Annotated in this window: 59 protein-coding genes (1 of these 59 cut by a window edge); 52 read left to right on the plus strand and 7 right to left on the minus strand. The window is 36.5% G+C overall.

The features are described from left to right. The first annotated feature begins 9 nt into the window (after positions 1-9). The 22 genes from CBF35_RS05290 (at position 10) to CBF35_RS05395 (ending at position 20,730) form a co-directional block, all read left to right on the plus strand. A complete protein-coding gene (locus tag CBF35_RS05290; RefSeq protein WP_126778928.1) occupies positions 10-375 on the plus strand; it encodes a P27 family phage terminase small subunit in 366 nt (121 codons plus the stop codon). A gap of 4 nt (positions 376-379) precedes the next feature. After that, positions 380-2,161 carry a terminase large subunit gene (locus tag CBF35_RS05295; RefSeq protein WP_126778929.1) on the plus strand — a complete coding sequence of 594 codons (1,782 nt, stop codon included), beginning with the start codon at positions 380-382 and terminating at the stop codon, positions 2,159-2,161. 28 nt (positions 2,162-2,189) lie between these two features. Then, positions 2,190-3,386 carry a phage portal protein gene (locus CBF35_RS05300; RefSeq protein WP_244922567.1) on the plus strand — a complete coding sequence of 399 codons (1,197 nt, stop codon included), beginning with the start codon at positions 2,190-2,192 and terminating at the stop codon, positions 3,384-3,386. Continuing rightward, positions 3,383-3,979 carry an HK97 family phage prohead protease gene (locus CBF35_RS05305; RefSeq protein ID WP_126778930.1) on the plus strand — a complete coding sequence of 199 codons (597 nt, stop codon included), beginning with the start codon at positions 3,383-3,385 and terminating at the stop codon, positions 3,977-3,979. The genes CBF35_RS05300 and CBF35_RS05305 overlap by 4 nt, the downstream gene beginning before the upstream one ends. Continuing rightward, on the plus strand, positions 3,951-5,225 hold the full coding sequence (locus CBF35_RS05310; protein WP_126778931.1) for a phage major capsid protein: 1,275 nt from the start codon (positions 3,951-3,953) through the stop codon (positions 5,223-5,225). Before CBF35_RS05305 ends, CBF35_RS05310 begins: the two co-directional genes overlap by 29 nt. A 4-nt stretch (positions 5,226-5,229) precedes the next feature. Continuing rightward, on the plus strand, positions 5,230-5,460 hold the full coding sequence (locus CBF35_RS05315) for a hypothetical protein (RefSeq protein ID WP_126778932.1): 231 nt from the start codon (positions 5,230-5,232) through the stop codon (positions 5,458-5,460). Next, entirely contained in the window at positions 5,460-5,735 is a 276-nt protein-coding gene (locus CBF35_RS05320) for a hypothetical protein (RefSeq protein WP_126778933.1), read from the plus strand. Before CBF35_RS05315 ends, CBF35_RS05320 begins: the two co-directional genes overlap by 1 nt. Continuing rightward, entirely contained in the window at positions 5,728-6,090 is a 363-nt protein-coding gene (locus tag CBF35_RS05325; RefSeq protein WP_170174718.1) for a phage head closure protein, read from the plus strand. Before CBF35_RS05320 ends, CBF35_RS05325 begins: the two co-directional genes overlap by 8 nt. Further along, on the plus strand, positions 6,059-6,421 hold the full coding sequence (locus CBF35_RS05330) for an HK97 gp10 family phage protein (protein WP_126778935.1): 363 nt from the start codon (positions 6,059-6,061) through the stop codon (positions 6,419-6,421). The genes CBF35_RS05325 and CBF35_RS05330 overlap by 32 nt, the downstream gene beginning before the upstream one ends. Then, the gene (locus CBF35_RS05335) at positions 6,418-6,735 is read left to right on the plus strand and encodes a hypothetical protein (RefSeq protein ID WP_126778936.1); all 318 of its coding nucleotides are present in this window, start codon (positions 6,418-6,420) and stop codon (positions 6,733-6,735) included. Before CBF35_RS05330 ends, CBF35_RS05335 begins: the two co-directional genes overlap by 4 nt. A 12-nt stretch (positions 6,736-6,747) precedes the next feature. Beyond that, positions 6,748-7,326, plus strand: a complete 579-nt coding sequence (locus CBF35_RS05340; RefSeq protein ID WP_126778937.1) for a major tail protein — start codon at positions 6,748-6,750, stop codon at positions 7,324-7,326. 2 nt (positions 7,327-7,328) lie between these two features. Further along, positions 7,329-7,685 (plus strand): hypothetical protein, encoded by a 357-nt coding sequence (locus CBF35_RS05345; protein ID WP_126778938.1) that lies wholly within the window; start codon positions 7,329-7,331, stop codon positions 7,683-7,685. A 221-nt stretch (positions 7,686-7,906) separates the two neighbouring features. After that, positions 7,907-10,369, plus strand: coding sequence for a phage tail tape measure protein (locus CBF35_RS05350; protein WP_126778939.1), 2,463 nt, complete (start codon positions 7,907-7,909; stop codon positions 10,367-10,369). After that, complete coding sequence (locus tag CBF35_RS05355; RefSeq protein WP_126778940.1) at positions 10,362-11,117, plus strand: phage tail protein; 756 nt, start codon at positions 10,362-10,364, stop codon at positions 11,115-11,117. The genes CBF35_RS05350 and CBF35_RS05355 overlap by 8 nt, the downstream gene beginning before the upstream one ends. Then, the gene (locus CBF35_RS05360) at positions 11,114-13,894 is read left to right on the plus strand and encodes a phage tail spike protein (RefSeq protein ID WP_126778941.1); all 2,781 of its coding nucleotides are present in this window, start codon (positions 11,114-11,116) and stop codon (positions 13,892-13,894) included. The genes CBF35_RS05355 and CBF35_RS05360 overlap by 4 nt, the downstream gene beginning before the upstream one ends. 15 nt (positions 13,895-13,909) lie before the next feature. Beyond that, positions 13,910-14,842, plus strand: coding sequence for a BppU family phage baseplate upper protein (locus CBF35_RS05365; protein WP_126778942.1), 933 nt, complete (start codon positions 13,910-13,912; stop codon positions 14,840-14,842). Between the two features lie 15 nt (positions 14,843-14,857). Beyond that, positions 14,858-16,972, plus strand: a complete 2,115-nt coding sequence (locus CBF35_RS05370; RefSeq protein ID WP_126778943.1) for a glycerophosphodiester phosphodiesterase family protein — start codon at positions 14,858-14,860, stop codon at positions 16,970-16,972. 64 nt (positions 16,973-17,036) lie between these two features. Further along, complete coding sequence (locus CBF35_RS05375; protein WP_126778944.1) at positions 17,037-17,426, plus strand: hypothetical protein; 390 nt, start codon at positions 17,037-17,039, stop codon at positions 17,424-17,426. 17 nt (positions 17,427-17,443) lie between these two features. Then, positions 17,444-17,671 carry a phage holin gene (locus CBF35_RS05380; protein ID WP_126778945.1) on the plus strand — a complete coding sequence of 76 codons (228 nt, stop codon included), beginning with the start codon at positions 17,444-17,446 and terminating at the stop codon, positions 17,669-17,671. Positions 17,672-17,673: 2 nt separating this feature from the next. Continuing rightward, on the plus strand, positions 17,674-18,417 hold the full coding sequence (locus CBF35_RS05385) for a peptidoglycan recognition protein family protein (protein ID WP_126778946.1): 744 nt from the start codon (positions 17,674-17,676) through the stop codon (positions 18,415-18,417). Positions 18,418-18,455: 38 nt separating this feature from the next. Beyond that, positions 18,456-19,535 (plus strand): BppU family phage baseplate upper protein, encoded by a 1,080-nt coding sequence (locus CBF35_RS05390; protein WP_126778947.1) that lies wholly within the window; start codon positions 18,456-18,458, stop codon positions 19,533-19,535. 256 nt (positions 19,536-19,791) lie between these two features. Then, positions 19,792-20,730, plus strand: a complete 939-nt coding sequence (locus tag CBF35_RS05395; RefSeq protein ID WP_126778948.1) for a DUF6414 family protein — start codon at positions 19,792-19,794, stop codon at positions 20,728-20,730. 673 nt (positions 20,731-21,403) lie between these two features. Here the strand turns inward: CBF35_RS05395 and CBF35_RS05400 are convergent. Genes CBF35_RS05400 through CBF35_RS05410 form a run of 3 tightly spaced genes read right to left on the minus strand, consistent with a single transcriptional unit; the run spans position 21,404 to position 22,348 of the window. Further along, complete coding sequence (locus tag CBF35_RS05400; protein WP_126778949.1) at positions 21,404-21,676, minus strand: hypothetical protein; 273 nt, start codon at positions 21,674-21,676, stop codon at positions 21,404-21,406. Between the two features lie 12 nt (positions 21,677-21,688). After that, complete coding sequence (locus CBF35_RS05405) at positions 21,689-22,027, minus strand: DUF7694 domain-containing protein (protein WP_126778950.1); 339 nt, start codon at positions 22,025-22,027, stop codon at positions 21,689-21,691. Positions 22,028-22,045: 18 nt separating this feature from the next. Then, positions 22,046-22,348, minus strand: a complete 303-nt coding sequence (locus tag CBF35_RS05410) for a hypothetical protein (protein ID WP_126778951.1) — start codon at positions 22,346-22,348, stop codon at positions 22,046-22,048. Between the two features lie 504 nt (positions 22,349-22,852). On the opposite strand from CBF35_RS05410, the gene CBF35_RS05415 reads away from it, so the two are divergent. From CBF35_RS05415 to dinB, 9 genes are all read left to right on the plus strand, one after another. Continuing rightward, entirely contained in the window at positions 22,853-23,134 is a 282-nt protein-coding gene (locus CBF35_RS05415; RefSeq protein ID WP_126778952.1) for a hypothetical protein, read from the plus strand. A gap of 223 nt (positions 23,135-23,357) precedes the next feature. Next, on the plus strand, positions 23,358-24,818 hold the full coding sequence (locus CBF35_RS05420; protein WP_126778953.1) for a nicotinate phosphoribosyltransferase: 1,461 nt from the start codon (positions 23,358-23,360) through the stop codon (positions 24,816-24,818). A 144-nt stretch (positions 24,819-24,962) separates the two neighbouring features. Then, on the plus strand, positions 24,963-25,790 hold the full coding sequence (gene nadE / locus CBF35_RS05425) for an ammonia-dependent NAD(+) synthetase (RefSeq protein WP_126778954.1): 828 nt from the start codon (positions 24,963-24,965) through the stop codon (positions 25,788-25,790). Between the two features lie 36 nt (positions 25,791-25,826). Next, the gene (locus tag CBF35_RS05430) at positions 25,827-27,656 is read left to right on the plus strand and encodes an LTA synthase family protein (protein ID WP_126778955.1); all 1,830 of its coding nucleotides are present in this window, start codon (positions 25,827-25,829) and stop codon (positions 27,654-27,656) included. Between the two features lie 267 nt (positions 27,657-27,923). Continuing rightward, positions 27,924-30,680: a cation-translocating P-type ATPase gene (locus CBF35_RS05435; protein ID WP_126778956.1), complete on the plus strand. Its 2,757-nt coding sequence runs from the start codon at positions 27,924-27,926 to the stop codon at positions 30,678-30,680. Between the two features lie 145 nt (positions 30,681-30,825). After that, positions 30,826-31,263: a hypothetical protein gene (locus CBF35_RS05440; RefSeq protein ID WP_126778957.1), complete on the plus strand. Its 438-nt coding sequence runs from the start codon at positions 30,826-30,828 to the stop codon at positions 31,261-31,263. 228 nt (positions 31,264-31,491) lie between these two features. Continuing rightward, entirely contained in the window at positions 31,492-32,208 is a 717-nt protein-coding gene (locus CBF35_RS05445; protein ID WP_126778958.1) for a 16S rRNA pseudouridine(516) synthase, read from the plus strand. Positions 32,209-32,356: 148 nt separating this feature from the next. Continuing rightward, on the plus strand, positions 32,357-32,989 hold the full coding sequence (udk, locus tag CBF35_RS05450) for a uridine kinase (protein WP_126778959.1): 633 nt from the start codon (positions 32,357-32,359) through the stop codon (positions 32,987-32,989). Between the two features lie 94 nt (positions 32,990-33,083). Beyond that, positions 33,084-34,190, plus strand: a complete 1,107-nt coding sequence (dinB, locus tag CBF35_RS05455; RefSeq protein WP_126778960.1) for a DNA polymerase IV — start codon at positions 33,084-33,086, stop codon at positions 34,188-34,190. Positions 34,191-34,253: 63 nt separating this feature from the next. Here the strand turns inward: dinB and CBF35_RS05460 are convergent, their stop codons facing one another. The 3 genes from CBF35_RS05460 to CBF35_RS05470 form a co-directional block, all read right to left on the minus strand. Further along, the gene (locus tag CBF35_RS05460; RefSeq protein WP_126778961.1) at positions 34,254-34,637 is read right to left on the minus strand and encodes a DoxX family protein; all 384 of its coding nucleotides are present in this window, start codon (positions 34,635-34,637) and stop codon (positions 34,254-34,256) included. Between the two features lie 345 nt (positions 34,638-34,982). Further along, positions 34,983-35,384 (minus strand): hypothetical protein, encoded by a 402-nt coding sequence (locus CBF35_RS05465; RefSeq protein WP_126778962.1) that lies wholly within the window; start codon positions 35,382-35,384, stop codon positions 34,983-34,985. 25 nt (positions 35,385-35,409) lie between these two features. Further along, positions 35,410-35,883: a YueI family protein gene (locus tag CBF35_RS05470; RefSeq protein WP_170174719.1), complete on the minus strand. Its 474-nt coding sequence runs from the start codon at positions 35,881-35,883 to the stop codon at positions 35,410-35,412. 223 nt (positions 35,884-36,106) lie between these two features. On the opposite strand from CBF35_RS05470, the gene CBF35_RS05475 reads away from it, so the two are divergent. The 6 genes from CBF35_RS05475 (at position 36,107) to CBF35_RS05500 (ending at position 41,108) form a co-directional block, all read left to right on the plus strand. Continuing rightward, positions 36,107-37,054, plus strand: coding sequence for an ABC transporter permease (locus CBF35_RS05475; RefSeq protein ID WP_126778964.1), 948 nt, complete (start codon positions 36,107-36,109; stop codon positions 37,052-37,054). Then, positions 37,051-38,022 (plus strand): iron chelate uptake ABC transporter family permease subunit FitB, encoded by a 972-nt coding sequence (gene fitB / locus CBF35_RS05480; RefSeq protein ID WP_126778965.1) that lies wholly within the window; start codon positions 37,051-37,053, stop codon positions 38,020-38,022. Before CBF35_RS05475 ends, fitB begins: the two co-directional genes overlap by 4 nt. Continuing rightward, entirely contained in the window at positions 38,022-38,780 is a 759-nt protein-coding gene (locus CBF35_RS05485; RefSeq protein ID WP_126778966.1) for an iron ABC transporter ATP-binding protein, read from the plus strand. The genes fitB and CBF35_RS05485 overlap by 1 nt, the downstream gene beginning before the upstream one ends. 53 nt (positions 38,781-38,833) lie before the next feature. Then, positions 38,834-39,793 (plus strand): siderophore ABC transporter substrate-binding protein, encoded by a 960-nt coding sequence (locus CBF35_RS05490; protein WP_126778967.1) that lies wholly within the window; start codon positions 38,834-38,836, stop codon positions 39,791-39,793. A 120-nt stretch (positions 39,794-39,913) separates the two neighbouring features. After that, complete coding sequence (locus CBF35_RS05495) at positions 39,914-40,504, plus strand: GNAT family N-acetyltransferase (RefSeq protein WP_126778968.1); 591 nt, start codon at positions 39,914-39,916, stop codon at positions 40,502-40,504. Then, positions 40,497-41,108, plus strand: coding sequence for a DUF1054 domain-containing protein (locus tag CBF35_RS05500; protein WP_126779001.1), 612 nt, complete (start codon positions 40,497-40,499; stop codon positions 41,106-41,108). The genes CBF35_RS05495 and CBF35_RS05500 overlap by 8 nt, the downstream gene beginning before the upstream one ends. A 116-nt stretch (positions 41,109-41,224) precedes the next feature. Here the strand turns inward: CBF35_RS05500 and CBF35_RS05505 are convergent, their stop codons facing one another. After that, the gene (locus CBF35_RS05505) at positions 41,225-42,253 is read right to left on the minus strand and encodes a hypothetical protein (RefSeq protein ID WP_126778969.1); all 1,029 of its coding nucleotides are present in this window, start codon (positions 42,251-42,253) and stop codon (positions 41,225-41,227) included. Between the two features lie 303 nt (positions 42,254-42,556). Here CBF35_RS05505 and CBF35_RS05510 point away from each other — a divergent pair, with 303 nt between their 5' ends. From CBF35_RS05510 to CBF35_RS05580, 15 genes are all read left to right on the plus strand, one after another. After that, positions 42,557-43,093, plus strand: a complete 537-nt coding sequence (locus tag CBF35_RS05510; RefSeq protein ID WP_126778970.1) for a sigma-70 RNA polymerase sigma factor region 4 domain-containing protein — start codon at positions 42,557-42,559, stop codon at positions 43,091-43,093. A 49-nt stretch (positions 43,094-43,142) separates the two neighbouring features. After that, complete coding sequence (locus CBF35_RS05515; protein WP_126778971.1) at positions 43,143-46,259, plus strand: pectate lyase-like adhesive domain-containing protein; 3,117 nt, start codon at positions 43,143-43,145, stop codon at positions 46,257-46,259. 31 nt (positions 46,260-46,290) lie between these two features. Next, positions 46,291-46,593 (plus strand): LPXTG cell wall anchor domain-containing protein, encoded by a 303-nt coding sequence (locus CBF35_RS05520; protein WP_126778972.1) that lies wholly within the window; start codon positions 46,291-46,293, stop codon positions 46,591-46,593. Next, positions 46,586-47,392: a WxL domain-containing protein gene (locus CBF35_RS05525; RefSeq protein WP_126778973.1), complete on the plus strand. Its 807-nt coding sequence runs from the start codon at positions 46,586-46,588 to the stop codon at positions 47,390-47,392. Before CBF35_RS05520 ends, CBF35_RS05525 begins: the two co-directional genes overlap by 8 nt. 111 nt (positions 47,393-47,503) lie before the next feature. Further along, the gene (locus CBF35_RS05530) at positions 47,504-48,322 is read left to right on the plus strand and encodes a WxL domain-containing protein (protein ID WP_126778974.1); all 819 of its coding nucleotides are present in this window, start codon (positions 47,504-47,506) and stop codon (positions 48,320-48,322) included. Positions 48,323-48,408: 86 nt separating this feature from the next. Beyond that, positions 48,409-49,464 (plus strand): WxLIP family cell surface protein, encoded by a 1,056-nt coding sequence (locus CBF35_RS05535; RefSeq protein WP_126778975.1) that lies wholly within the window; start codon positions 48,409-48,411, stop codon positions 49,462-49,464. Positions 49,465-49,493: 29 nt separating this feature from the next. Beyond that, the gene (locus tag CBF35_RS05540) at positions 49,494-50,165 is read left to right on the plus strand and encodes a hypothetical protein (protein WP_126778976.1); all 672 of its coding nucleotides are present in this window, start codon (positions 49,494-49,496) and stop codon (positions 50,163-50,165) included. 17 nt (positions 50,166-50,182) lie between these two features. Then, positions 50,183-50,803 carry a signal peptidase I gene (lepB, locus tag CBF35_RS05545; RefSeq protein ID WP_126778977.1) on the plus strand — a complete coding sequence of 207 codons (621 nt, stop codon included), beginning with the start codon at positions 50,183-50,185 and terminating at the stop codon, positions 50,801-50,803. A gap of 36 nt (positions 50,804-50,839) precedes the next feature. Beyond that, complete coding sequence (locus CBF35_RS05550) at positions 50,840-51,862, plus strand: DUF916 domain-containing protein (RefSeq protein WP_126778978.1); 1,023 nt, start codon at positions 50,840-50,842, stop codon at positions 51,860-51,862. Positions 51,863-51,877: 15 nt separating this feature from the next. Then, entirely contained in the window at positions 51,878-52,387 is a 510-nt protein-coding gene (locus CBF35_RS05555) for a serine integrase family protein (RefSeq protein WP_126778979.1), read from the plus strand. Positions 52,388-52,650: 263 nt separating this feature from the next. Continuing rightward, a complete protein-coding gene (locus tag CBF35_RS05560; RefSeq protein WP_126778980.1) occupies positions 52,651-54,111 on the plus strand; it encodes an amidase in 1,461 nt (486 codons plus the stop codon). Positions 54,112-54,116: 5 nt separating this feature from the next. Then, positions 54,117-54,962: a transporter substrate-binding domain-containing protein gene (locus tag CBF35_RS05565; protein ID WP_126778981.1), complete on the plus strand. Its 846-nt coding sequence runs from the start codon at positions 54,117-54,119 to the stop codon at positions 54,960-54,962. A 2-nt stretch (positions 54,963-54,964) separates the two neighbouring features. Further along, complete coding sequence (locus CBF35_RS05570) at positions 54,965-55,633, plus strand: amino acid ABC transporter permease (protein ID WP_126778982.1); 669 nt, start codon at positions 54,965-54,967, stop codon at positions 55,631-55,633. 352 nt (positions 55,634-55,985) lie between these two features. Continuing rightward, positions 55,986-56,996: a class I SAM-dependent methyltransferase gene (locus CBF35_RS05575; protein WP_126778983.1), complete on the plus strand. Its 1,011-nt coding sequence runs from the start codon at positions 55,986-55,988 to the stop codon at positions 56,994-56,996. Positions 56,997-57,020: 24 nt separating this feature from the next. Beyond that, positions 57,021-57,671, plus strand: the 5' portion of a protein-coding gene (locus CBF35_RS05580) for an acetate/propionate family kinase (protein ID WP_126778984.1). Its footprint extends 531 nt past the window's final position; only the first 651 of its 1,182 coding nucleotides appear in the window; the start codon lies at positions 57,021-57,023; its stop codon lies off the right edge, out of view.

Below are 57,671 nucleotides of genomic sequence, written 5' to 3' on the forward strand. Positions count from 1 at the left end.
TGATGTGAAATGGGTAAAAATATTCCCCAAAGAGATACGATTAAGCGGAGAACAATAAAATATATGAAAGAGCTTGGCACTTACAAACTACAATATAATCAAATAATTGAAGTATATGCCGATATGATTTTTCAGTACAATTTTCTAAGTCGTGAATTTGAACGAACTGGGTTTGAAGTTGCAATCGAAACTGAAAAAAGTGGTGGTAAAAAGTCGCCCATTCTCGCAAGCTTAGAAAATTTGAGAAAAGACATAGGTACATATTCAGATCGATTAATGCTGAACGCTAAAACGTACAATGCAGAGATAGAGCAACCAAAAAAAGAAAAATCTGCGCTGCAACTTCTGTTAGAGAAACAGGGGCAAGGTTCTTGAGTCTATGAACTTGAAAGGAATAACTTCTCCCCACTTTAGGGTTGCTCTGAAGTACGCGGAAGATATTGTTTCAAACAAAATACTCGCAAATATCGATAGAGTATATGCTTGTCAACGTTTTATAGATGATTTAAAACGTGATGATTTAGATTTTAAACAAGATCAGTTTAATTTTGTGATAGATTTCATACAAACTACTATGCACCATGTTCAGGGAGAAGATAAAAACGGAGAATCGTTTAAAGGTAAACCATTGCTATTAACTGAATGGCAAGTCTTTGTTTGTGTGAATCTGTTTGGCTTCTTTTTAAAAGGACAAAAAATAAGACGATTTAATGAAGCTCTGATATTCTTACCACGTAAACAAGGGAAAACGGCTTTTAGTGCGGCCTTAACACTTGCTAAAAATACGCTTGATAGAACATCTGGAGCTAAATCATACATTGTAGCAAACTCGGTTAAGCAAACTCTAGAATGTTTTAACTTTATAGTAGATAACGTGAAAGAATTAAAAGAAGATGTCGAAAAACTGAGAATACGTGACAATAACCAAGAACATTCCGTTTCAATTGATTTTGGGGATGGCACTAGTGATATTTACGCCATAGCAAATCAAGAAGATAAATTGGATTCATTAAACTGTAACGGATTAGTATTAGATGAATTACATTCGTGGAAACGTGCGGGGGCTAAACGCTACACGCTAATGAAAAATGCAATGAAAGCCTACCGTAATAAATTACTAATTGGGATTTCAACAGCTGGAGACATTCCAGACGGATTTCTAGCAAGTCGACTAAAAACATTACAGAAAGTTTTAAATGGCACAATCACTGATAAAGCTTATGATTCATATTTCATTTTCATCTGTAAAGCTGATCAAGACGAAGAAGGAAATATAATCAATTCTAAAGGCGAGATAACAACAATGGACGATCCAGAAGTGTTAGAAATGTGTACACCGAGTATTGGGGTAACAGTAACTTTGGAAGATTTGTTATCTGATGCTGCCCAAGCAATGAATGAAGCACAACTTAAAACAGAGTATTTGAATAAAACATTAAACATATTTACAAATGCAATGACGTCATATTTTGATATTCAAGAGTTCAAAAATTCAGATAGAAAATACAATTGGACATTAGAAGAATTGGCATTACTTCCAATTAATTGGTATGGCGGAGCTGATTTATCCAAACTTCATGATTTAACAGCTGGTGCTTTATATGGTAGTTACAAAGGTGTCGATATTTGTATCACACATGCTTTCTTCCCAATACTTAATGCAACAAAAAAGGCAGAAGAAGACGGTATTCCGTTATTCGGTTGGAAAGAAGATGGGTGGTTGACGATGAGTAATACGCCAACTGTTTTATTTGATGATATTGTTAAATGGTTTATTTTAATGCGTGGAAAAGGATTCAAGGTAAAAATGGTTGGTTTCGATAAAAAATTTGGTCGAGAATTTTTTTTGAAAATGAGAAAAGCAAGTTTTAAAATTGTAGATCAACCTCAAAACTATTGGAAAAAGTCAGAAGGATTTAGACATATCGAAGTGAAAGCAAAGAATAAAGAGTTTTATTATGTACACTCAGAAGCCTTTGAGTACTGCGTTCAGAATGTTAGAGCAGTAGAAAAAGTAGATGACCAAATCATGTATGACAAAGTTGATGGTGATGGAGGGGTACAACGTATTGATTTATTCGATGCTGGAGTATTTAGTTGCTGTCAAATGTTAGATGACATGGCCTTAGGTGATGTGGGGAATAAGTGGATGAATCGTTAAAACAGTTAATTTGAAAGGTGGTGAGAATTTGTCAAAAAAGAAAAATAGAAATAAAAGTCAAACGAGAAGCACGGTAGGCGATAAGAGTTCCCCGCTGATATTATCAAGTGCAGACTTTCCGGGGCTTATGTTTCCACCCGGTTATTCTCGTTTGTCGGATAACCCTGATGTCAGAATAGCAACAGATCGTATTGCAGATATGGTGTCGAATATGACAATACATTTGATGGAGAATACTGAAAAAGGCGATAAACGTGTCAGAAATGAATTGTCAAGGAAGCTTGACGTTAATCCATACAGTTACATGACGAGAAAAAATTGGATATATAAAATTTGTTCTGACCTTCTTTTGTATGGTGATGGAAACTCCATAGTATTACCGATTATGAAAAATGGTTTGATTGATCAATTAAAACCGCTACGAATGGATTCAATAAGCTATAACGATTTAGATGATGGATATGAAATTAATTGCAATGGAGTTGTATTTCAGCCGGATGAAGTTATTCATTTTGCGATTAACCCTGATCCTTGTTACCCATACAGAGGCACAGGATATCGCATAGTGTTACGTGACTTAGTTCAGAACCTTAAGCAAGCTACTAAGACTAAAAATAGTTTCATGTCAGGTCAGTATATGCCAAATATTGTTGTAAAAGTTGATGCACTGAGTGAAGAAATGGCGAGCAATGCTGGTCGTGAACAAATAAAGAATAAGTATCTTGGTGAGTCAAAACCGGGAGAGCCCTGGATTATACCAGCGGAATTACTCGAAGTCCAACAAGTTAAACCTTTAACATTGAAAGATATTGCAATTAACGAGTCAGTTGAATTAGATAAAAAAACAGTAGCAGGTCTCTTAGGAGTTCCGCCATTTTTGTTGGGAGTAGGGACATTTAGTCAATCAGAACATAACAATTGGATAGATACACGAATCATGAGTATCGCTCAAATCATTGCACAGACCTTAACACGAGATTTGTTAATTAGTCCGACAATGTATTTTAAATTAAATCCTAGGAGCTTATATGCATACAACTTAACAGAAATGGTTGCAGCTGGAACGGCCATGATAGATCGAAATTCAATGAGACGTAATGAACTTCGTGATTGGGTAGGCCTAACGCCAGATGCCGAAATGGAGGAACTACTAGTCCTTGAAAATTACTTAAAACAACAAGACCTTGATAAACAAAAAAAATTGAAAGGTGGTGATGAAGATTGAAACTAGAAAAAAGAACCGCATATTTCAAATCAGAATTTAGGGCTGCAGAAACGGCAGAAGATGAAAAATTATATCTTGAAGGATATTTTATTAGGTATGGCGAAGAAACAGAATTATTTGAAGGATGTTTTGAAGAAGTTGCAAAAGGGGCCGCAAGAGAAAGTTTAAAACAAAATGATGTTAGATGTTTGTTTAATCATGACTCTGGATCAGTATTAGGTCGTACTAGTAATGGAACATTACATTTGCAAGAAGACGAGAAAGGCGTTTATGGAAAAGTAGAAATTAATCGAAGCGATCCAGAAGCAATGTCAGTATATGCAAAAGTTAAACGTGGTGATATTGATGCCTGTAGTTTTGGATTTTATGTGACAGAAGAATCGTCTGAGAAGCGTGACAGCGGCATGAAATTTTTTTTAGAAAAAGTCGATGTTTTTGAAGTTAGTTGTGTGACTTTTCCAGCATATCCACAAACAGAAATTGAAGCAAGAACGAATGACATTAACCGGCTGTCAAAACGAAGCTTGGAAATAAAAAAGAATAACTTAAGGGAGCGAATTATAAATGGCATTAAAGCAAATCATGTTAAATAAAAAAATTAATCAGAAACGAGATCTTTTAGCAACGGCATTAGAAGCAGAAAAAGCGCTAGAATTACGTGCAACAGAAATTGAAGCTGCAATTGATGAAGCTGTGACTGACGAAGAAATTAAGACCGTCGAGGAACAAATCGATGAGATAGAAAAAGAGTTAGATGAGAAAAAAGAAGAAAAAGCGACGATCCAAGAAGATATCACCGCTTTAGAAATGGAACTAGAAACGTTAGAAAATAAAGAGCCATCTAATGATCCGATTGATGAAAAACGAGGAGGAAATAAAAAAATGTCAAAAAGAACTAAGGAAGAATTAATAGAAAAGCGTGAAGCAGCAAACGAGTTTTTACGTACCAAAGGGAAAGTTCAACGAGATAACCTTACGTCTGATGATGTTGGCGTATTAATACCTAAAGATGTAGATTATAAACCACGTAAAGAACTGGACAGCACAACGGATTTATCCCAATTTGTGACGGTATTTCCAGTAAAGAACCCATCAGGTACTTACCAAATGCAAAAACGTTCTAAAGCTAAAATGCATACCGTTGAAGAATTACAGCAAAACCCAGATTTAGCGAAACCCGAATTTATTCCTGTAAAATGGGAAGTACAAACTTACCGCGGAATGATTGCAATTTCTCAAGAGTCTATCGATGATACTGAGGCTGATTTGGTAGGTATTGTTAATACGAATGCTGATGAGCAACGGGAAAATACATCTAATGACCTGATCACAAAACAATTTCAAGATTTTACAAAAGTAGAAATTAATGCTGCCACAGATCATATCGTTGACAAACTCAAAGAGATCTTAAACAAGAAGCTTAAAACCGGGTACGACAAATCACTAATTGTGACACAAAGCTTCTTCCACATTTTAGATACTTTAAAAGATAAAGATGGTAAGTACTTATTGCAGCCGGATATTACTAAAGCGAGTGATGGTGTAATTGGTAATAAAAAAGTACACATTGTGGATGATGAGCAATTACAAGTGAATACCGGGACGGCTGAAGCGCCTGTTTATAACCCTCAAACAGCATTTATTGGGGATTCTAAACGGGCTATTCTTATGCCGAAAAGAGCTGAAATTAGTGCTAAGTGGGCAGATGACAAAATTTACGGTGAGTATGTAGCAACCGGAATTCGTTTTGGTATTTCAAAAGGAGACCCTGACGCTGGTTTCTTTGTACAAATCAACGGAACTGTGCCCGAAGGTACCCCAGATGTAGGGGGTGCTTAATCAAATGACCTATGAAGTTATTTTTCCGTTTAAAGATTTAGAAGACGGTAACCATTTATACGCGGTCGGGGCTACTTTTCCGCGTAAGGGGCTTACCGTTACACCTGAACGAGCGTTAGAATTGTCCTCTGAAACAAACAAAATAGGGAAAGTTCTTATTAAACATATAAATAAGCAAACGAAAAAAGCCCAAGTAGAAAAAGGAACATTAAAAAAGAAAAAGGATAAAGAGTAATGGAAAAAATCATTTTACCTTTACTAAAAGTAAATTTAGGAACCAAGAAAAGTAATCGCGATGACTACCTTACTGCAATCATCAAAAGTGTTATTGAAGAACTAATAAATGAAAAAGGAATTATTTTAGAGGATAACAACTACAAGCATTTAATGTTTGTAGTTGATTATTCAGCGTGGAGATATCGTTCTAGAGGTGAAGGGGCGTGCCCACGTAATTTACAATTCCGGCTGCACAATCTCGTGATTGCTAATGGGAGGGACAGTGATGCATGAAGAACTGTGGGACCTAGATATAAACTTATTAGCTGCTACTGATTTTATCGAAGATGATATAGGTAATCAAATACCTATTCTGAAACAAGAGGAAGTCTATGGATATGAACAACCGATTTCACGTTCTGAGTTTTATACGGCCGGCCAAAGCGGAATTACAGTAACAAAATCATTAGTTATTCATCCGTACGACTACGAAGAACAAACTTCACTAATTTTAGAGGAAATTGTTTACGATATTATTAGAGTTTATCCGCTGGACAGAGACCGATTAGAGTTAACCTGCCAACGAAAATTAGTTCAGGCAAAGGCGGTGCATCAAGATGGGAATCAAAGGGACTCAGCTGGCGAATGAAATAGCTAAATCATTACGTCAGTATACATCTGAAGTCGAAAAAAGTCTTGATGAACTGAAGGGCGAAGTTTCCAAAGAAGCCGCTGAGGAACTAAAAAGTTCTAGCCCCGTCGGTGCAACGGGAAAATATGCAAAAGGTTGGACAGTCTCTAAAATTGGAACAAGTCTTGTTATCCACAACAAAACCGACTATCAATTGACACACTTGTTAGAAAATACTCATGCGTTAAGGAATGGCGGTAGAAGTAAGCCATTGCCACATATCGGACCAGTTCATGATAAAGTGATTGAAAAATTTGAACGTGAAGTAGAAAAGAGGTTAAGTCAATGAAATTTGAGGACCTAAAAAAAGTACTTGAATTAACAGGACTAGAAGTCGGTTATCACCACTGGGAAACAGGACAGGTTCCTCAACTACCCTATATTCTTTACCTTGATAGCAGTAGTGATAATTTTAGGGCTGATAATCAGGTATATTATGGTATAAAAAACATTCGTGTTGAACTGTATTCAAATTTAAAAAATATTAGAGAAGAAAAAAAGTTAGAAAAAATATTAAATGATCATAAGTTGCCATTCGATAACTATGAAAGTTATATCGAAAGTGAAAAAATGTATTTAAAAGCTTATGAAATACAACTATAAGGAGCATACAAAATGGTAGAAAATAAAGAAAAAAATCTTGTAGAGTTCGGTCTGGAAAATTGTTATTGGGCAAAAGCGACAGTCGGCTTGGATGGGAAGATTAGTTATGAAACGCCTAAAAGATATCCCGGAGCAGTATCTTTATCACTCGACACTAATGGTGATTTGATGGAATTTGAAGCAGATAATATTGTATATTACTCTTCACCGAATAACAAAGGGTACACAGGGAAATTTGTTGCCGCATTGATGCCAGATGAATTTTCAGTTGATATCTTAGGCGAAATTGTAGATAAAGATGATCAAGTTCAAACAGAAGTCTCAAGTGCACAAACAAGTCCTTTTGCACTATTATTTCAGTTTGAAGGCGATAAGAATGCAACACGCCATGTACTATACAATTGTTCTGCTAACCGTACGTCGTTTGGTAGCGCTACTGGTAAAGAAAGTCCTAACACCACAGAGTTAAACTTTAATGCAACACCTCGTCCATTTGATAAAGCAGTTAAAACAAAAACTAAAGAAACAACGACACCTACAGTATATGATAACTGGTTTGAAAAAGTATACGAAAAAACGGCAGGTGCTTAATTATGGAAAAAATCATTAATATTGACGGCCGTGAAGTTAAATTAAAATCGACAGCCGCTACACCAATTTTGTTTAAACAGCAATTTAGAAAGGATTTTTTTGCAGAAATCATAAAATTGAACAAGATATTTGGTGACAAGCAACAAAACCTAAATGATATGACATACGAGGATATTGCTCATATTGATTTTGATTGTTTTTACAATATTATTTGGATATTAGCGAAAGGTGGAAATAGTGAAATTAAGGAACCTATCACTTGGTTAGAAGAATTTAGTGAGTTTCCTTTGGATGAAATATTTCCGGAAATTCAAGACATGCTTTTTTCACTCCTTCAAAGAACTAAAAAAAAACGATAAACGAAGACGAGAACTCTGGAAGTTCTGAAATATTAACAACGGAATCCTATCTATTCATTTGCAAGCAAGTAGGTCTTGATATTAATGAGCTAGGTTTCTTGACTGTAGGTGGAGCGATTGACTATGCCGAAGAATACGTTTCTGAAAAAAATACCAAAAAAGAGAGTCAACGTCGTGCCTCACAATCTGACTTTGATTCTTTTTAGGGAGGGGGGAAATCCATGGCTGGCAGAATAAAAGGCATAACGGTAGAGATTGATGGCGACACGAAAGGTCTAGATAAATCCTTAAAGGGAATAACCAGTGAATCTGATAAAGTCGGAAAAGAATTAAAAGACATTGAAAAGCTATTGAAATTCAATCCAGGAAATACGGAGTTAGTTGCTCAAAAACAAAAATTATTAGGTGAACAAGTTGAATTAACTTCTAAGAAACTAGACGGCCTAAAGGGAGCTCAAGAGCAGGTTGAGGATCAATTCAAAAAAGGTGAAATAGGCGAGGAACAATACCGAGCATTTAAACGGGAAATTGAAGCGACTGAAGGAGTGCTGAATGGCTACAAAGGTCAGCTTTCAAATGTGCAATCAGAGCAAGATCGATTAAATCAAAATACAAGTCGATTGGATACGATGTTTAAAGCAACTGGTTCATCTGTAGAAGATTATCAAGATGTATTAGGTAGTAAATTAACTAATGCAATAAAAAATGGTACAGCAAGCGCTGACGATATGGAAGTTGCTTTAATAAAAATCGGGAAATCAGCTTTAGGTAGCGAAGTTGATGTTAAGGTAATGAAGGAAACTTTAGATAAGGTTGACGATGGTCAAGCTATCGAAAATGTCAAATCGGAATTGGATGGCATCTCAACCAAAGCGAATGAGGGATCTACTAGCTTAGAAGAACTAGGTAACACCGTTAAATCAGGTGCATTACTTGAAGCGGGTGAAAAATTAGCTGAAGTGGGTCAAAAAGTCAAAGAGTTCGCTGCCGATGCTCAAGATGCCTTTCGGGAAGTAGATGATGGGCTAGATATTATCGTTACTAAAACAGGGGCAACAACTGAAGCTATGGAAGGTTTTGAAGAGATATACAATAGTCTAGTTTCTTCTTTGCCAGTAGATGATTTTACGGTAGTTGGTTCTGCAATTGGAGAACTTAATACACAATTCGGCTTTACTGGTGATGAGCTTGAAAAAACATCGGATCAAATGATTAAGTTTGCTGAAATCAACGGAACTGACGTTACTAATTCTTCTATAAATGCTAAACGAGCTATTGAAGCGTATAAACTGGAAAATGGTGATCTTGCAATGGTTTTAGATTCCGTTACTCAGGTCGCTCAAGATACTGGACAGTCAGTTGATAAACTATTTGATGTTACGGTTAAAGGCGCACCACAGCTCAGAGAACTAGGGCTAACCTTTGCTGATAGTGCACAGCTAATTGGACAGTTTGAAAAGAATGGTATTGACTCTACAAAGGCATTAAGTTATATGTCGAAAGCCTCTGTTGTTTTTGCTAAAGATAACGTCTCACTTGTTGATGGATTAGGAGACTTACAAAGTGAAATTAAAAATGCTTCTAGTGAAACTGAAGCGTTAGCGATTGCTAGTGAGGTCTTCGGAACAAAAGGCGCAAGTGTTATGTCTGATGCAATCAGACGAGGAGCTTTGGAAATAAATGACTTAGGTGGCGTGGCAGAGAATTCAATGGGCAAAGTATCCCAAACGTTTGAGGATACATTAGACCCTATTGATCAACAACAAGTTGCGATGAATAACATTACTTTAGTAATGTCTGAGTTTGGAGGAATGATTGCGGAAGGAGTTATTCCTTTGTTAGACATATTCATTCCAATCATTAAAGGGCTATCAGATGTCTTTTCGGCGTTACCCGGTCCAGTAAAAACAATCATTGTTGTGATAGGTGGGATATTAGTAGGAATAAGTGCTCTACTGCCTGTTATTTTAGCTTTAAACATGGGGTTAGCAGCAACAGGACTTTCACTGGGAGGTCTTATGGCAACAATGTTACCTATTATAGCAATTGTTTTAGCTGTGATTGCAGTAGTTACAGCTATTATACTCATCTTTAAGAATTGGGGTGCAATAACTGACTGGTTCAGCGAGAAGTTAGAAAGTTTTGGGAAATGGACCAGTAAAATTTTTAGTGGAATTGGCGATAGCATCAGTGGGACTGTTGATGGCTTTAAAGAAGCGTTTAACAAAGGGATGAAATGGATTGAAGATTTAGTAAGTGGTACAGTAAAAAATATTATTAAGTTTTTTGATTTTAAATGGGAGCTTCCCAAAATTAAGATGCCAAGATTTAGCTTGGAAGGAAAATTTTCATTAAAAGAAATGTCAGTTCCAAAATTGAAAGTAGATTGGTTTGCTAAAGGTGGAATTTTGACTAAGCCTACAATTTTCGGGAGTAACGGTGGTAATCTAATGGGCGGTGGTGAAGCTGGTCCTGAAGCGATTGCGCCAATATCTGATTTGATGAGTTACGTCAGAGCAGCTGTTGCTGAAACAATCGGAAATATGCCTTCTAGGGACGAAATACATGTACACTTACAAGCATTTGGTGATTTGCCACGAGAAATGCTTGAACGAATGGTAGATGAAATTGTTTACTTGATTGAAGATAAAAGACAACAAAATGAAGCTTTTGGAGGTGGGTAATATATTAGATGGAATATTTGAATTAAATGGTCGTTCTAGTGAAGAATTTCCAGTGTATATTAGAGAACGGCCACCAAAAAACAAAGCTCAGCGAGTAGTAGAATTAACAGAGAGCACTGGTGTTAATGGTGCTATATTATTCGATAAGCAATACTACCGTAATGTTCCGATAAAATTAAACTGTTTTTATCGTGTAAATAGTTATGAAAGCATCCAAAACATTGAAGATTTAATTACAGAATTTTTAGATACTCGTGGTAAATACGTTGATTTTATACCGTACTGGGATAAAGAATTTATTTATCAAGTGATAGTAACGGATGAACCAATATTTTCAGGAACTCGAGATACAATGCTCGCAGTTCCTTTTTCTTTTTCGTTGAGTGCCAAACCGTTTAAATTAAAAATCAGAGGTCAAGATGTTATTACTTTTGATAGACCATTTACAATATATAATAATGAACGTTATTCATCTGATCCTGAGATTAAAATATATGGAAATGGATCCGTTACACTTTTAATTAATGGTCGTCAACTTAAAATTGAGGATATTAACGAACATATTATTATTAATGCAGACCCTGAAATCCAAGAAGTTTATAAAGAAAATGCAGGTATTTTAATTAACCAAAATAATAAATTCAAAAGTAACTACATGCCGTATTTTGATCCAGGTAAAAACGAAGTTAGTTGGGTAGGAGCAGTTAGCAAGATTGAAGTGAAAGGACGGTGGCAAACTAAACTATGATACCGACAGTACATAATCCAGATAGTAGCAACTTTGAAAACGCGGGGATAGGTTTTTTAAATGACACAACTTCCTTTATTACCACGGAAGAACGGAATGGTCAATTTACAATGAAGCTAACTATTCCTCACACAACTAAATATGCTGAGTATTTAAAAAATGGTTATCAAATAAAAGGTAAATCGAATGATGAAGATGATTATCAAGTGTTTGTCATTAATAAAGAATATAAGAGTATGAGCACAGGCGAGTTAATTATTTACGGAAAAAGTCGCACTTTTAAATTAGGTAATAGATCAATCAAGCGAGTAGAAATTATTAGCAAAACTGCGCAAGAAGCAATGAACTTACTTGAGAAAGATATGGATAGAAAATCAGACGTTAAACTCTATTCAGATATTACAACAACTTCGAGTACTTATCTTGAAGCCTCTAAAGTCATTAGCTGTGTAGCGGGGCAAAGTGGATCTCTTTTACAAAATTGGGGTGGTGAAATAAAACACGAACCATTTAAACTTTCTCTTTTAAGAAAGAGAGGGAGGGACAATGTTTGTACGGTTAGATACCGGAAAAATCTATCTGGATTAGAAGCAGACTTTGATATCACGAATTTAGTAACTAGTATAACTCCATATGCAGATGTGCAGAATAAAGAAGGAAAAACTGAACGTATTTTTGGAGATATCGTCGATAGTGATTATGTTTCAAATTACTATGGAGAGGTTTATTCAAACCCGGTGCAGTTCACAGAGGAACAAGGCGTAACAGATTTAAAGAGCTTGAACAAGATTGCAAAAAACTACTTCAAATCAATAAATCCAGGATGCGATAAACCCAAAATTAACATTAAAGTAGAAGTACTTAAACTTGATGTAAGTGATAAAACAAATAAGTTCAAAGATTTTAGAACAATGAATTTGTGTGACAGTTTCAAAGTATTTCATGAAGGATTCAGAATGAACGTTGAAGCACAAATTATCAAGGTAGAGTATGACGGTTTAAATGAAAAAGTATTAAGGTTAACAGCCGGTGATGCGAAGTATACGTTTTACGAATCACAAAAAAACGAAGTTCAAGAGTTGCTTAAGAATAAATCAAGCAAAAACTATATGAGTGATTTTATAGACTATGTATCGAGCATGATCACCGGCAATAACGGTGGACATGTTGTAATGTGGCCAAAGGAAGAACCATCAGATATTTTGATTATGGATACAAAAGATGTAAAAACAGCTAAGCAAGTCTTACGAATTAATAAATCTGGAATTGGATTTTCAAGTACTGGTATAAACGGGAAATTTGAATCAGCTTGGACTTTAGATGGAACATTTGTAGCGAATTTCATCAAAACAGGAACGATTAATGCCGATGTATTTATGGGTTCGTTCAATGAGGTTGGCGATGCACTTAGATTAGTATCTGGTGCTTTGCAAATATGGAACCGCAATATTAGAATAATGGAATTGACAAAAAAAGGCTTGGAATTTTGGCGAGGGAATGACCCTATCGGAGAAATAGGAACAACTGGCGACAATTTTAGTTGGATTGCAGATGTCAAGGCTAGTGATCGTTCTCTCTTTATTGGCCTTGATGGTGGAGATTTTATAAAAATTGCAAATGATGACAATGACGGAATATATTTACCATCAAAAAAATATAGAGACTTATCAGAATGGGCAGCCCCATTAACATTGTATTGTAAAAAAGGAATAGACTTCCAAGATGCAACGAGTGGATTTTCTTTAAGAGACGGCAATTTGCACGTACCAAGAAAGCTATTTGTCGGCGGAAAAGAAGTAACTCCTGGCGGACAAGGTGGCGGTGGAGGTTGGAATGGCCAGTACCCACCCGAAGTGACATCACAGGCCGATAAATTTGCATGGCAGCTATGGATATATTTAATTAGTAAAGGATATAGTCCGGCCGCAGCCGCAGGAATACTCGGAAACGTTCAAGGCGAAGTTGGAAACTCGATGGATCCTGATACTGAACAAGTAGGTGGCCCAGCGTATGGTTCAGTGCAATGGGACGGGTCAGCTTTTCCACTAGTTGGGGTGATTACTTGGAATGGTAGAGAATACGTTATAACGCTGATGGCGGCTGCTAACATTAAAGATAATTACAGAACAATGATCGCTCAATCAAAATTAATTGATTGGTGCATGTACAACGGGCAATGGATTGGTGCAGTACAACCGACAACAGTTAATGGATTCAAATCTGAAAGTAGTCCTGAAAATGCTGCTTTAGCTTTTGAGCTTAACTTTGAAAGACCAGCAGCAGCACATCCAGAACGACAAGGTTATGCAAGAAATTGGTACAACAAATTTAAAGACTTAAAAGCGCCTGAAGTGAGTGGAAACTTTATCCCCCCAATTTCAGCGCCTATTACTGTTACTAGCGAGTGGGGATATAGAACAAGTCCGTTTCCGCCATATCCGACAGAGTTCCACAATGGCATGGATTTTGTTAACGGTAATCCTAATACTCCGATTTATGCATCGATGGATGGCGAAGTAGTAGTAATGGGAAATTATCCGGATTGGTATGGATTATACGTTGTAATCAAACATGCTAACGGCAAATACACCGGTTATGCCCACAATTCAAGCGTAAGAGTAGCGATGGGAGACATCGTTACACAAGGTCAGCAAATCGCCAATATGGGGACGACAGGGCCAAGTACAGCAGAGCATTGTCATTTCCAAATTATGAATGCACCTTGGCCGCAAACGAATGACGGATTTGAAAATCCAAGGCCATATATTTTTGGATAAGAAAGGAGACTTTAAATGAGTGTTTACAATATGACATTAAGTACAACTGAGCCGACAAATAATGTCGGAGTGATAAGCGTTAGACAAGGTGACAAAGAATCACAAACGTTCGTAGCCGAAATAATTGAGAATAATATTTCTAAAGATGATATTAACGGATATTCTGTATTTTTAAACGTAATGTTTGAGGATAATATTATCGCTCGTGATCTAGCAGCGTTTGATTATGGAACAGGAGTAGCTACTTATACACTTAACGCAAGCTTTTATCAGCGTATAGGAAAAGTATCAGCTTATTTTTCTTTTGAAAAAGATGGCGTGAGTGATTCGACTGCTAATTTTGAATACACCGTGATACCGGGAGCTTGTCAAAACATCAGACAAGGTAATTATATTTACGAATTTGAGCAGATTAAAGATATACTCGAGCAAATAATAAATAATGGAGATTTCACCTCGATTATCTCTGATATTAGTGCTTTGAGGCGTATAACAACAAGTAACTCTAACGTGTTATCTAATCATGTTGCAGATAAAGAAAATCCACACGATTTAACTCCAGAGAAATTAGGCGTTTACGGGAAGTCAGAAATAGACATAATGACAAACGTTTCGGGAAAAGTGGTTTATAAAGGAGCCACATATTTTAAAGCTAGCAATACTATTGAATGGGACTCCCAAATAATGAAAATGGGAATAATCATCATTTTCAGCAGGTGGGAAAGAGACGGTGAAACAAGTGTAGGACCAGGAGATTATCATTTTAAACATGAATTCATAGCTAAAGCGGGAATTGAAGCACACGCAGGTATGAATCATCGTATTGGTATGTCTGATCCAGCGGCAATGAAAGTTGTTTATCCCTATCTTGGGAGACTTACTGGTCACGATAGCAATTCCGCATCCCCGAATAATCAGTGGTGTATAAGGGAAGTTATAGTAATTTAAATTAAGGAGGAAATTATGAAGAAAGAATCAACACAAAAGCTCATATTAAATCCATCTATCGACAAGATGAAGGATAGTCAGCTTGTTGTTTGGTCCCATGACAATGAGTCGTATAAGATAAATTTCGAATTTAGCAAAATGGATTGCCCATTAATTTTGTCCGATAGCAAACCTAGGATATTGTTACTTTTTAAACCAAATAATGAAAAATATATCTATCCTTTGGTTATTGATAGTGAATTTCAAGGGAAGGCCAGCTTCACGTTTCCGGAAGATATTTTAGGGTTTTCGGGCGAGGTGCACGCTCACGTATACCTTGATTTTACAGATCATTCTCATGATTTTGGTCATTTTAAATTCATGATGGAAAAATCTGAAATAGATAATAAGTTAACTGGGCTATCTCAAATTTACGTCCACGAATTTACTCAAGCCGTTGCAGAAATAAAAAAAATTGCCGATGAATACGAAGATAAGTATAAAACAGCAATAGAAAATAGTACAAAAGAATTTAACGATTTAATGAACAGTTGGGAAGAAATAGGGAACACAAATGAGTTAGCCACGAAAGTTGAAGTTGCGTTGGTTAAAGATACAATTGGTGATCTAAACTATGTCGGGACTAACCTCTGGGCACCTGAATTTTATAAGGATAATGTTGGTTTTTATAACATTAGCGGCATTTTAGACACAAATGTAAAAGATTATATCTACACTGATTATATTGCAGTTAATCAAATTAAAAAAATTTGGATTAATGTTATTAACCCTATGACATCGGGATCTATCTATATTTTAGAGTATGACAAGAGTAAGAATTTTATTGCTAGGCGGTCACAATCAACTACTACAATAGGGGAGTATTTTAGAGCCATCGGTGAGACTACAGCATTTATAAAATTAGATGCTCCAAATAAATTTGGCGGTAAAATCAAAGTAGAGCTAGGCAACAAAGCTACTGATTACTCAATCAGCCCTTTAGACACGCCTACAACAGCACAACTAAATGCGATTAAAAAAGAGGTGGAATACAGTAATAGATTAATAAAAAAAGATGTATTCCCGCATTTTGTGATGCATAGAGGGTACAATTTAGGCACTAATATTTATCCAGAAAATAGTTTGCAATCTTTCGAAGCTAGCAACAAAAACTATGGTTGCGAGACGGATATCAGAGCCACTAAAGATGGCAAGTTTGTGTGCATGCATGATGCGACTATTAATCGCACCACAACCGGGACAGGCGCAGTGTCCGAATTAACCTTAGCTCAAATTAGATCATTTAAACTAAAGACACCATTGATGTTAAACAGTGTCTACGCTTCGCAACTTGTTCCAACTTTCGAAGAATTTTTGGCAGTTATGCAAAAGAATGGCACAGTGCCATTTATCGAAATAAAAGCACTAGGCTCGGCAGCTAATTACGATGCCTTTTGTCAAGTTATCTCAAGTGCTGGAGCTGATAATTACGGCTATGTCATATCTTTTGATTACTCAGCTTTGCAGGAGGTTAGACTGAGGTTACCAGAAATGCGCCTGCAATTTTTATCAGGCACATTGGACGACAGTGTTATCAATCAAATCTTAGAGTTAGGTCGATGTGATGCAGATATCAGCGTAAATGGGCTTACTCAAGAAAAAGTGAAAAAAGCACATTCTAATGGTATAGCTGTCAACGCTTATACAATCAATAGTCTTGATAGTATACAAAAAGCAACGGCCTATGGAGTCGATTTTATAACTAGTGATATATCTCAAGCTAACGACCGAATGTGGGAAGCATCGCCGGAAAATACAACGAATGTAAACGATTCTTTTAGAATTGGATCACATCAATATTATGTGCGACTAAAAGAAGAATCAAAAGGTTGGGTGTTGATAGATGCTAAAATTGATGCTTCAAATATCACGAATAAAACTAAAGGACAAGTTTTTTTAAGCAATCTACCGGAATGGGCAACACCTAAGATGGCTCACGTTTGGTGCGACGGATTTTTACGGGGGGTTGGGTCGTCACAGAACTATCCTACGACAATGGACATCCTAACCACAGGCGAACTCACGGTAGGATTTGACTGGGACAAGAGCACCAGCTGGGTCAGTATTAATCATAGGTATTATGTTGGATAATAACAAGGCGATTAATCTTAGTTGATTAGTCGCTATTTATTTTGAGTAAAGGAGTGAGCAAAGTGTGTTAGAAAAGGTTATGGAAATAAATAGTGTTGTTTTTGCCCTTGTGGGAGTAGGGGTGTTTAAGCTCTTTTATAACATGTCAAAAGCAGTTATCAAAAGAATCACTGATAAAAATAAACGCGATGCCAGTAACGAGAACGATATTACCGAAATGAAAAAAATGTTAATCATATTACAAAAATCGTTAGAGGTGCAAGAGCGATCTAGCGTATCAATGTTACACGATAAAGTTTACCGTAATTGCCGTGAGTATTTAAAACGAGGTTACGTCACAGTTGAGGAGCTAGATAACCTCGAATATCTTTACAAGAGCTACAAAGAGCAAGGTGGTAACGGCACTGGTGACAATTTATACAACCGGGTAAATGAGTTAGACATTAAAGACTAAGAAAGAGGGAAAATAAAATGAAATTAAAAAACAATAGTTACGACACTTTAAAATGGGTAGCGCTGATTGCGTTGCCGGCGGTTACGGTCTTTATTTCCACAGTGGGAGAGCCCTTAGGTTGGTCTTTTACTAATACGGCATTGATTGTGTTGCCAGCTGTCAGCGTACTTTTAGGGGCGTTGTTACAAACATCTACCGCTAAGTTTAATCAAAGTGACGATTATCCAAGTCGGAAAGGGGAATAAAAATGGAAATCATTAATAAATCGGTCTGTCGTGGAGTCGCTGGCAAACGTCAAGGTAAAGTTAAAGGTATCGTGATACACAATGATGCCGGTAGTATCAACGCCACAGCTAAGCATTACGTATCAGCCTTAGAAAAAATGAATAACAGCCAACTTACGAACGGCTTTGCTCATTATTACATTGATCGCAATACAGTTGCACGAGTAGAGGATACTTTTAATCAAGCATGGCACACCGCTAACGTTGACGGTAACGCAAACTACATCGGTTACGAGGTTTGCCAGTCAATTGGAGCAAGCGACGCCGACTTTTTAGCTAACGAACAAGCAACGTTTAAACAGGTCGCTGAGGATTTAAAATTTTATGGTCTTGAAGCTAATCGTAACACTGTTAAATTACATCGCGAGTTCGTTGCGACAGCTTGTCCACACCGTTCTTGGGATTTGCACGGTAAGTCAGTAAACAGCGTTAAAGATTACTATATCAGTCAAATTAATAAATATATGGATGGAGGTGCAACTGTGGCAAAAGTAAAATACAGAAACAAAAAAGGGAAATACGAAGCGCTTAAAGACCTATCAATTTACAACGATAAAGAGCGCAAAAACCGTTCTACTTTAATCACTAAAAAAGGTAGTCGGTTTATCATCGACGAAATCGTCCAAATCAAAGGTAGTGTGCCAGTCGGGAAATTACGAGCAGGTGGATACATTACTTTGAGAGACGACTTTATCAAACCTTACTAAAATTATTTAAGTTAGATTTGTATAAAAGGAGGTAAATCATGAATGACAGTTTAAAAAGTGCGGTAGTCAATCTTAAAGCTACCGCGGCTGAAAAGTTAACTCAAAATACAAGATTCGAGTTTTATTCTCACGATTATAAATCGGGTTATCTATTAGTTAAAATGCTAGGCGAGGACAATAAAAACTTGGTAGTATCAAATGATGATACCGTCCGAATTTTTATGAGAGTCAAAGATAACGATACTTACAAGCATTTAATTTATAAAATGACTGTAAATGACAATGAATCAGGTATCGCAGAGTTAGAGATTCCGCCTCAAATTTTAGGCTACGTAGGCCGAGTTGAATGTGGTGTTTACATCGAGTTTACCGATGGAAAAACGCTAGATGTCGGTTATTTCGACTTTAAGATGCGGAAATCTATGATTGACGGTGAGTTTAAAGAGCTAGATACAATCTATGTTAAAGAGTTTTCAGACGCTTTAGAAAAAATCAAGTTAATCGCTGATGAGTACGAAACTAAATATGCAGTAGCAATTGATGAAAGCCAAGAAGAGTTTAATTTGTTTTTAAGCGAATCAAAGAATAATATGCAAGAATTGTTAGAGAGTGACGGTTTAGTTACTGCACAAGCACTAAAAAAAGCTGTAGATGATATAAATTACGTGGGGACTAATTTATGGGCGCCTGATAAGTATAAAAACAACGTAGGTTTAATCAACTCTGACGGTAGTGTAGGCGTTTTTTCCAATTACGCCTATACAGATAAGATATTGATAGGCAAGGCTAAAAAAATAACTAGGACAGTTTTTGTAATCCCCACCAAGGTACATGGGTGTAAATACAGCTATTATAACAAAGATGGTTCTTTCTTAAGTCAAAGTGCAGACTTGTCAACTGGCAACATAGGTAGTATTACCTCAAACATCCCCGAAGGAGCTTACACAGTTGTTATATATGCTTCGAGAAAAGAACGAGATCCTAATGTTAGGTTAAAGTTTGAATTTGGAGAAAAAGCCACTGACTACTCAATCAATCCTTACGACATTGAGACTTTATTTGACGACCTTAAAACTGCCACGTTAGAACTGTCAGACAAATTGCTAGGAGGTAAATAAATGGATATGATTGCTAGTTTTTATTGTGAGAGCGTTTTGTTAGGTGACCGGACAATTGAGGACGTACCTCTGAGGATTAGACATTTAGTTGAGCAAATGTTGGTAACTGATGAAGAGTAAATTTTTATAACGCAAAAGCCGTAGTCCTCTTAATTGAGAACTACGGCTTTTTTGTTGTGATTATTCATTATAATAGGTGTCTATTAATTATTTATATATGGTATTATTAAGTCATCATGTTTAATGGAGGTCAGTAATGAAAGATTTTTTATATTTGGATACAAATTTGGTTAATTCATATTTAGCCCAAATCGATTCAGGATTATTGCAAAAAATGACGACAGGTGGAGAGTCACTAGAGTCAAATTCCGAAAATGGAGGAAATGAAATTTCTCAGCAAGGTGGTGGTAAGTTAAGTATTCCCGGTATAGCGGAAACTAATGGATCTTTGAATAAAAAAGAAATCGATACTTTCTCACAAGTGTTTTCAAGTAAAAATAGTGAGTTAGTAGAGACCGCGTTACACGATTATTCATTTGATATTTTATTAAATAGAATGATAGAAAAAGGAATGATATGTTCCGAAGAGGTTTACTTGGAAGGGAGTTTCGTTTCCTTAACAGGAGCTATAGATGTCGTTAATTTTGAACAACTAAACAACGGTTCGACAGAAGAAAACATCTCACTTATACACCGCGAAGACGAGTCAGTAGAAAAAGCTCGAATTGAGTTGAAAAATATGACTAAAAAGTCAAGCAACGTATCACCCACTTCTCAAAAAGGGATAGCAATAAATGAGCTAAAAAAATTTATCGCTGAAAACGAGATTGATAGAGGAGTATTTGATAATATTGCCCGTTTTGGTAAATATGCAAATTATTTATTTCCAGAAACTTTTTTAGTTAAAATAGATAAATTGATCGGTTTTTGTAGCAATGATAATCTCAGGATGAATATACCATCTTTAACAATTAGTGGCATAAGCACAAGAGAAGCTACTATCGTTGGTGTAGTGATGTCACAAAAAAGAAGTGACAGTCTTGTCCCTGAAGGAGGGATGCCGACTGACACGATTTTAAAGACTGCCCCAGCTATTCAAATGGACATAATGCTTTCTGAATTTGAACTAGCGGAAAAAGGCGACTATTATGTAAGACCAATCGCAGTTTACTTCGAAACTAGCGATACATATTAATTTTTTTCGTAACACTTTTATTCTGCGTTTCGAAAGCTGATTTTATTTTTTTTCGATTATTGACAAAATCAGTTCGTTTATTTCTATTTTTTAACTCTAGAGATTGATATTCTTTTTCAATACGAAGTATTTTTTCTCTATATAGCATAGAAACCACCTCTTCTTCTTCTTCTCTTTTTTATTATATCATATTTTACTTGACAAAAAATAGTTATTACACTTTAAAAGTAGAAAATCTATAAGTATAAAGTAGAATGAGATTTTATAGAGGTGTCTGACTAATTATTTTACTGCATAATAACAGCCCTTATCCTTAATTGGATAGGGGCTTATTTTTTTATCAATATTGTATATAAAGTGATGTTTTTGGCTTTAACTCACTTACTACAGCATCTAATTTATTAAGGTAATTCGTAAAACGATACGGGACAGTATAAACATCTTCATGTTTTTCTAAAGTAAATATAAAGATATGATCGGCATTCTGGATAGGTATTAAAAGGGCGCCATGATTAATTTTGACGCTAGAAAACGACCATAGATTATACTTGATCCCTTCTATAATAGTTACCTCGGAAGACATACGTCTAAATGCCAAAGTGTTCTTCAGTAAATATGTAGGAGCGAAAAAGTCTTTAGGGACATTTATTTGTTGTGTAAATTCCATATCCGCTTACCGGGCCATCGAGAAAGTTTTGACGAAGGAAGAAGGGTGACGAATAGTCATCTTATCAATGATTAGCTGTTGCTTGTTATTGAAGTGGCCAAAACAAGCAATTTCAGTTTGACCGTCCTCTAAAAATAAAAGTTGGTTAGCTAGTTCCTTTTTGCACACGATGCAGTTGACTTGCTCCTTACTGGTTTGGAGAGTAAATCGAACTAACATGTCAGGAAATGTTTTGATTACTCTAATTTTATCAACAATACCAATGTGATTCGTTTTCATTTGAAGTCCTCCTTAAAAAAGTCTACCAAAACCGTTATCGATAATATCATCTTGTGATCTAAAAAGGTGCCATACATCATTATGTATTAAAGTATCACTCTTTGCATGAAGTTGAACATTACTAATCTCATTTGATGGAAAAAATATTAGTCGCAACTCTTTCATAAGTTCAATAGTCAATAAATTCTTATTGGTTGGAGAAGATATGGAAACATGATCCATACCTTGATAAGTCGAAGAAACAATTTTAAAATTTGAATAGTTTTTTCTCCATTTAAATACATTTCTTTGATCTCTAGTTTTTAGGAATGTGATATCTTGATTAACTACTATCCTATTTAAAGTTTTCATTTGTTCACCTCGCTATAATTAATCAAATTCAATTTCTGCAATAGATCCGTCAAGTTGTTCTAAAAAATCATCGGCCATTATAAACTCAATCCATGCTGATTTAAGTGAGTTTCCTTTCTCAGCTTTAACTTTTTCGTAAACATTGGTCATCAATTCTTTCCATTGCATATCAATAGCACGTTCAATCTTTTCTTCATTCCATCGTTTTGCAGGTTTTCGTCTGGAATTTCGTGCGAGCTGATCGTCCATAGATATGCTATAAAAAGTTTCTTTACTGCTCATAACAGATTCCATGTATTCAATAAATTCTAATAGTGTCATCGTATACCTCCGATTATTTTTCTTAACTAAAGTATACGAACGTTTGTTCTTGTTGTCAAGAAGTTTAAAGGAAAAAATGACCATACTTTGACCATACTACTCAAGAATTATCAGAAATAGTTAAGATAACTCAAAATGAGAAACAGCTTAACGACAAGCTACGAAGTGTCCTCAGACTACGTCAGACTAGAGAAAGCTTATTACATTAAAATAGTCTTCCGACTATTCAAGAGACTGGAATCCTTGGTATCCAAGGGTTTCGGTCTTTTTTTATATCTTTGTCAAATAAGTCCCTGAGCAACGGATAATATTACATGTAAATCAAGTTGAAGGGTAACAGATAACAAAATTTTCAGGAACTTAACAATGTGATGTGAGCTTGTAATAGTAAGGCTGATTAGTTGTGTCTCTTAAAAGACTAGGATATGGTGGAAGTAAGTTAAATAACAGTTAGTTACTGTCTTGTTATTGATGATTCACTATTTTTTAGAAAGGAAGATCAAGATGTCAAAAGAAAGTTTGATTCAGTTAAAACAAGATCAAGAATTGCAGGAAATTTTGTCGGGTGAGATAACTAGTAAAAAAGAGACGGGAAATGTGAATGATGAGGACGTAAGATTTGGACAAGAAGGATCTTCTATTAAAGATAAGGGTGATGGCGAGTCAGAATCTCCCTTAGTCGAACCGGAAGAAGCTGAACCGGCTATGCCTTTAGTTAACCCAGACGCAAGTAAACCTTTAAATCCGCTCACTGAGCCTCATGATTTAGAAAATGATGAAGACTGATGATAGTAGTTAAAAGCTGTTCCACCTGTGAAAATAAGGTGGAACAGTTTTTTTGTCAGTCGACTAAGTGTGGCACAGAGGCTATTAGGGGGAAACTCTCAGAAAGCTATTGTTGAATTTTGTGAAAATGGTACAATTAAACTAGTAAGAAACAGATGAATCGCATTCAAATAGTTAGCCATGATATAATGGTTAAGAATAAAGCAAAGAATGGAGCATAGAGATGAAATATAATTACCCTGATGATAGTTTAATGTTACACACTGATTTATATCAAATAAACATGATGAAAACTTATTGGGAATTAGGTCGTGCTGATCGCCATGCTGTTTTTGAGTGTTACTTTAGAAGTATGCCTTTCCAAAATGGGTATGCCGTATTTGCTGGCTTAGAACGCTTAGTTTCTTATTTTGAGAATTTGCGCTTTACAGAGACGGATATCGCATATTTACGAGAAGTTGAAGGCTATCCAGAAGAATTTTTAACGTATTTAAAAGAGTTTAAATTTACGTGTACCGTCCGCTCGGCAGTGGAAGGCGAATTAGTTTATAGTAATGAACCTTTAGTCCAAGTTGAAGGACCTTTAGCTCAGTGTCAACTGATCGAGACGGCATTATTAAACATAGTTAATTATCAAACATTAATCGCCACTAAAGCAGCTAGAATCAAGTCTGTTGTTGGAGATGAACTGTTGATGGAGTTTGGTTCTCGCCGTGCTCAAGAGATGGACGCAGCAATTTGGGGAACGCGAGCGGCTTATATTGGGGGCTGTGATGCAACGAGTAATGTCCGAGCAGGGAAGATTTTTGGGATTCCGACAAGTGGCACTCATGCTCATTCCTTAGTTCAATCATACTGTAATGATTATGATGCTTTTAAAGCTTATGCTCAAACCCACCGAGATTGTGTCTTTTTAGTTGATACTTACGACACATTAAAATCAGGAGTACCAAATGCGATTAAAGTTGCCAATGAAATGGGCGATAAAATCAATTTCTTAGGTGTCCGAATTGACAGTGGTGACATGGCCTACATTTCGAAAAAAGTTAGAAATCAATTGGACGAAGCTGGCTACCCGAATGCCAAAGTCTATGCCTCTAATGATTTAGATGAAGGGACGATTCTTAACTTGAAGATGCAACATGCCAAGATTGATGTTTGGGGTGTTGGGACTAAATTAATTACCGCCTTTGATCAACCAGCATTAGGTGCTGTTTATAAATTAGTTTCCATTGAAGACGATCACGGCAAGATGGTTGATACTATTAAACTCTCTAGTAATGTCGAAAAAGTATCGACGCCTGGTAAGAAACAAGTTTGGCGGATTACTCAAAAAGACACGAATAAATCTGAAGGTGATTACATCGCTTTGTGGGATGAACGGCCAGATTTACTGGAAGAGCTCTACATGTTCCATCCAGTTCACACTTACATTAATAAAACAGTCGTGAATTTTAATGCCCGACCAGTCTTACAAGACATTTATCTCGATGGCAAGTTAATATATCAATTGCCAACGTTGAAAGAAATTAAAGAATTAGCGATTATTAATCATGACGGTCTCTGGGAAGAGTATAAACGAGATTTAAATCCACAATTATATCCAGTAGATCTCTCTTTAGAAGCTTATCAACGTAAAATAAAAATTATTGATGATGTCCGTAATAGTATTAAGAAGTTATAGAAATGACTAAAAACGATCCGAAACATGGGAATATTCCATTCTTATTTATCGGTCGTTTTTTTTAGGTTTAAAACAAGAATAGATACGGAAAGAACATAGCCTTATGCTATAATATAACCATCATAATTCAGGGAGGAATGTCAGATGTCCACGAAACAAGAAGCGATTATTGAGACGTTAAAAGTTTTACCAGAAATAGATCCCCAAGAAGAAATTCGTAAAAGTGTCGAGTTTATGAAAGCCTACTTAAAGCAACATCCCTTTTTAAAAACCTTAGTCTTAGGAATTAGTGGAGGACAAGATTCTTCACTAGCTGGCCGTTTAGCCCAGTTAGCAATGACGGAAATGCGTGCCGAAACTGGCGACCAAAGTTACCGTTTTATTGCCATCCGTTTGCCATATGGGAACCAAGTCGATGAACTCGATGCTCAAAGAGCTGTCGCTTTTATTCAACCAGATCAAGAATTACGAGTCAACATCAAAACAGCTGTCGATAGTACCATTGCTGATTTAATTGAAGCTGGTGTGCCGATTAGTGATTTTAACAAAGGGAATATTAAAGCTCGTCAACGAATGATTGTTCAATATGCAGTTGCTGGTCAATACCAAGGAGCGGTGATCGGAACAGATCACGCCGCTGAAAATGTGACTGGCTTCTTTACGAAATTTGGCGATGGTGGGGCGGATATTTTACCACTAGCTAGTTTGAATAAACGCCAAGGAAAAGCGTTATTACAAGCTTTAGGGGCGGAGCCGGCGTTGTACTTAAAAGTTCCAACAGCAGATTTAGAAGATGACAAACCCCTCTTAGCTGATGAAGCAGCGTTAGGTGTGACATATGAGGAAATTGATAATTATTTAGAAGGCCGTGAAGTGCCAGCTGTGGCTGCTCGGACGATTGAAGGCTGGTGGGATAAGACCGCCCATAAACGCCATTTACCGATTACCATGTTTGATGATTTTTGGAAATAAAAGAATTAAGCTTAGAGGAAGTACGAGGTTATAGTAGTGAAAGAACTAATTAAAAAGCACCAAACAAGGATTAAATTGACTTTAAAAGTCATCTGTAGCGTGTTAATCGTCATTGCAGGTAATTATTTTTTACAGTTAAGTCAAAATGATCTGTCCTGGGAGTTAGCGACTAAGTTTGCGTTTAGCTGGCACACTGAAAAATTTTTCTTAGGCTGTCTCGTTTTACTTGTTTTCTTAGGATTCTTAATAGCCTTAATTGGTTCTTGGTTAGTAGGAAACATCATGTTTGTCGTGACATTAGGCATTGTAGGCTTTGCTAATTATCAAAAAATGTCTTATCGGTTAGAACCTATCTATCCCGATGATTTGAAGATGATTACGGAGTTGAGTTTGTTAAAAGAGATGGCTGGGACAGGCCCCTTTATTCTCTGTCTAGTTGTGATTGGAATAAGTCTGGGAGCTGTATTTTACGCAATTTACCGTAGTTTATTTAAAAGTAAAAAGCAACAAATTATTCGTTTAAGTAGTTTAGCCCTGAGTCTGTTCCTTCTATTATATATAAGTAACTTTAATCAGCCGAATAACCTGTTGCGTAAAGGCTATAATAAAACAGCTTTATGGATTCCTTACAGTCAAAAAATGAATTATTACAATACTGGTTTTATGGGTGGCTTTTTATATAACTTGAAAGTTGAAGCGATGGCAAAGCCGGCTAACTATTCTAAAGAGAAGATTGCAGAAATTGTTGCCAGCTATCCTAGCCGTGAAGGGAAAGGGCCAGTGGACAGTGAACAGCCAAACATCGTTTACATCATGTCTGAAAGTTTTTCTGATCCTTTACGCTTAACTGGTTTACAAACAAGTGCCAACCCTTTAAAAGAGTATAAAAAAATAGCTAATGACACTTATAGTGGTCAAATGTTGTCGCAAAATTATGGCGGTGGTACAGCTAATATTGAATTCGAAGCCTTGACGGGGTTTTCGATGGAACCATTTAATGGGCAGTTAACAACACCTTACACGATGTTAGTGCCAACCTTGACAGAAGTACCTTCCTTAGTCTCCTTGTTAAAAGAGGATAATTATCAAGCAACAGCCATTCATCCTTATAATACGTCCATGTATAAGCGGAAAGATGTGTATGATGTTCTGGGATTTGATCAGTTTATCGATGAAACAACCTTGAACTATCAAGAAAAAATTGAAAACAACCCTTATATTTCGGATGAATCTGCTTTACAAGAAGTCAGTGATATTTTAGAAAAAGGGACTGAGCCTCAATTTGTCCATTTAGTAACGATGCAAACCCATATGCCTTATAGTGATAAGTATCAACCTTCAGGCCATCGAGTAGAGGGGGTAGCAAATAGCCAATCAATCGATAGTTACATGACGGATATTGAGTATGCTAGTGAAGCTTTAGCTAACTTTATTGAGCGCTTAGCGAATACGCCAAGGCGAACCTTAGTCGTTTTCTGGGGGGATCATTTACCAAGTATTTATTCCGATGAGTACCAAGCTCAAAACAGTCAAGTTGATTTGCATTTGACGGAGTTTTTATTTTACGATTCTGCTCAAAAATTAACTTACGATCAAGAAACGGAAACGGTTATTAGTCCCTTTTACTTCGGACCGAAGCTGTTTGAACTTGCCAACCTCCGACAAACTGGCTTTTATCAATTGTTAAACCAGTTAGAGACAAACTTACCGGCATTTGAAAAGAACTTTTATTTAAAAGATGGTCAGTGGCATGAGAAAAATCCACTAGCTGGGGATGAAAAGCAAATTTATGATGATTATAGCTTAATTCAATACGATATCGTGGCTGGAAAACAATATAGCCTTGATTTAGATTTTTTTAAGTGAAAAGTTTGAAATGATACTGTTTACATTAGGGGAAATCCGTGGTTAATAATTGCAACCTGTTAAAAATCGTGTATAATTAAGAATGAAATTGCTCATAGGGGAGTAACTGGCGGCAGTAGCCGTGACAACATCACCAACACTGTAAGGCTTTGACCTTTCTGGTGTTGTCTTAATTAGTGAGACTTATGTATGCTCTTATTTGCGCATACAGAAAGTCTCTTTTTGTATTCTGTTATGTTTGCAAATAAAAAAATTAGGAGGATGAAGATGTCAGAAGAAAAGAAACAACAAGTCAAAGGCGCTTTTTACACTAAGACTGAAGCTGAAGTCTTAGCGGCCATGGAAACATCGAAAGAAGGTTTATCGTCAGCTGAGGCGAGTAAACGCTTAGGGGAATACGGACCTAACCAGCTAGATGAGGGTAAGAAAAAATCTCTACTAGCTAAGTTTTTAGATCAGTTTAAAGATTTAATGATTGTCATTTTACTAGTGGCAGCAGTGGTCTCTTTCTTCTTAGGTGACCAAGTTGAAGCGATTATGATTATTTTAGTCGTTTTAATCATGGCTATTTTCGGTGTTGTCCAAGAAGCGAAAGCTGAAGATGCCATCGATGCGTTAAAAGACATGTCGACACCTAACGCCAATGCGATTCGTGACGGTAATGCCATTACTATTAAGAGTACCGAATTAGTTCCTGGTGATCTAGTAATGTTAGAAGCTGGTGATGTCATTCCCGCTGACTTACGTTTAATTGAAGCTAACTCAATGAAAATTGAAGAAGCTGCGTTAACTGGTGAATCAGTGCCAGTGGAAAAAGATTTAGCAGTCATTGCTGAGACTGAAACTGGGATTGGCGATCGCTTAAACATGGCCTTCATGAACAGTAATGTGACTTATGGTCGTGGGGTTGGTGTGGTTGTCGGTACCGGCATGAACACTGAAGTTGGCCAAATTGCTAACATGTTAGCTGAAGCTGATGAAACGAATACGCCATTAAAAGAAAACTTGAATGAATTAGGTAAATTCTTAACGATTGCGATTCTAGCAATCTGTGTCATCATGTTTGCTGTTGGGATGGCACGAGTTGGTTTCGTTACTGAAATCAATGGTGAAAATCAATGGGTTAAAAACTTATTAACGGCAGTTTCCCTTGCAGTAGCAGCGATTCCTGAAGGATTAGCTGGAATTGTAACGATTATTCTCGCTTTAGGAACACAAAAAATGGCGAAGCGGAACGCTTTAGTCCGTAAATTGCCAGCAGTTGAAACGTTAGGTAGTACTGATATTATTTGTTCTGATAAAACTGGAACATTAACGATCAACCAAATGACAGTTGAAAAATTATTTACTAATAATCAACTTCAAGCAGCATCAGACGAGATTAGTAATGACAATCTAACGTTAAAAATTATGAACTACTGTAATGACACGAAATTTTCAGCTGAAAACAGTTTAATTGGTGACCCAACAGAAACCGCCTTAGTTAAATTTGGTTTAGTTAAAGGTTATGACGTACGTGCTAATTTAGCGGCAGAACCACGGATTGCTGAAGCACCATTTGATTCAACCCGTAAATTAATGTCAACGATTCATGAGTTAGCTGACGGTCGTTTCTTAATCGCCACAAAAGGTGCTCCAGATGAATTACTAAAACGTTGTGTTTCTTACGACGTTAATGGTGAAGCCTTAGTGATTGATGAAGCTGAACGTCAACTGATTTTAAAAACTAACACTGACTTAGCGAAACAAGCCTTACGTGTGTTAGCAATGGCTTACAAAATTGTCGACACGAAACCAACAAGTGTTGAATCTGACTCTTTAGAACAAGGCTTAACCTTTGCTGGTTTAGTTGGAATGATTGATCCAGAGCGTAAAGAAGCAGCCGAAGCTGTTCGTGTTGCCAAAGAAGCTGGTATTCGTCCAGTCATGATTACTGGGGATCACCGTGATACAGCAGAAGCAATTGCTGTCCGTTTAGGTATCTTAGAAGAAGGTCGTCATGAAGCGGTTATTACTGGTGGCGAATTAAACGAAATGTCTGACGAAGAGTTTGCTAAAAAAGTTGGTAATTACTCAGTTTATGCGCGGGTATCACCAGAACATAAAGTGAGAATCGTTAAAGCGTGGCAAACAGAAGGTAAAGTTGTTGCGATGACTGGTGATGGTGTTAATGATGCACCAGCTCTGAAAACAGCGGATATTGGAATTGGTATGGGAATTACCGGAACAGAAGTTTCAAAAGGTGCCAGTGATATGGTCCTTGCTGATGATAACTTCTCAACGATTATTGTTGCTGTTGAAGAGGGCCGTAAAGTCTTCTCAAATATCCAAAAAACCATTCAATACTTACTAGCAGCTAACTTAGGTGAAGTCTTAACCTTATTTATTGCAACATTAATTGGTTGGGATACGCTATTACCAGTTCACTTGTTATGGATTAACGTCGTAACTGATACTTTCCCGGCAATTGCGTTAGGTTTAGAACCAGCTGAAAAAGATGTTATGAGTCACAAGCCTCGTGGCCGTAACTCAAACTTCTTCTCTGGTGGTGTCTTAAGCAGTGTGATTTATCAAGGGATTGCTGAAGCAGCGATTACTTTAGGGGTGTACTTTGCAGCCATTCAATGGCCAGCTCACTTAACGTTAAATGCCACACAGCAAGCAGCAGCCGTGGCTAATAAATTAACTGAAGCTCAAGCGATTTACGACTTACAACATAGTGATGCTTTGACAATGGCTTATGTTACTCTTGGTTTAATCCAATTATTCCATGCCTTTAACGTTAAGTCTGTTCATCAGTCACTCTTTACAGTTGGAGCCTTTAGAAATAAAACCTTCAACTACGCTGTTGTCTTATCATTTGTTTTATTAGCGATTACGGTAGTAATACCAGGCTTTAATGATTTATTTAGTGTTACCCATTTAGATACTTACCAATGGATGATCGTCTTCTTCTCGTCAATCTCTATTATTCCAATTGTTGAGATTGTTAAATTCTTCCAAAGAAAAGCGATGGCTAAGTAAAAAGTTTAAAGCTAGATTAATTTTTAGTCGAAACAGGAGTGGTCTTAAAGGCCCTCCTGTTTTTTTGTCTCATTGATTAGGGCTTTCGTTGTTGAAGCAAACAGTGTAAAATAGAACTATATGATAAATAGAAAGAGGGATATAGTTGAAAGCGAATTTAGGGTTTTACATTCAAAAAATAAACGATATTGTTAAAGAAACAGAAACAGTTGGGGAAACAATGAATCCTCACTTTGAAGAAGTTAGAACGGCTTTAGATGACAAGAAAGCGGCTGACTTAACAAAAGAGCAATTAGCGACAGTGAAGGAGCAATTCACCGTTGGCACGGAAAAGTATCGAGAAATGTCTGAAGCGATTGCAAAATTAAAAGCGCCAGTTCGGGTGATCGGCATTCATAAAAAAATGGAAAAAGCTTACAGCGAGTATGTTGCTAGTTGTGATTTGATGGTTCAATCAATTGATGCTGAAACGGGCACGATTAACGAAGAACAATTTAATCAATCGGAAGAGGAGCAAGACGAAACGACCGATACGATTGCTTTTTGTATTCAACGGATGACGTCATTATTAATGAAAAAATAGTATTAAAAAGGTATGAGTATTTGAACTGGACAATCACACAAAACCATAGTAAAATGAAATTATAACCAACAACAACCTTTTTATTTTTCATTTTACTCCTCCAGAGTAAAATAACTCCTTTTTTTCCGTCTACTAAATAAGTAGGCGGTTTTTTTGTTTGTATTTTTTGTAATCCAGGCTGTTATTAGGTAAAATAGAAGGAGTTGCAAGCAGAAAGTAGGAGCAGTTGTGAGGCTAGATAAACTTTTAGAACAAGCTGAGCTAGGCTCACGTAAACAAGTCAAACGACTTTTAGTAACGAAGCAAGTCAAAGTTGATAATGTTGTCGTAACGGTGGCTAATCAAAATATCGATTTGGCGTTTCAAAAAGTCACTGTCGGTCAAAAAGAAATTACTGGTCGAGCCCATGTCTACTACATGCTGAATAAGCCTCAAGGGGTTGTTAGTGCTGTGAGAGATGCTCAGCACCAAACAGTTTTAGACTTGTTGAGACCTGAAGATCGCCAGCCAGGTCTCTTTCCAGTCGGTCGGTTAGACCGGGATACAGAAGGCTTGTTGTTACTAACGGACAATGGCAAACTCAGTTACGAGTTATTACAGCCTAAAAAAGGTGTGACGAAGGAATATGAAGCCATTGTTAATGAACGGGTCACTCCAGAGGATATTACGGCTTTTGCAGGGGGGATTGTTTTTCATGGTGGGCAACGGTGTTTACCTGCCCAGTTAAACATTTTAACGTATCTACCAGAAGGCACCCGCGTGAGGTTAACAATTACAGAAGGTAAGTTTCATCAAGTCAAAAAAATGTTTTTAGCAGTAGGTAAGAAAGTCATTTATTTAAAGCGCCTAAAAATGGGAAATTTAAGCTTAGATGAAGCCTTAGCAGTTGGTGAGTATCGTCAACTTTCAGTGGAGGAATTACAAAAATTTAGGGAATATTTTTAAATAAACAGGACATTTACCTCTCTATTACCGAAATATCAAGTATTAATTAAAGAAAAAGCATGTTTCCGTTAATTAAGCATTGAATCTTGCTTCAATATAGATTAGTATAGATGAAGGAAATAATCAGACGAAAGAGGTATCAGACAGTATGACGATAGGGAATAAACCAATTGTAATTGGTGTAACCGGTGGTTCGGGTTCTGGAAAAACAAGTGTCAGCAAAGCAATCTTAAACGAATTTATGGATCACTCAATACTGTTATTTGAGCAAGATTCTTACTACAAAGACCAAAGCGAATTGAGTTTTGCTGAGCGGTTAAATACAAATTATGATCATCCTTTTGCCTTCGATACCGAATTATTAATCAAACAATTAACTGATTTGATTGAATATCGTAGTATTGATAAGCCTGTTTATGATTACGAGGCCCATACAAGAAGTGAACAAGTCTTTCATCAAGAACCTAAAGAAGTCATTATCATTGAGGGAATCTTAATTTTAGAAGACGAACGTCTCCGTGATTTGATGGATATTAAAGTCTATGTTGATACTGAGGATGATATTCGTATTATTCGCCGAATTAAGCGTGATATGGAAGAGCGTGGTCGCACACTGGACTCAGTTATCGACCAGTACTTAACAGTCGTTAAACCGATGTTTCATCAGTTTATTGAACCAACTAAAAAGTATGCCGACATCATTATTCCTGAAGGTGGCGAAAATCAAGTTGCCGTTGATTTAATGACAACGAAAATTGCTAGTATTTTAAATGTTAAATAAACAAAAAACAAGTTAGCCGAGGCTAGCTTGTTTTTTTAGTGATTTGCCAAGGGAACTACTGTTCGAGTATAATTAAGAAGAGGAGGTGGTAGTAATGACGAATGACATGCGTTTCCCAATCAAGAAAGATACGTCACGAAAAATTATTCACTTAGACATGGATGCTTTTTATGCCTCAGTAGAAGAACGGGATAATCCGACCTTAGTGGGCAAGCCTTTAGTCATTGCTCGCCACCCACGAGATACTGGCGGTAAAGGGGTTGTTACAACCGCTAATTACGCTGCTCGGGAGTACGGCATTCATTCGGCAATGAGTGCCCAGAAAGCGTATGAGTTGTGCCCGACAGCTAATTTTGTCCAAGGGAATATGGCTCATTATCAAGAAATTTCCCAACAAATTCATGAGATTTTCCATCGGTATACAGATATTGTTGAACCTTTAGCTTTCGATGAAGCGTATTTAGATGTGACTGAAAATAAAGTCGGAAGTAGTAGTGCAATTAAAGTCGCTCGGATGATTCAACGGGATATTTGGCAAGAACTACAATTAACGTGTTCCGCCGGCGTCAGTTACAATAAATTTATTGCTAAATTGGCTTCTGATTATCAAAAACCCCGAGGCTTAACTGTCATTTTACCGGAAGAAGCCGAAGCCTTCCTTCAAAGTTTAGCAATTGAAAAATTTCATGGTGTCGGTAAGAAAACAGTTCCCCGCATGCACGAATTAGGCATCTTTACAGGGGCTGATTTATTCGAGTTCAGAGAGATGACTTTGATTCAAGAATTCGGTAAGATGGGTTACTCCTTGTATCGGAAAGTTCGTGGGGTTCATGATTCGCCTGTTGAGCCTAATCGGGTGCGTAAATCAATTGGTCGTGAAAATACTTTTAGCAAACCTTTGATTCATGAAGAACAAGTGTTAAGTCAATTACGAGAGTTGGCAGAAAGTGTTAGTCGCTCGCTAAAAAAACATCAGAAACATGGCAAAACAGTTGTCTTAAAAATTCGTAATGAAGACTATGAAACTGTAACGAAGCGCCGGACATTGCCAAATTACCTTAATCAAAGCAGTGACATTTATTATCACGCCACTGAAATCTGGGAAGAATTAGGCAATTTAGATAAAGGCATTCGTTTATTAGGGATTACCGTGACTAACTTAGATCCTCAAGCTTACGAAAACATTGTTTTGCCACTATAATAAGCCTATAACTAAACTTCCAATCAAGGAAAGTTAGTCATAGGCTTATTTGCTAGGCTATTATTAAACAGGTGGTAAGAATAAAAAGAGTTTTTTACTAAAATGAGAATAGCCACAAGCAACTGACATAATAATTAATATTAGCTCTAATTCATAGCCGTTTAAAAAACCATTACCGAGTTGCAACATGATAATCGCTGTACTGAGAATAGCAATAAATCCAAGTGACACTAAAGGAACGAGAAGGCCGATAATCATAAACAAGCCACCACCAACTTCAATCAGCCCAATCAAGATAGGCATAAAAGCTGGAAAGCCAAGTGAAACAAAGAAGTCAGTCGTTCCTTGTAAATTCAGAAACTTAGGAATGCCGTGTAGCATCATTGTGATGCCTAACATGACTCTGATAAGTAATAAACTATTGCGATTTGCATTTTTTGATTCCATGTACGAATAACCTCCGTTTATTTGATACTTAATTAAAACATATCAGTAAATTCCTTACAATAAATAAGCTTGATAAGTTAAAAACAAGACTTCCAGTTGAAGCACAAAAAACCAATTCTGCTGATGTATGCCCAAAAAACCAATTCTGCCGATTTCACAAAGGGAAATCAAGCATAATTGGTTTTAAAATTAAGCAAATATCCCTAACAAGAAACTCTGATTTGTGGACTTCCATACTCAAAAATTCAATAGGACTGATTTTATACACAAAAAACCAATTCTGCCGATTTCACAAAGGGAAATCAAGCAAATTGGTTTTTAAAATTAAGTAAATCAGAGTTTAAGTTAGCGGGTCATCGTTTGTTTCGTAAATTCGACTTTCAAGCCAGTCTTGTCTTCCCACCACTGATTAATTAGATCTTCGTGTGATTTTGGAAAAGGCTTTAGAGCTGTCAGTAACGGTTGATTTTGTAACTTAGCGTAAGGAAAGGCCATCGTTAAGTTATTTTTTAATTCTTCTAATAAATTATAATATTGAAAAATGCCAAAGTAAGCTTCTTCAATATCGTCGGTAATTAATAAGTGAGGAATTCGTTCAAAAATAAAACCGAAACTCCGCATCGTAAAAGTGAAGGCGGGAATGTCTTCGCTAGCAATAAAATCAACGTTTCGTAACAATTGGGTGTAAGTACTTAAAGCAACACTTAGTTCTTTTTTGACTTGGTCTTGGCTTAATTCGTAAGTCATAATCATTCCTCCATTGTGAGTTTATTTATTTAAAGAGACGACTTAGCCAGCTCTTTTTGGCTGGTGGCGTATCTGACACACTGGTTTTTTGGGACGGGCCAGCTGTTTTCTTCGCTAGTGGGTATTTTTCAGAAATAGCAATCACCTCAACGTTAACAGCTTCGTTACTAATATAGACTAAAGCGATTGCTTCAGGCGATGTTTGGTTTTCAGTATCAACAATTTTAAAGGGGCAGTTAGCTTTTTGGGCTGCCACCATATAGTCATTTTGGTAGCGACTACTAACGGCCGCATTAATTAAGACTTGTTGTTGCGGGTTTAAGCTTAATTCTTGTTTGAAATAGGCTAAATTCTTAGGATCTCTAATTTCAGCCATAGTCATTGATAAATAAATCCGCTCACGGAAAGTCCCTAAATATTTTCGTTGTTCATCAGGTCTGAGTTGTGGTGTACCATACATCCCTTTTTCTAGATAATCTTGGACATTTTTTTCGCTCATATTGATCCCTTTCTTGATTGTTTTCATGTATATGTTAATTATAGCACAAATCAAAAAAATGACCGAGTGGCGGCTACAAAAGTTATCAGAGTCTTGTTTATCATCATTCTAAAGAAGGCTTGAAAGATGAGAAAAGCCGATTTTTACTTGCAATTTGCTCAAGAATTAATTACACTAACTACTGAGAGTGAAAATCATTCTCAATTAAAAGGAGGGGCGTCTAGTGAAAAAAGGGTTACTTATTTTAGGTTTACTAGGATTAGCAATTAGTTCCCTGTTTATCGGTGTTCAAAGCATCGCTGTCACAGACCTTTTTTCATTATCAGAAACTCAGCAGTTAGTGCTGTGGAGTACACGGGTTCCTAGGACAGTTAGTCTAATCATTGCAGGTGCTACAAGTAGTGTCTGTGGTTTAATTATGCAACATTTAACGCAAAATAAATTTGTTTCGCCGACAACAGCAGGGACAATGGACAGTGCCCGTTTAGGTATCTTAATTGCCATGGTCTTTTTCCCTAATAGTTCCATATTTAGTCGGTCCTTAGTGGCTTTTCTTTTTGCCTTTTTAGGAACACTGGTGTTTATTCAATTAATTCAACGCTTACCACAAAAAAATCAAGTGATGGTGCCGCTAATTGGCTTAATGTTTGGTAACATTGTCGGCTCAATCGTGACTTTTTTCGCCTATCAATTACAAGTGATTCAAAATATGACGGCTTGGCTTCAAGGAAACTTTGCCACAATCAGCCGTGGCGGTTATGAATTAGTATATTTAACAATCCCTTTATTAATGATTGCTTATTTCTACGCCTATCATTTTACAATTGCTGGCATGGGGAAAGATATGGCGACGAGTGTTGGTTTAAACTATCAAGGAGTTCAACTTTTCGGTCTAGGAATTGTGGCGTTGGCGAGTAGTATTATCTTAGTTACAATTGGTGGCTTGCCTTTCTTAGGCGTGATTGTCCCAAACATCGTCTCATTATATTTTGGCGATCAAATGAAAGGCACGCTCTGGGTAGCAGCCGGGGCAGGAAGTTGTTTCTTGCTGGTTTGTGATATTTTAGCTCGGGTGCTCATTCAACCATATGAAATTCCAGTTAGTCTAGTGGTCGGCGTCATCGGTAGCATTATCTTTATTTTATTATTACTCAAGGGGGCGAAAGGATGAAAAAAAATCTGACTAGCCAAAGAAGTAAATTACTTATTTTATTAGTCGCAGTCCTAGTGATTGCTTGGCTCTTTTTAACGTATCAAACTTACGGTAATTGGGAGTTCGCCTTAAAGTTACGAGGCAAGAAACTCTTAGCCTTTGTTTTTGTTGGCATCGCCACTAGTTTTTCAACGATTACTTTTCAAACAATCACCCACAATCATTTTTTAACACCAAGTATTTTAGGGTTTGATTCCCTTTATATCTTAATTCAAACAAGCTTGTTTTTTCTCTTAGGCAGTCAATTTGGTCAAGTTCTAGGCAATCATCTCGTAATGTTTGGCATTAATGTCATTTTGATGGTGACCTTAAGCACGGTTTTATTTTTCTTTCTATTGAAGAAAGGGGAGCATAATTTATATTTACTGTTGATGATTGGAATGATCTTAGGAACCTTTTTTAGTAGTGCCAGTACGTTTTTACAAGTCTTACTAGATCCAAACGAATACGATAAATTACAAGGTAAGTTATTTGCCAGTTTTGGGAATGTAGATGTCTCATTAGTCGCAGTTGCCGGCGTAGTGATGTTAGTCGTCGTCACTTTTTTATGGCAATCAGCTCATAAGCTAGATGTTTTACATTTAGGTGCCGAGAAAGCTAAAAACTTAGGCATTGATGTCTCAAAGTTCCAAATTAGTTTGTTAATTGCCGTGAGTATTTTAGTCGCCTTATCTACCGCCTTAGTGGGGCCAGTGACTTTTTTAGGATTTATTGTAGCTAATTTAACTTATCAATTTTTAGGAACCTTCCGTCACCGCAGTCTCTTTGTAGGTAGTAGTTTGTTAGGAATTTTCTTATTAATTGTCGGTCAATTTTTCGTTGAACAAGTCTTTAAATGGAACACAACAATGAGTGTCGTCATTGAGTTTATTGGTGGCCTCTACTTTATTAGCAAAATATTACGAGAAAGGCAGGCAGGCCGTTAATGGAAATGAATAAAGTAACTAAAAATTATGGTAAGAAACCAGTTGTGACAGACGTTGATTTACCAATTAGCGAAGGGCAAATGACTGCCTTAATTGGTCCTAATGGGGCTGGTAAAAGTACCTTACTAGGACTGATGAGTCGCCTCGTTGAAAAAGACGGTGGTGAGATTTACTTAGATGGGGATGAAGTGAAAACGTGGAAACAAAATGATTTAGCTAAAAAGCTGTCGATTTTAAAACAAGGAAATGCTGTCAGTCTTAAAATTACAGTTCGTGAGTTAGTCGCCTTTGGTCGTTTTCCTTATAGTAAAGGTCGTTTAACTGTTGAAGATAATCAAAAAATCGATGAAGCGTTAAGTTATTTAGGTTTAACGGAAATGCAAACTGCCGATATTGATACCTTATCAGGTGGGCAACTGCAACGGGCCTACATTGCCATGGTTTTTGCTCAAGATACTGATTATATTTTACTAGATGAGCCTTTGAATAATCTAGACATGAATTTTGCTGCTCAAATGATGAAAACCTTAAGGCGCTTAGTCGATGAACATGGCAAAACAGTCATTATTGTCCTCCATGATATTAACTTTGCTGCCAGCTATGCCGATGAAATCGTGGCAATGAAAGCCGGTAAAGTCTTTCTCCACGGTTCAACTGACACAGTCATTCAAAAAGAAGTCCTTGATGACTTATACGATATGAGTATTCGGGTCTGCGAATTAGAAGGCAAACGATTTTGTTTGTACTTTAACGAATAACTTTAGTAACAACACCTTAAAAAAGGGAAAACACAGAGAAAGAAGGAATAAGCATGAAAAAACAAAGCAAAACGCTTTTAAGCATAGTTGTAGTAGGGTTACTATTTTTAGGAGCCTGTGGCAAAAAAGCAACGACTGGAACGGCAGAATCGACGAAAGCGTCAGCAGAGGTTAGTCAAACAATCAAAGTAACAGACTCTCAAGGTGAAGTGGAAGTCCCTCTTAATCCTCAAAAAGTCGTTGTTTTCGATATGGGTTCATTAGATACTATCAAAGCTTTAGGCAAAGGCGACACTGTAATTGGAGCACCAACTAAAAACTTACCGAATTATTTAGCGGAATTTAAAGATGTTGAAGCGGCTGGTGGGATTAAAGAGCCGGATTTAGAAAAAATCAATCAATTAAAACCTGATTTGATAATTATTTCTGGTCGTCAAGAAGATTTCAAAGCCGACTTAGAAGCCATTGCCCCGACGATTTATTTAGCGGTAGATAGTGCAGACACTTGGAATTCAACAAAAACGAATATTACAACTCTAGGGAATATCTTTGAGGAAGCTGATTTAGCTCAAGAAAAGCTTGCTAGTATCGACAAACAAATTACGACTGTTAAAGAAAAAGCTGAAAAAAGTGGTTTAAAAACTTTAGTAACTTTAGTTAATGAAGGTCAATTATCAGCCTATGGCGAAGGGTCACGTTTTGGTATTATTCATGATACCTTTGGTTTTAGCCAAGCCGATGACAAAATTGAAGCTTCAACTCACGGTCAATCTGTTTCTTATGAATACGTCTTAGAACAAGACCCAGAAGTGATTTTTGTGATTGATCGGACGAAAGCCATTGGTGGGGATGATGAAAATAATAACGTAGTTAGCAATGAGTTAGTTGCGCAAACTAAAGCTGGTAAAAACGGCAAAGTAATCGCTCTAACCCCCGATGTTTGGTATTTATCTGGTGGCGGAATTGAATGTACTGAATTAATGTTAGCGGATGTTGAAAAAGCTTTGAACTAAATTTAGAGAGCAGGTTGGAACAATTGTTCCGATCTGCTTTTTTATACTCCAATTACTCTATCCCTATGGCCTTAAGATGTGCTATGATAATAGTTAAATAATTTCAAGGGGTGACGATCAATGACTGATAACTTAAATCGCCAACGGGTCTTGGCAGAGCACCAAGTAATCGAAACAGAGCGGCTAATTTTACGGCCTATAACATTAGCGGATGGGGCGGATATGTATGAGTATGCCTCAGATCCAGAGACGACTCAGTACGTCTTTGAAACCCATACGTCTTTAGAAAATACGTTAGATAATATTGCTAGTTATTTTTTAAGTCAGCCTTTAGGTAAGTATGCCATTGAGCTGAAAGCCACTCACAAAATGATCGGCACGATTGATATTCGCCTAGTTGACCTTCATCATCGAGGAGAAATTGGTTATACGATTAACAAAGCTTATTGGGGCCAAGGAATTACTACCGAGGCGAGTCAAGCCTTAGTTGACTTAGCTTTTGGACCATTACAATTAAAGCGCCTAGAAGCGATTCACGATGTTAAGAATCCAGCCTCTGGTCGGGTCATGGAGAAATTTGGCTTAAAACATGAAGGCACGGTTCCCCATTATCAATTATTTAAAGGTGCCATGATGAATGCTGTCAGTTACGGGATGACAGATGTAGATTATCAAAAAAGACAGGAGCAAATCAATGACAGTCATGTTTAATACAAAAGATTTTGAATGTTTCACAGTAGCTGGTTTAGACCAAAGAATGGCAGCCATTCGCCAAGAAATCCAACCGAAGTTTCAAGCGTTAGATGACTATTTTTCAGCAGAATTAGCCCCTCTATTAGGGGAAGAACTATTAGTTCATATTGCTCAACATCGCCGCCGGACAACGAATGCGCCAGATTTTACATGGTCAGCCATTGGTGGCAACAAACGAGGCTATAAGAAGTTCCCCCACTTTACTTTAGGAATCACAGGGGATTATATTGTCATGTGGCTATCATTCATTGATAATCCGCAAAATGAAAAAGTTATGGCCGAGGCCTTATTAGCAGAGCCAAGGTTGTTCGCTAACTTGCCAAGGGATTTTAAAATAAACTTAGATCATACTCAAAATAATTATCAAGCCTTAGGTGAGGCTGATTTAACAGCAGCATTAACCCGTTGGCGAGATGTTAAAAAAGGGGAATTCCAAATTGGCCGAATTATTGAGGCTAATAGTGAGTTGCTAAAAGATCCGCTAGTTGCCCGGGAATACATGTTAGAAACGTACCGTCTATTAGTGCCGATTTACCAGAAAACTCGTCGCTTATCAGAATAAGGGAAATATGGGTAACAAAGTAATCAGAACGTATAACAAGCAAACTAAAAAACGATTTTAAGAGAATCCTGAAAAGGATATCTGTTAGAATCGTTTTTTTGTTTATAAAGAGAAATTTATTTAGATGTACTATTAGTAAAGCTATTATTTGGAGAAGAGTTATCACGATGATCGTTGTCAAGAACTGTAATTATCAACGAACGAATACTTTTAGCATAGTCGGGGTTAGCGAATTCCATTAAAAATTGTGAATAGCTATTAATTTCTAAATAACTGTCATAATTTTTGTTTAAATAGAAGTCTAAAATAAGCTCAAAAATTTTCATACCAATTTTTATGTCGGTATCTTTAAACGACTGAGGTAACAGGTTAAAAAAAGCGATTTGCGACTGACCGTGTTCGTAAAATTTATTATGAATGCAATATTGAACGTAATTTGAAAGAATAGTTAAGTAACAGTAACGCTTAGCCTGGCTCATCCAGAGAAGTTCAGATTCGTCTTTATCTGTGAGCTCACTCAAAAAATAATGATCAATTTGTTGAAAAGTTTCTATAGGAAGGTCCAGATTAATAAACAAATTGTTAAAGACTTGCAAATCACTAATGGTAGTTATTGCTGTGCCGTTTTTTTTGCGATTCCAATAATATTCTTCAATTTCTAAAATTTGTTTTTCATCAATTGGCCGAAGTTGTGTTTTTAAAGTATGAAAGTCAATTCTCGGAAATTTATGAAAAATTTCAGTTGAAAAATAATTATTATATAAAACATAAATATTTAAATATTTAGGGTTTTTGAACTTCAATTCTGAAAAATGACTAAAATCTTCTAGTAATTTAAGTAGTTCTTGCTCTTTTTCTTTGTTATCAGTACGTTCAATCGTATTAGCGTAGTTTATCATTTCAATTGATCGGAGTCTAAATAAATCAGTTTCCGCCTTAGCGTTAATCAATAAGTTAATTTGGTTCTCATGGTAAATTTCATCAGGAGACATACCGTAATGGTCGGCAATATCAAAAATGAATTTGAGCGGTGCGTCCATGAGATTGTTCGAAAATTTATCATAAGTTCTGACATTACAGATATCTTTAGTGATGTAGCTTTTGGAAAAACCAAAGTGTTTTCTAAGTTGTTCTAAAAAATTCATAATGTGAACTCCCTTCGTATTTGAACTAAGATTACCATGAAAACCATGAAAAACATAAAGATATGTTTCTTTAATGAATGAATAAAATGATGTAATAAATACAAAAAAAGCAGCTTAAATAACAAAAAAAGTCTTGTATTTCAAAAAAACAGGAAAAGGTTGTGTAAAAAATACAAGATGAATATGAACGAATTTGAAAACAGAAAAACATTATAGTAAATTGATAAGCGTAGTAGTTGTTCAATAATATTGATAAACAGCAATAATTAAACAACGTACAAAAAGGATTTAGGAGACGCTTAGATGAAAAAAGTGTTATACATAAAAAATAATTACCCAGTTCCTACATCAGAGCAATGGAAATTACTAGAAATGATGGATTGTGACGAAGTGTTTGTTGAAGGGATTGATATTGGTTATCCCATACAATTAGAACATGCATTAAAAAACTTAACAAATAAGGATGTCTTGCTTGTATATAGTTTGAAAGTATTATTAAATTTGTCAAATCCTGAAAGTTGGTTTGAAAAAATGTCAAACAAAGGCATTAGATTAATTAGTGTTGTAGAAAAATTCGATTTAAAAAAAGAGCCGACTTTTTATATTAGGTATTTGTCTATTTCAAAAATTATCAATGAAATTTCCACTGAAAGAAGCGAGGACACCGGAAGAGCCAGCAGCATAGACAAGCAAAAAATTGGCCGACCAAATATTTCACCAAAAAAAATTAATATGATTCGTCATTTATCTTTAAAAGAAAGAATGAGTTATCGCCAAATTTCAAAAGCTTGTGACGTCTCTTTAGGTACTGTTTCAAAGTATTTAAATAATATTGAATGAAGATGCTAATCCGAAATAAACTTACTATCTAAATGCTAGGAGAGATTATGTGAAAACAACAACAAAATTAACAGCTGTTAGTCTAACGACGCTTTTACTTGTATTACTTATAAGTAAAGGAAGTTTAAGAATTAATGGAGCAGAAACTAAAGAAGCGACAATCGAAACAAGGGAAGAAGTAGAAGTGTCTGAACAATCAAGTATTCAGCAAGTAGCAGAGTTGATAAGTGAAGATGGGATACTTAATGATCTACCAATAAAGGAAGAAGAACGATCTACTTACGCGAGTGCTAAATATCTAGAGTACTCAGATCTGCATAATGTTAACTATGATGAAAACAGTGACGTTCCGATGTTTCGTGATTTGGACATTATTGAAACTTCAGATAACACAGTCACGGTAACTACTTATAATCAAATGAGGGATGCAATTCTCGATGTGAATATTAGTTATATTTACATGGGTGCGGATATTAAATTAGCAGCTGGCGGTGTTAAAATACCTTACGCTAAAAAATATTTGCGGATTTCCGGAAAAGATCCCGTCACTGGTGAAATTCATACTTTAGAAGAAGCAACATCAAGTACGACTAGCACAACAGCTAATATTCACGTTTCAAATACAACAAGTCAAAAGGAACCGACTAGTTACGGTTTAGAAGACGTCAATTTGAATGCCCACAACTATTACGGCACGATAAATGTTAATGATAATTCTTATTATGTCCATTTGATCCAAACGAATGTGAACTATGACGGGCCTCAGCCTACTCATAATTTAAATGGGACTAATGACTATCATAATTACAAAGCTGATATTTACCAAGGTAAACCAAATACTGCACAGGGGCAAGAGTTAGCAGAAGCGCATTTTATTAATATTTTTGGCAATTTTGAATTGTATCATGACGGAGCTCACAGTATTGCTTGGTTTGGTTATGGAAATAACGTTAAAGGAGTTCCAGGACATTTTAAAATAAAAGAAGACGCCGTGGTGAAAATCAGATCAACAGGCCGTTCATTCTTCTATTTTGAACGAACCGATTCTTATTTTACGGTTGAAAAGAATGCCTTTGTCGACATTGAAGCTGGTGGTGGACTTGTGCGTCAAGATATCGCAAGTAGTGGAACCTCAATCAAGGATCTAATCGTAGGGGAAAACGCCGAATTAAAAATCACTCGAACGAAATCTAAAAATGCAGCAGACAATAGGTTGCCAACCTTAAGTTTAAGTGGTGATATTTCGGTGTCTCCAGGGGCTCGCTTATATATGAACAATGAATCAGATAGTTCTGGTTCGGCGGACCAATTTATTACTTTTAGAAGCTCCTCTGCGCAGTTAGATATTAATCAAGCCAAAAGTATTCTCTTCTATAATCCTAAAGGTAAGATTTTGAATGGGGCAGCTAATAATAATGTGGGACACTTTAACTCAGAAGTTGAAAGTATGAGCCTGTGGGAATCACTGCCAACTAGCCAATTTATTTTAACCCCAGATAATATTTTTAGTTTTCCTGACAAATCCAACATCAGCTTTAATGCGGATGTTAAAAGGATTTCAACCTCTAATCATCAAACAACAATCTTATCAGCAAACCCATTAGAGATTACTAGCCAAGTTTTAGATTTCAATAAACTCAAAGTTATTTCTATGGGGGTTGTTCCTAGTTTACAAGTAGATGAGATAACGGATATGGCTTCAGAAATAACTGGAAAGGCGACTGAAGATGGCACAGTTGTTGCGACTTATAATGACGGTGAAGGTGAAAAGAAATTAACGGCCTTAGTAGCACCTAATGGTCAGTATGTCATTGATATTCCTGAGCGAGCAAGTGGTGGAAAATACATTAAACCTTACACACAAGTTCAAATGGAAATTTTCTATGATTATAGAACAGCACCAATCCAAACATATGAAGTGAAAGATGTGACGCCACCAGAGGCGGAGCCAGTTCGAACGATTATTGAAAAAGATACAGCAGCAATTGATTTTCCAGAAGCGAGTAAGCTAGTTACGAAGGTGTGGGATAAATCTTTTGAAACGAGTCAGCCTAAATTAACGATCGATTATCACACAGCAGAATTACCAGATTTAACCGTAGTTGGCCCAGTGTTGCCCCAGTTTGAAGTAGCAGTTACTGACGAAGGGAAAAATCAGTTAATTGTCAAAGTACCAATCTTTATTAAAGATGAATTCACTAAAATTAGTAAAGAGAAAGAGTACGCGTTAAGAGGAAAAGATATCGTTGTTAAAACAATCGACTATCCTAAAACTAATGCAGAGTTAATTAACTACATCCAAAAGCATGCAGAATTACAAGGTTGGCTGATTGATAGCGGTGCAGAGATAGAAACCTCGGCAATTAAAATTGAGCAAGGCACATTGCCGCAACCAGATGAACTCACGAGTCTCGTGGACGTAGGTGAGCATACAGTTACGTTTAGTTACGCACAAGATAATGTGCTATTAACGAGAGAAATCAATTTTAAGATCATTCCTAGTACAGCTAAACTAACTATTCAATTTTTAGATGAAGAGAAAAGTGAAATTGCACCAAAAATCACTAAAGATATCGATATAGGCTCTCTGGTTGATTTGTCTCTTGATCAAGAAATCAAAAATACAATCAAATTATTAGAAGATAAAAAATATCGATTAATCCAAAGGCCAGAGAAAGAAACTGAGATTGAAATATTGGCAGAAGGAACAGTTGTTGCTTATCAATTTGCAGGAACGATTCGCTTAACTTCAGCACCAACAGGGATTGATTTTGGGAAAGTCTCAATTACTGACTTTCAAAAAAAGATTGGTGTCGACGAAACGAACATGTTAACACCGTTAGTTGTAGAAGATAATCGTAAGTCTAAATCTAAGTGGGATGTGACAGCTCAAGTTGAGAAGGAAATGACTAATGGTGACGATGTTCAAATTGGGGCTTTAAAATACATCGTGAACCAAAAAGAACTGACTTTAAATGGTAGTGTTCAAAGGATTTATTTTAATGACAGTAGTTCTGACGAAACGATCTTTAATATTTCAAACAGTTGGAGAAAAAACGACGTATCTGAAGGACTAAAATTAAAAATCGAATCTGACAGAGTACCAAAAACTACTGGTAGTTACGAAGGGATTATCAGATGGACGCTTCGAGACACAATCGAATAAATAAAAACGTGTTACGAAGGGAGAAGTCACGATGCCAAATATAAAAATTAAGCAAATATTACTAAAAGGGTTAGTTATTGTCGCAGTCTTACTGCCGTTAATGAATGTTAGTGCTAGCGAAGTTGGAGAAGCAGGGAATATTGGTGAAGTTGAATTCTACGAAGAGAGTCAACCTAAGCAGCCTTTTAAAAAAAAGGGGAAGCCATCGCCAAAGCCTATACTTAAATTGCCACAAACAAGTGAGCAGGGAATAAAAAAAACGGTGATTATTGGTGGAGTTATCTTAGTAGGTGTAGCTATAATTCTGAGAAGGAGGCATAAACAAGATGTTTAAAATAAACAAAAAATTATGTCTCAGCACAACGTGTCTACTGTTAATCGGTCTAGCTAATGAAGTTCAAGGGGCCGAAGAAGCTCAACAAATAAATAGCCGTGGAAGTATTAAGTATGAGCAAGGAGACTGGCAAACGAAACCTATTGACCCAGAAAAGCCAGGAAACATCGTTGTGCCTGGGGGAAGCATCGTTAAAACTGAAGGCCCTTTGAGATTAGATTTTGTGCCGAAAATGAGTTTTGGAGCGCAAGTGATTTCAACTGAGGATCAATTATATTATGCTGACGCCCAGTTATTTAAAAGTGAGACTCCAGCTCGAGCGAATTATATTCAAGTGACAGATACCCGTGGAACGCTAGCAGGTTGGCAATTATCAGTTCGGCAAGAGCATCAGTTTACAAATGATAAGACTAAAAATAAAGAATTAAAGGGCTCAATTCTATCTTTTGATAAACAATGGGCAAATTCGAGCTTCAGTCAACAATACAAACCAACGATTGTCAAAGATGCGATTAAAATTGAGGAAATTGGTGCGACCTATCCTATAGCCATTGCCGATAAAGGCCAAGGAATGGGAACGTGGACCATTGAGTTTGGCTCATCAGGTTCCGTCGAAGGGATTGAAAATACGTTATCGCAAGTTAAAAATCCAGAAGGTAAGCCAGTCACAGATGCAAGGGTTGGCAATAAACCAATGTATAAAAATCAGGCGATTTCGCTATTTGTACCAGGGAAAACCTTAAAAGACCCAGTTAAGTATACAACAATGTTGACATGGACAATTGCAGAGTTGAATTAAAAGTAGTGAAAACTTGTTCGAGCCGGGAATAACGTTAAAAGGGCCGGAAAAAAATTATGTTGATTTAGTTATTGACTAAATTGACAAAAAAACTATAGGAGGAATTTCATTATGAAATTACAAAAATTTACATCAGCAGTACTATTAAGTGCGTTAGTATTAGGGGTAACAGCTCCAGCGGCTTTTGCAGCAGAGGAAGCTTTATCAATTCCTGGTAAGGCGACAATCCAGTATACAGAAAACGACGAGAGTGATGATAAAGGAACGGGTAACGTAACTGATCCAGAAAATCCAGATAAAAAAGTCGAAGTTGATGAAGATAATGGTAGTAATAACAATGATAAAAAAGGCACGTTACGTGTTGATTTCTTATCTAATTTAAAATTTGGCGAAACTAAAATTACAACTTCAGCAGGCGAGTATTATGCCACTCCAACTGTTGCAACAACTGTAAATAGTGACGGTTCTGAAGGCGTTAAGGTAGATCGTGGTAACTTTATTAACGTAACTGACCAACGAGCTGATGGTACACCAAAAGGCTGGAAATTATCGGCAGAAGTAACAAAAGCATTTTCAAACGGCACAGTTGCCTTAGATGGAGCAGAATTAACTTACACATTACCTTACGTAAGTTCAACTCAAAAAGCAGTAAATTTCCCAACAGCAGTTCCAACAGCAACATTATCAGCGACAAGTGGTTCAACAGTAATGGCAACAGCTGATGCTGGTAAAGGTTGGGGAGCGTACTCAATCGAATACGGACGTCCTTCATTAGATGCTGACGGCAAAGTAGTCGAAGATGGATCTGGTGTGACACCTGCAACAATGGCAGAAGCAGTAAAATTAAATGTTCCTGCTAATACACCGTTAGATATTACTTCAGCATATGTGGCAGAAATTACTTGGACAATTGCTGAATTAACAGAATAATAGGCTGACTATTAATTATTAATGACTAATGATTGCGCTAAAAGAGCTTCTTTTAGCGCTTTTATTTTAATGAAAAGGAGAAAAGTATGAAAGATATATATAGATACGGAAGTAAACTGTTTTTTTTAGTCTTGATTAGCTGTTTATTTTCAATCAAAGGTTTTGCAGATGAGACATCAGAACTGATGAAACAAGTTGGTTTTTCTTATAAAATAAACCACCCAAGCAATCAGATTGGTGGACCAGGAGCTTTAAATCTAATGATGAAGTCAGGTCAAGAGCAGACGGTGAACGTTACAATTAAAAATACAAGCAATCAAGATATCACTATCTTACTATCACTGAATGGTGCGAGAACTAATGGGAATGGCGGTTTAGAATATGGACCAAATCGTTTTAAGGCCGATGCTAGCATGGCTTATGACTTACCTGATCTCGTCGAAATACCTAGCGAACTAAAAATTCCTAAAAATAATAGCCAAGATCTAGAGTTAAAAATCAAGATGCCAAAAGTGGGGTATAAAGGAATCGTGACAGGCGGTATCCAGATGATTGAAAAAGAAAGTGGTGACGTTGCGACATCAGAAACGATGATTGTTAATAAAGTAGCGTATTTATTTGGGATTACCTTACAAACAGAAGAAACAAAACTAAAACCAGCCTTAGAATTGCAGAAGGTTTATCCAGAACAAGCTAATTTTAGAAATGCAATTTACCTAGATGTGGCTAACACCCAAGCGATGAAAGTTAAAGGGTTAATGTTAGATGTTGAGATTACAAAAGCAGGTCAAACAGAAGTACTTTATGAAAGTAAAAAGAACAGTATGGAGATGGCTCCGAATACACTGATGTCCTACCCGATTAGTTTTGGTGGCGAAAAAATGGTGTCTGGCAAGTATACTGCGCATGTCTTAGCAAGTGCTCATGAAAAAGAATGGCAATGGGAGCAAGATTTTACGATTACTAAAGAGCAAGCTGATTTATTTAATCAAAAAGACGTTAATTTAGTTCAAGAACGTGGATTAGATTGGCAACTAATAGTGATAATTGTTGTTAGTGTCGTGTTCGTAATAACGGGTATTTACGTTATCCGAAGACTTAGTAAGAAGAAAAAAAAGAGTCGGAAACGCAAAAAAAAATAACTAATGGCTAGAAAAGAAAGGTGTTAAAAATGACACTAATAGAATGGGTTATTTTAACCTCGGTAGCTGGCGCAATTGTGTCCCTTATTATGACAATTGTAGGAATTATCGGCCTCGTTCGCACGAAAAAAAAATTAACTAAAATAAAAGCAAGCAAGCCGCAAACTCGTAAAGCTAAGGGCGCATGGCGCAGACAAATTAAAAAAAATAAAGATTCTGTGGATAATTTTAAAAGAACGATAATCATTTGTTTACTGTCAATGATTTTAGTCAGTTCAGTAGGTGGCTATATCTATTATTATCAGATGACTAATTTAACTAAAGTTGATACAGATAATATTGTTAGTGGTTATTATTTGCTAGATCAAATTGAAGAACAGTTAGCGTTAGCGACTAAAGAAGAGGCTGATTCAGAGCAAGTAAAAAATAATATTCATACGATAGCGATCAGAATTGCAAGCTTCTCAGCAAAAAAAGGAAATGATCGTGGGTCACGAGAAGGTCAACAGTTGTTAAATAGATATTACGCCAAAGTTGGTCAATTTGGGATTAATCTATCATCTCAAAGTTATCAAGAATTGGTTGAAAAACCAAGTACTCAAACAGCTTATCTTGAAGATATTAAAGGCATACTAGAGACACAAAAGAAACTATTAGATTTTTATACTATTGATGAAGCGTCTTTAAGGGAGAAAAAATAAAGGGAGAGGACTAAATAATGACTGTCGAAGGGCAAAAGAAAAGGAAGCGAAAGAAACGCTCAAGGGCAGCTAGTTATCAAAAAAAACAAAAAAACTTAAAGTTAACGCCGATTGACAAACATCTGAAAAATTTGCAACTATGGCTGCTGTCATTCAGTGTGTTAGTGGTGATAGTAACTGTTTCAATCTTGCTGACAACGTCATTTGGCAAGATGAGTGGTTATTCAATGTTACCGCTGATTGAAGATGGGGATGTTTTTACAGTAAATAAGGATGTCCAGGTTAAACGATTCGATATTGTTTATTTAACGCCACCGAATAAAAAAACAGAAAAATCCATCAGACGCATTATTGGCATGCCAGGAGATGAACTATTTTATAAAAATGATGAATTGTTTATTAACCAAGAAGGTAAACCTGAGCGTTATTTGAATGATAAAAAGAATCAGCTCGTTGGAGGGATTTTAACACCGGACTTTTCTCTAGCTAGTTTAAGCGGACAGCACAAAGTACCAGCTGATAGTTACTTCGTTATGGGGGATAACAGACAAAGTTCCGCAGATAGTCGTGATTATGGTTTTGTAGGAAGTAATCAAATTATTGGTAAAGTTGAAAGTAAAATTTTTCCGTTTAATTAATGTGAAAGCGACGAATGAAAAGGTAGGTCAAAGGTAATGAAAAATAAGTATTTCAAAAAAAATATAGTCAGAATGACTTTAATAATCAGTCTTTTATGGATTGGAGTTAGTTGTCCACAGAAAGTCTTAGGAGAGGAAAATGAAGGTGTAGGCTTTTCTTATTACAATCATGCTCCTAAAAATCAAATTGCTGAAGGAGGGTATTTTGATTTGTTAGTAGAACCGGGCACAGAACAAACTTTAATAACTGAAATAAGTAATGAAAGTGCCGAAGAAATGACAGTCAAAATTAATATCAATGATGCAACGACCGCAGAAACCGGGATTATCGAATATGGGCCTAGTAGTTTGAAGGGACATAGTGAGCGGGAACATTCTTTAAGTGATATTTTAAATGGCCCTGAAGAAGTAACTCTTAAAAAAGGAGAAACTAAAAGAGTAGCATTTAAATTAACTGTTCCGACTAAACCCTTTAAAGGAGTCCTTTTAGGTGGAATTCAATTAGAAAAAAAGATGGCTAAACATGAAGGTAAAAATGCGTTATCGATTCAAAATAAATACGCCTATGTTTTTTCAGTGTCTTTACGAGAAGAAAAGGCAAAAAGCAAGATTGATTTGAGCTCAAGTGAAAGTCTCTTTGTTTTAACAAATGATGGAGGGCAAGTGAACGTCATGATCACTAACAATAGCCCAGAAATTATTAGTGAAATGAACCTTGCGGCTGCCGTGACTCGTAAAGGAAAGAAGGCGGTTCTAGTTGAAACAGCCTTAGAGAATGTTAAAATGGCCCCGATGTCAGTTATGGCATACCCAATTGATTTGGATCAGTTGGAGCCAGGTAAGTACTTGACGGAAACGACTGCTAAAATCGGAAAAAAAGAATGGCGATGGATTGAAGAGTTTGAAATAAAGAAAACAGAAAATAAAGTAGGCATTAAGAACCAAACAGTTAATCAAAGCTTAACTATTAAATTAGGCACAGTCATTGCAATCGTCCTTAGTTTAGTAGCAGGTACAATTGTATTATTTATAACAATCAAGCTTTACCAACAAAAATAGTATGGAGGTAAAAAAATGAAAATAGGCTTTACTGTTTTTGAAGAGCATATTGCCAAACTGAAAGAAAGCTGTGATAGAGTATGTTATGTCAAAATAAGAAATCAAACCTCTCAAACATTTTTAGCGTTCGTATTAGAAAATAAAGAACATCAATTAGTTATTAAGACACTCGAAGACGTTGGTCTGCAGTTGGTTCAGATGATACCAGCTTTAGAAGTGTTAAAAAAACAAAGGAAAGACATTTTTTTTTTAGAGCAAGGATTAACAAATCAGTTACCAAATGCAGTTTATAACGAGTTATTATTTGAGTACGCTCAAAGCGAAAAAAAGATTATGAGTCAACGAACAATTCATGGAATTAATGATGCAAAGAAGAAAGGCATAAAACATGGCAGGCCTAGAATTAACGAAGAAATCATAAAAAAAATTCAATCATTATCACGAAAACAAAACTGGAGTTATCGAGAAATTGCGATAATATGCGATGTTTCTTTAGCATCTGTACATAAATACGTAAATGAATAACAAGTGTAGTTACAATAAAAACTCGTCGCTTATCAGAATAAAGGAAAACTATTACAGGGCAGAAGGTGTGACTAAAGTCAGGCCTTTTTTTGTTTTTAAACAATATTGTTTTTAAAAGAACCTTAAGAAAGGTTGATATAGCGGTTTTTTCAAGAGAGGAGAGTTCTACAATAAAGCTAAATTACTAAAATAAGGTGACTTAATAGTGCTTCCAAAGCTAGAGTGCTATACTCTTTTTGTTAAAGAATAAGGAGGGGAAGTAAATGCTTAAAGATGGCACTTATTGGGCAGAGCAAATTCGCCTAGGAGTCATAACGAGCCAAGAACTATTATTAGAAATTAATCAGCGCGTGATTGCTGCTAATCCAGATTTAAATGCAGTAGTCGCAAGTGACTTAGAGAAGGCCCAAGAGCAATTAGCTAGTGGGGGAAACCAAGAAATCGGTCCGTTTAGTGGGGTACCGATTCCCTTAAAGATGTTAGGGCAAGGGAAAGCCGGGCTAATCGCTAGTTCAGCCTCGCCATTGTTTGCTAATCATTTAGCCGAAAAGACGGATAATTTTGTCTTACAGTTAGAAAAGGCTGGTTTCATTCCTTTTGGTCAAACTAATGCCCCAGAATTTGGCTTTAAAAATATCACGGACCCGAAACTGTACGGCGTGACTAAAAATGTTTGGAATCCGGACTATCATGCAGGGGGTTCTAGTGGTGGTGCAGTTTCCGCCTTAGCTAGTGGCATGTATCCAATTGTCGCTGCCAGTGACGGTGGTGGCTCGATTCGAATTCCTGCTAGTTTTTCTGGAGTGATTGGTTTAAAACCAAGTCGTGGCAGTATGCCGACTGGGCCAGATGGTTGGCGAGGCTGGCAAGGTGCCTCGATTAACTTCGGTTTAACGATTTCAATGCGGGATACGGAAAGTTTATTTAATAGTTTAAGGAGTAATCACAAGGCAGCCCCTTACCAAAATGTCAGCCAGGAGCATTCACAGCCGATGCCTGAAAAACTACGAATTGCTGCCTGTTTAGCTTCACCAGTAAATAATCCGGTTTCTATAGAGGCTCAAACTGCTTACCGTGAGGCTATCGACTTTTTGATTGCCCAAGGTCATCAAGTGACGGAAATTCCTTACCCTGTTGATGGGTTAGAGTTGATTACTAGTTACTACGAAATGAATGGTGCTGAGACAGTCGCAATGATGGATGGGATTGAAGCTAGCCTAGGCCGTTCCTTAGTCAAAAGTGACATGGAGCCGATGACTTGGGCGATTTATAATTATGGCAAAAAACTTTCCGCTGGGGAGTATGTCCACTCTTTAGCTAAATGGGACCAAGCGGCTTTTGTGATGGAAACACTGTTTGAAGATTACGAACTCTTTTTATCACCAACTGCCACAGATACAGCCCCTAAGATCAGCACTGATTTACAAAGTGATGAGATTCGCCAAGAATTAGAGATTAGTGAAAGTTTAAGTAAGTCAGAGTTGAAAAAACTAGTCTACGACATGTTTGAAAAAAGTTTAGCCATTACCCCCTATACCCAATTAGCTAATTTGACGGGACAACCAGCCATAAGTTTACCGACTTATGTGGCCCCAAATGGTTTGCCAATCGGGATTCAATTTATGGCCTCTAAAGGTCGGGAAGACTTATTGTTTAAGATTGGCAAGGAATTTGAAGAAAAACAACAGTTTAAATTACCAAAATATTATAGAGAGCAGGGTTAGGAAAGATGAAAAAAAGAATGAGTTGGTTAGTCGGTTTAGCGGTAGTAAGTGTTTTAGTTGTGGGGTGTGGTAAGGAAAAAAGTCAAGAATCAGAAGATCTAAGTTGGGAGAAAGTCGCTGAAAGTCAGACGTTAACTGTAGCGACTTCAGGGACCTTGTTTCCAGCCTCATATTACAATGACCAAAACGAATTGACAGGTTACTCGGTAGAAGTCGTTAAAGAAGTTGCGAAGCGATTAGACTTAAAATTAGAGTTTAAAGAATTTAATGTCGACGGCACAATCGCATCTTTAAAAAATGGCACGACGGATTTAATTGCTAATGATTTAAGCTTGTCAAAAGCCCGTGAGAAAAACTTTGCCTTGTCGATTCCCTTAAAACATTCTTTTGATAGTATGATTGTTCGTGAAAAAGATGATTCTGGAATTGCTTCCTTAGAAGATTTAAAAGGCAAGAAAGCTGCAGGAGAAGGAACAACTGGTTATATGAAGATGGCTGAACAGTTTGGGGCGGAGTTAGTCAGCTACGATAATGCCACAAATGATCAATATTTAACGGATGTTGCTAACGGCCGCACAGATGTGATTATCAATGACTACTATTTACAAAAGATGTCGATTGGCGCCTTGCCAGATATCCCGGTTAAAATTTTAGAAGATGTTTACTTTAATGCTTCGACTTCAGGGTTGTTATACAACATTAACGATGTTGCTTTAAGAGAGAAAATTGACACCGTCTTAGAAGAGATGAAAGCTGATGGGGCAATCAAGACGTTAGCAGAAAGCTTTTTCGGAACAGATGTCTCTGTTGAGCCAGATGTTAAAGTTGACCGGACTGTGACGGTGGACTAAAAATGTTTAGCCAAGTATATGTGCCACAAATCAGTTTATCTTTAATGGTAGAAGCGTTACCGTACGTCTTAGAAGGCTTACCTTATACCTTAGGGATTGCAATTACAACTTTTATTACTGGTAATTTACTCGGTGTTTTCTTAGCCTTTTTAGACTTACTGACCTTCAAACCGTTAAAATGGTTTTTAACGTTCTACTTATCATTTTTACGAGGGGTTCCCGCCTTAGTTTTATTATTTATTTTGTATTTCGGCTTACCTTATCAATTAAGTGCGTTAACAGCAGTAATTATTTGTTTTACATTAACTTGTAGTGCTTTTTCAGCGGAAGTTTATCGGGGAGCCATTAGTGGCGTCGATCAAGGTCAGTGGGATGCTGCTCGTGCCTTAGGTTGGCCTTTCTATAAGTTGGTGACCTTAATAATTTTACCGCAAGCTTTTCGTTTGGCGATTCCGGCTTTAGGAAACATTGCCATGGATCTAGTCAAAGGGACAGCCTTGGCGGCGATGATTACTGTTCCAGAAATTTTTCAAAAAGCTAAAATTGTTGGTGGTCGTGAATTTGATTACATGTCATTGTATGTATTAGTGGCCTTAATTTATTGGAGCTTGTGCATTATTATTGATCGGATTCAACGGAAAATTGAAGTAAGGTATGGTAGATACATTTAGCAAAGGCTCTAAATTAGGAAATTACCTTCCTAATTTGGAGTCTTTTGTTTAAAAAAATCAGCAAAATCAGCAATAGTTAGTTTAGTAAATCACAAAGAAAACGAATAATTAGCAGAAATTGAAACAGATCATAGTTACTGTTTTATTTACTAAGATAAAAAATTGCTTAAGAGTGATGTATCAGGAGAAGGTGTGTTTTTGGTGTGTAATAGTATTAGACTGGGGTATTCGCTATCATTGATAAAAGTATTGTTTACTAAATAGGTTAAATACCTTGAATCTGTGAGCTTTTTTAGATAGAATGAAATAGGTACGCAAATTGTTAGACTAAATTAAAGAAAGAGGTGACAGAATGCCTCAAAATAAAATTGAAACGGGTTTTCAACTATTAAAAGAAGCGCTTGATTTATTGCAAACGTCTCTAGATAGTTCCTTTATTGATAGTTACATTGAAAATGGTGAAAACATGATCGATAACTATCAAGTCAGAGTGATTGATGGGGAGCCAAAACTAGACACGAAAGCGTCGATTGAAGCTAATTATCAAGCCTTTCAAAAGTTAGAGTTAACAGCTGATGAAATTCGCAATGTCAGCCAACTACTACTATTGCAAGGAACTTTGGCAGAAGGGCTACAACCTAATCATCAATTAACACCAGATGCACTAGGCTTTCTTTTCACCTACTTAGTTGAAGAACTACGTGACAAAGAACAACAAACACTCTCCATAAGTGATTTAACTGTTGGGATGGGGAATTTGTTGTTAACAGTAATGCTCAGTTTACAAAAGGCTAATATTCAAGGAACAGGCTTTGGGGTTGATGTTGATGATTCATTATTAACAGTCGCAGCCGTCAATGCACAATGGACGGGAGCGCCGATCCAACTGTTTCATCAAGACAGCCTGCAACATTTATTATTAGATCCAGTTGATATCACGATTTCTGATTTGCCGATTGGTTTCTACCCAAATGACGAACAAGCAAGTAAGTTTGTCACAGGGAAAACAGGGGAACATACTTATGCGCATCATTTGTTGATGGAACAAAGTATGGTTTACGTTAAAGAAGGTGGCTTCGGTATTTTCTTAGTGCCAAGTGATTTTTTAGAGACAGAACAAGCTCCTGAGTTGAAAAAATGGTTACAAGAAAAAGTGTATCTACAAGGAATTCTCCAATTGCCAGTAAGTTTGTTTAGAGCGAAACATTCGCAAAAATCAATTATTATTGTGCAGAACCATGGAGGAAAAAGTCACCAAGCGAAAGAAGTTTTGCTTACAGAGTTACCATCTTTAAAAGAGGTTCAACAATTGCAACAATTCTTTAAAGAATTTAGTCAGTGGAAATTAAAAAATTTAAATTAAACATAAAAGGAGCTTTTTTACATCATGACAAAAACAATCGCAATTAATGCAGGTAGTTCAAGCTTAAAATGGCAATTATTCGAAATGCCAGCAGAAACAGTTATCGCTTCAGGAATCGTTGAAAGAATTGGCTTAAAAGATTCAGTTTTTACAATTAAATACGCTGAAGGCGAAAAGTATAACGTTGTTTTAGATATCGATAACCACGAATTTGCAATCAACATGTTATTAGAAAAATTAATCGAATTAAAAATTCTTGGATCATTTGATGAAATTACTGGGGCTGGTCACCGTGTCGTTGCTGGTGGCGAAATCTTTAAAGAATCAGCATTAGTGACAGAAGAAGCTTTAGTTCAAATCGAAGAATTAGCTGAATTTGCACCATTACACAATCCAGCTGAAGCGAAAGTTATTCGTGTCTTCCAAAAATTATTACCAAAAACAACAAACGTAGCAGTTTTTGATACATCATTCCATACAACAATGCCTGAAGAAAATTACTTATACAGCATTCCAATGGAATATTACACAGAATTCCAAGCCCGTAAATACGGCGCTCACGGCACAAGCCACCGTTATGTTTCTGAAAAAGCGGCTGAAATGCTTGGTAAACCAATTGAAGAATTAAAAATCATCACATGTCACTTAGGTAACGGTGCTTCAATTACCGCTGTT

It is taken from the genome of Vagococcus salmoninarum (genome assembly GCF_003987495.1).
Taxonomy (GTDB): Bacteria; Bacillota; Bacilli; order Lactobacillales; family Vagococcaceae; genus Vagococcus_D; species Vagococcus_D salmoninarum.

Bases quoted from the DNA above. Each gene is read 5' to 3' on its own strand.
- CBF35_RS05370 (WP_126778943.1), top strand. From the start codon at position 14,858: ATGAAGAAAGAATCAACACAAAAGCTCATATTAAATCCATCTATCGAC.
- CBF35_RS05315 (WP_126778932.1), top strand. From the start codon at position 5,230: ATGACCTATGAAGTTATTTTTCCGTTTAAAGATTTAGAAGACGGTAAC.
- CBF35_RS05465 (WP_126778962.1), bottom strand. From the start codon at position 35,384: ATGACTTACGAATTAAGCCAAGACCAAGTCAAAAAAGAACTAAGTGTT.
- CBF35_RS05485 (WP_126778966.1), top strand. From the start codon at position 38,022: ATGGAAATGAATAAAGTAACTAAAAATTATGGTAAGAAACCAGTTGTG.
- CBF35_RS05320 (WP_126778933.1), top strand. From the start codon at position 5,460: ATGGAAAAAATCATTTTACCTTTACTAAAAGTAAATTTAGGAACCAAG.
- CBF35_RS05345 (WP_126778938.1), top strand. From the start codon at position 7,329: ATGGAAAAAATCATTAATATTGACGGCCGTGAAGTTAAATTAAAATCG.
- nadE (WP_126778954.1), top strand. From the start codon at position 24,963: ATGTCCACGAAACAAGAAGCGATTATTGAGACGTTAAAAGTTTTACCA.
- CBF35_RS05390 (WP_126778947.1), top strand. From the start codon at position 18,456: ATGAATGACAGTTTAAAAAGTGCGGTAGTCAATCTTAAAGCTACCGCG.
- CBF35_RS05560 (WP_126778980.1), top strand. From the start codon at position 52,651: ATGCTTAAAGATGGCACTTATTGGGCAGAGCAAATTCGCCTAGGAGTC.
- lepB (WP_126778977.1), top strand. From the start codon at position 50,183: ATGACTGTCGAAGGGCAAAAGAAAAGGAAGCGAAAGAAACGCTCAAGG.
- CBF35_RS05535 (WP_126778975.1), top strand. From the start codon at position 48,409: ATGAAAGATATATATAGATACGGAAGTAAACTGTTTTTTTTAGTCTTG.
- CBF35_RS05495 (WP_126778968.1), top strand. From the start codon at position 39,914: ATGACTGATAACTTAAATCGCCAACGGGTCTTGGCAGAGCACCAAGTA.
- CBF35_RS05350 (WP_126778939.1), top strand. From the start codon at position 7,907: ATGGCTGGCAGAATAAAAGGCATAACGGTAGAGATTGATGGCGACACG.
- CBF35_RS05530 (WP_126778974.1), top strand. From the start codon at position 47,504: ATGAAATTACAAAAATTTACATCAGCAGTACTATTAAGTGCGTTAGTA.
- CBF35_RS05400 (WP_126778949.1), bottom strand. From the start codon at position 21,676: ATGAAAACGAATCACATTGGTATTGTTGATAAAATTAGAGTAATCAAA.
- CBF35_RS05470 (WP_170174719.1), bottom strand. From the start codon at position 35,883: ATGAGCGAAAAAAATGTCCAAGATTATCTAGAAAAAGGGATGTATGGT.
- udk (WP_126778959.1), top strand. From the start codon at position 32,357: ATGACGATAGGGAATAAACCAATTGTAATTGGTGTAACCGGTGGTTCG.
- CBF35_RS05380 (WP_126778945.1), top strand. From the start codon at position 17,444: ATGAAATTAAAAAACAATAGTTACGACACTTTAAAATGGGTAGCGCTG.
- CBF35_RS05575 (WP_126778983.1), top strand. From the start codon at position 55,986: ATGCCTCAAAATAAAATTGAAACGGGTTTTCAACTATTAAAAGAAGCG.
- CBF35_RS05420 (WP_126778953.1), top strand. From the start codon at position 23,358: ATGAAATATAATTACCCTGATGATAGTTTAATGTTACACACTGATTTA.
- CBF35_RS05385 (WP_126778946.1), top strand. From the start codon at position 17,674: ATGGAAATCATTAATAAATCGGTCTGTCGTGGAGTCGCTGGCAAACGT.
- CBF35_RS05570 (WP_126778982.1), top strand. From the start codon at position 54,965: ATGTTTAGCCAAGTATATGTGCCACAAATCAGTTTATCTTTAATGGTA.
- CBF35_RS05335 (WP_126778936.1), top strand. From the start codon at position 6,418: ATGAAATTTGAGGACCTAAAAAAAGTACTTGAATTAACAGGACTAGAA.
- CBF35_RS05505 (WP_126778969.1), bottom strand. From the start codon at position 42,253: ATGAATTTTTTAGAACAACTTAGAAAACACTTTGGTTTTTCCAAAAGC.
- CBF35_RS05360 (WP_126778941.1), top strand. From the start codon at position 11,114: ATGATACCGACAGTACATAATCCAGATAGTAGCAACTTTGAAAACGCG.
- CBF35_RS05290 (WP_126778928.1), top strand. From the start codon at position 10: ATGGGTAAAAATATTCCCCAAAGAGATACGATTAAGCGGAGAACAATA.
- CBF35_RS05565 (WP_126778981.1), top strand. From the start codon at position 54,117: ATGAAAAAAAGAATGAGTTGGTTAGTCGGTTTAGCGGTAGTAAGTGTT.
- CBF35_RS05435 (WP_126778956.1), top strand. From the start codon at position 27,924: ATGTCAGAAGAAAAGAAACAACAAGTCAAAGGCGCTTTTTACACTAAG.
- CBF35_RS05520 (WP_126778972.1), top strand. From the start codon at position 46,291: ATGCCAAATATAAAAATTAAGCAAATATTACTAAAAGGGTTAGTTATT.
- CBF35_RS05525 (WP_126778973.1), top strand. From the start codon at position 46,586: ATGTTTAAAATAAACAAAAAATTATGTCTCAGCACAACGTGTCTACTG.
- CBF35_RS05395 (WP_126778948.1), top strand. From the start codon at position 19,792: ATGAAAGATTTTTTATATTTGGATACAAATTTGGTTAATTCATATTTA.
- fitB (WP_126778965.1), top strand. From the start codon at position 37,051: ATGAAAAAAAATCTGACTAGCCAAAGAAGTAAATTACTTATTTTATTA.
- CBF35_RS05415 (WP_126778952.1), top strand. From the start codon at position 22,853: ATGTCAAAAGAAAGTTTGATTCAGTTAAAACAAGATCAAGAATTGCAG.
- CBF35_RS05555 (WP_126778979.1), top strand. From the start codon at position 51,878: ATGAAAATAGGCTTTACTGTTTTTGAAGAGCATATTGCCAAACTGAAA.
- CBF35_RS05550 (WP_126778978.1), top strand. From the start codon at position 50,840: ATGAAAAATAAGTATTTCAAAAAAAATATAGTCAGAATGACTTTAATA.
- CBF35_RS05490 (WP_126778967.1), top strand. From the start codon at position 38,834: ATGAAAAAACAAAGCAAAACGCTTTTAAGCATAGTTGTAGTAGGGTTA.
- dinB (WP_126778960.1), top strand. From the start codon at position 33,084: ATGACGAATGACATGCGTTTCCCAATCAAGAAAGATACGTCACGAAAA.
- CBF35_RS05460 (WP_126778961.1), bottom strand. From the start codon at position 34,637: ATGGAATCAAAAAATGCAAATCGCAATAGTTTATTACTTATCAGAGTC.
- CBF35_RS05340 (WP_126778937.1), top strand. From the start codon at position 6,748: ATGGTAGAAAATAAAGAAAAAAATCTTGTAGAGTTCGGTCTGGAAAAT.
- CBF35_RS05295 (WP_126778929.1), top strand. From the start codon at position 380: ATGAACTTGAAAGGAATAACTTCTCCCCACTTTAGGGTTGCTCTGAAG.
- CBF35_RS05540 (WP_126778976.1), top strand. From the start codon at position 49,494: ATGACACTAATAGAATGGGTTATTTTAACCTCGGTAGCTGGCGCAATT.
- CBF35_RS05405 (WP_126778950.1), bottom strand. From the start codon at position 22,027: ATGAAAACTTTAAATAGGATAGTAGTTAATCAAGATATCACATTCCTA.
- CBF35_RS05365 (WP_126778942.1), top strand. From the start codon at position 13,910: ATGAGTGTTTACAATATGACATTAAGTACAACTGAGCCGACAAATAAT.
- CBF35_RS05330 (WP_126778935.1), top strand. From the start codon at position 6,059: ATGGGAATCAAAGGGACTCAGCTGGCGAATGAAATAGCTAAATCATTA.
- CBF35_RS05310 (WP_126778931.1), top strand. From the start codon at position 3,951: ATGGCATTAAAGCAAATCATGTTAAATAAAAAAATTAATCAGAAACGA.
- CBF35_RS05410 (WP_126778951.1), bottom strand. From the start codon at position 22,348: ATGACACTATTAGAATTTATTGAATACATGGAATCTGTTATGAGCAGT.
- CBF35_RS05510 (WP_126778970.1), top strand. From the start codon at position 42,557: ATGAAAAAAGTGTTATACATAAAAAATAATTACCCAGTTCCTACATCA.
- CBF35_RS05325 (WP_170174718.1), top strand. From the start codon at position 5,728: ATGCATGAAGAACTGTGGGACCTAGATATAAACTTATTAGCTGCTACT.
- CBF35_RS05500 (WP_126779001.1), top strand. From the start codon at position 40,497: ATGTTTAATACAAAAGATTTTGAATGTTTCACAGTAGCTGGTTTAGAC.